The sequence below is a fragment of the Streptomyces sp. SDr-06 genome (genome assembly GCF_003324565.1).
GTDB lineage: Bacteria > Actinomycetota > Actinomycetes > Streptomycetales > Streptomycetaceae > Streptomyces.
In genome coordinates this window covers 1-57,360 of record NZ_QOLA01000024.1, presented here as the reverse complement: position 1 = coordinate 57,360, position 57,360 = coordinate 1, and the positions used below count along the sequence as shown (strand labels likewise).

The window sequence follows — 57,360 nt, the reverse complement described above, 5'->3', positions numbered from 1 at the left end:
TCGCTGTCCGGTCCAGGTTCATGCCCTCTCGAAGAGGTCGGCGACCTGCGGTCTCCAACTGACCGATGTGACGGCGCGGGGGACTTCGCGGCCCTGTTGGAGCCACTGCCGTACGACGGTGTCGTAGATCGGCGAGTCGGAGGTGCTGCGGAACGCAACTTGTAGCCGGGTCATCTCGGCGGATGGCACCAGAGAGAAAGACTCCATACACAGTCCAACGGGTCACGTCGGCAGTGCGTCGCGGGTAGTGCTCCGAACTGGCGGAAAGTCGTTTTTGCGACTGGTCCGACGGCACCAGCACGAATCCGCGGCTGTAGAGGTTTGGGGCTTCGTGCAGCGCGCGGGCCTGGGGGCGCGGGCGCCCAGTAGCGGCGCAGCTTGGCAGCCAACTCGTGCGGGGGCGGCTGTTGCCGGAGGACGCGGACAAGCACACGGTGGACCTGGTCCGCTCGGGGCCGGAAGAGGGCGAGCACGTCGACCACGAGGAGCGGCTGAGGCACAGGATCTACTCGCCGACCGGCCGGGAGGGCCTGGCTCCGGTGGCGTTCGTGCACGAGGACACCATCGGCCAGGCGGCTGTCGCACGCGGCCGACAACGGCGGGCTCAAGCTGGTCCAACGCAAACGGATCGGTGAACTCATGGGTGAACTACGAGATGCCGTGCACAAGACCCCTGGCGGATTCCGCCCCAGTACCGTGCCGAGAGCATCCAGCTCAACGTTCGCGTAGGTCAACTGGCCCAAGAACACCGCTCACTCCAAGAACGACTTTCAGGGGTCCGCTCCAACCTACGGTTCGCCAAGAAGCGCAGCGTCGACCTCGAAGTCCAGCTCCTTGCGCAGGGAACGATCGCTACGAACGTCAGGGACCAGTCCCCGATCCCCCTCGACCACGACCATGCCGCGTCGCTCGGCTGCTGGAGAGAGGTCAGTATCTCCGGACAGGCGGAATGATCAGTCCGGGGCCTCGGGGTGCGACCACGGTCGTGGCGCCGAGCTCACTCAGGGCGACGACGGGCGTCACTGCTCGCGTGACCGGGACGACCACCGCGGTGGCCTCCTTGGCGGCATCCTTTAGAACCAGGGGCTCGCGTCTGTGTCCCGCGCGACAGCCGTTCTGCGGTCACCGCGCGGGACGGTGCTGCGCGGCACCCACTCGCCGCAGGACGCGCTGCCTAGCTTTTCCCCCGGCCGGTGAACGTCCGACGCGGCGTTGGCGTCCACCGCAGGGCTTACCGAACCTCTTTCATCCTGAAGACGTCCAGATCAGGAATGTGTGGACGGCTCGGGCGATGGCGCCGATGCGGCGGGTGGAACGCCGGGCTCGTTGCATCAGTCGCCATGGTGTCAACTACGCGCAGGCGCGTTCTGCTGGAGCCCGCAGCCGCATACGGTCACGGTTGAACTGCTGTTGGTGCTCTGGCTGTTCACGGTGGTGGTACGAGGGGGCGCGGACGGTGGCGCGGCGCCCTGGCAGGACCGTTCGGCGAGAACGGGAGTCTGCCTCGTCAGGCAGGCGTGGATGAGGCCGTGAGTGCGGGCCGTGGTGAGGTCATGGGTGCGTCCCGGTGTCGTGCGGGACCCACAGGGGTGCCGTGTGGTCGAGTGACGACCTGGACGTTCATGCCGTGCTGCTGGGGCTTCTGGCTGTAGTACGGCTCGTTCGCCTTCATTCACCCAGGCTCCGGCTGAGAGGCCGCCCCCAGCGGGTCGGGATCCGCGCCCCGTCGATGATGACGAAGTCGCCCTCGCCCAGGCCGACCAGGGCCTCGATGGCGAGTCTCACGTGCATCCGCGATGCCGTGCTGGGCGCTGTCGGGCAGGCCAACGCGGCATCCTGCTCGGACTGTGCCGCCGAGCAGTTGAAGGCCGTCGGCGTGCGCGGCAGGGCCAGGGGAGGCCGTGTCGGACGTCGACGCTGCTGGGCGTGGTGGTCGCTCTGCTGATGTGTCGGATCCTGTTCCGCCCCTCGGGCCGTCCGGGGCGTACATCGCCCGACTGGTCGCGGCGGCGCTCGGCAGGGCCGTGCCCCCCTCCGGCTCTAAAGGCTAATTATTTGCATCATGAGTCTCCGGATGCCTAAAGTGCTTAATGCAAAACATTGGCCTTAAGGCTCAGAGGTGCTTCCATGACCAGCGTCACCGCCCTGCCGTCCCGCCCCCGCCGCCCGCTCGTGCTGAGCCGCCGCGGCGCCTTCCCGCTGCACGCCTCGGTTCTGGTCACCCTGTTGGCCGCATCCAGCGCACCGACCCCGCTCTACGCCCTCTACCAGGCCGCCTGGCACTTCTCGGCCATGACGCTCACCGTCGTGTTCAGCACCTACGCGCTCTCCCTGCTGCTGGCGCTGCTGACCGCCGGAAGGCTCTCGGACCACCTCGGCCGGCGCCCGGTCCTCGTCGGGTCGCTGCTGGCCGAGGCCGTCGCGATGGCCGTCTTCGCCACCGCTCAGGGGGTGCCCGCGCTGATCGCCGCCCGGATCCTGCAAGGCCTGGCAACCGGTGTGGCCACCAGCGCCGCCGGAGCCGCCCTGCTCGACTTCGAGGACCCCCGCCGCCCCGGCCGGGCAACGGCCGCCAACGGCATCACCCCCGTGGCCGGCATGGCGCTCGGCGTGCTGGCCGCCACCGCCCTCGTCCAGTACGCCCCCGCCCCCACCCGCACCGTCTACCTGCTGTTGCTCCTGCTCTTCACCGCGCAGGCCGCCGCGACCCTCCTCACCCCCGAGACGGCCCGCCCCCACCCCGGGGCCCGGCGCTCACTGCGCCCCGCCGTCACCATCGCCCCCGCCTCCCGGTCGGCCCTCGCCCTCGCCACGCCCGGTATCGTCGCCGCCTGGGCCCTGGGCGGCTTCTACTCCTCCCTGGGCCCCTCGCTCGCCCGGCTCATCGCCCCGGACGCCGCCCGTGCCACCGGCGGTCTGGTCTTCTTCACCATGACGGCTGCGGCCGGCCTCGCCGGCTACGCCGCCCGGTCGCTGCCCGCCCGCACCGTGAACCTCGTCGGCGCCGCGCTGCTGATCCCGGGAGCCCTGCTGACCCTGAGCGGCCCCCAACTGCGCAGCCTGCTCCCGCTGTTCGCCGGAGCCGCGCTGGCGGGCGCGGGCTTCGGCGCCGTCACACAGGCAGCTCTGCGCCTGCTGCTGCCCCCGGCCGCCCCGGCCGAACGCGCCGGCACCCTCGCCGCCTACTACGTCCTCAGCTACCTGGCCATGAGCGTCCCCGCCGTCCTCGCCGGCTTGCTGACCAACCTGTACGGCTTGCAGACCGCCGTCTCGCTCTACGCCGTGACCGTCGTCCTGCTGGCCCTCACCGGCCTCACCCGTGCCCTGGGGTCCCGCACCACCTGACCGGGTGCGGCCCGCCCCTGCCCCGCCCACCCGGAAGGACCCACCGATGAACGCCACCACGCCCCGTCAGAGCATCCCCGTCACCACCACCGGATGGAGCCTCGGCGACATCGCCGTACGCCGCGTCGACGAGATCGAACTGCCCCGCCAGACCGGACCGTGGCTACTGCCGGGTGTCACCCCCGCGGTACTGGACGAGGCGTCGTGGCTGCGCCCCGACTTCGCCGACGCCGAAGTCCCGCGGCTGGCGAGCCACAGCTTCGCGGTGGAGGCCGGCGGGCTGCGGATCGTCGTGGACACCGGCATAGGCAACGCCAAGCCACGCGCCAACCCGGCATGGAACGGTCTCGACACCGACTTCCTGGAGCGGCTGACAGCCGCCGGTTTCCCGCCCGAGTCCGTGGACCTGGTGATCACCACGCACCTGCATACCGACCACGTCGGCTGGAACACCCGCCTCGCAGGCGGGAATTGGGCCCCCACCTTCCCCAACGCCCGCTACCTCACCAGCCGCACCGAATGGGAACACTGGGCGGCCACCGACCTGGACGAAGCCCGCACCCAGATGTTCCGCGACTCCGTCCACCCCGTCCGCGACGCCGGACAGTACGACCTCGTCCATGTGCCCGAGCAGGGCCACGAGGTGGCGCCGGGCGTCCTCCTGGTCCCCGCCCCGGGCCATACCCCGGGGCAGGTCGCCGTCGAACTGCGCGGCAGCGACCGGCGGGCGCTGATCACCGGCGACAGCATCCACCACCCCGTGCAGCTGTCCCACCCCCACGTGCACAGCTGTGTCGACATCGACCCCGCCCAGGCGATCCGCACCCGCACCCGGCTGCTCGACGGCCTGGCGGACACCGACGCACTGCTCCTGGGCACCCACTTCCCGCGGCCCACGGCCGGCACCGTCCGCCGGGAGCACGGCCGCTACCGGCTGCTCGCCGAGCAGGGCGGCGAGAACCCGGCCATCGGGGCCTGACCGCAGGCCCGGTGTCTCGCGCACCAGGACCCGCTGGGGGCCGCTCTAGCCATCTGAAGGGGCGTTGTCGGGAAACTGACCAAGACTCGCTCCGCGAGCCGGAGAGTGCATGCCAGGATGACCCCATGAGCGATGAGAGCCGCAGCTTAGCCTGGCGTTCAACCTCCCCCGTTCACCTGACCCGTTGATCCCGTTCCATTCCCGGGACAGAGCAGCCTGAGCGGAGGCCGCTGGAGGAAAATCGGCGCAGTTGTGCCGCGGACACAGATCCACCGCACGAGAACTGACGACACGTGATGGCCAGGAGATGAGAGGCGATGGCGAGTTCAAGCGCGATGCTGCAGGGCGGCCCGGCCCGGAACGGGGTCTACCCCGAAGGGACAGCGCCACAGGACTTCCGGCCTTGGCGGGTTCGATCCGGAAGACACAGCTCCCTCCAGTCGCCGAGCGTCTGTGACGGCACGGTGTACGTCTGCTCCAAGGAGGGCGTCTGCTACGCACTCGCCGCTCTGACGGGAACCGTTCGCTGGAGCACCGCGATCGGAGAGCGGATGGGTTTCGCCCCGCCCGTGGTCAGCGACGGTGTTGTCTGTGTCACCGACGCCATAGGCAGGGTGTACGCGCTCGGTGCCGAGGACGGCCAGGAGCACTGGCGCCGCCGCTTCGACGGTTCGGTACAGCTCGTGGCTGACAAGGGGGTGGTGTACGGGGTGGATTCCGCCTGGTTGCACAACCGCGGCGCCAATCCTGCGAAGTTGTTCGCGCTGAACCTCGCCAGTGGTGAACCGCTCTGGAGGACCGACGTCTTCGACCGCGCCATGACTCATCCAGCCCTCGCGGACGGAAGGATCTTCCACACCAGCGAATTCGGCGACATTGGCGCGTACGACGCCGCCACGGGCGACCGCCTGTGGCGGGTACCGTGCGACAGCAGGTGGGTAGACATGGCCAACAGCCCGTGCGTGGGGGACGGTGTCGTCTACGCCGCCGTCCAGTCGACGCTGTTCGCGCATGCCGCGGAAGACGGCGAGGTCCTGTGGAGCCGAGACTATGGGGGACTCATCCGGAGCAGCGTCTCGGTCCTGGGTGACACCGTGTACTTCAGCACGAAGCCACACTCACGCAGGGACCGTCCGGCCTCCTACGCCGTCGACGCGGCCACCGGCGAAATCCGCTGGCAGTTGGCCAACCGCTACGGAGCCTCGGCCATCGCGCTCAGCGGCTCTTCGGGCTGGGTTGTCTCCGGCCGTGACATCAACTACCTGTACGCCGTTGACCTCGCCACCGGCACCCGCCGCTGGAAGCGATACCTGGGTCCCAAAGGTGGCACCGTACCCGTCCTCTGGAACGGCATAGCCTTCCTCTCGACCCACACGGACAGGCTGATCGCCATCGACGCGCGGACCGGACAGATGCCGTCCCGGCTGCTCAGGAGCCGTAGGCCAGGGACGCCGTGACTACGTGACGGCCTCGACCGAGGTTGCCCAGGAGTCCCGTGATTGGCGTGTCCGGTAACCATCGTCGATCGACGGAAGCCGTCACCAGGCATATCGGCCACGTCGACCGACCAGCCGCCGCCCGCAGCGAAACGGGGGCGTGTTTCTCGTTGAAGAGGCCCTACTGGCAGCCGTATCGGTGGCGGCTGCTGTTCCGTGCGGACGATTCGTCGGGGTGGGAGGCGATGGGTCCCCAACCGCTCCATCAGGTTCCGTCCGATGCGCTGAAGAGCGCGTCCATCGAGGCCTGGGCCCACGCGTTACTGGGGGAAGCGCCGGACGAACTGGAAGACCTGTGTGGCGACCTGCTTGTTGAGTGTTACGAGGAGCCTGCCCCCGCAGAAGGCACTCCTCCCGTATACGCATGCCAGACAAGGCTGCCGGCATACATCTCTGCCGAGCCACTGGACTGGGCGCCGGCCACGAGCGCCGGGCCCTCCGAGGCGAACGCCTCGGTCCGCCGCTCCCGCTAAGACCCGGAGCACCTCCGCATAAGTACCTGATCAGGAACGAATACCCCTGGAAGGGCCGACTGGGGCCGGTGTTGTACCAGGGGCCGTCGTCTGCTTCTTGTAGTGGTCGTGCTTCCACGGGCCGCGTGCGGCGATCCGGCTGTGGCCGTCAGAGCGCTTCAGGCGCATCCTGTGAAGTGCGCAGAGTGGGCGTGCGCGGGTCCTGCCAGCGAGGAGGAATGCATGGAGAGCGCGCCGAGCAGGACGGCCATGTTTGCGGCCGTGTCGCGTGGATTGTTTCGCCTGGAGACGGCATCGCCGTGGGCACTGGATGATGCGCTCGCCCTGGTGCTCGTCGGCCCGGTATGGCGCGAGCTGCGAGACCGGTACGATCCGCTGTTCCCCGGCCCGGTCCGTCGCGCGTCCCGCGCGGCTGTCTGCACTCGGAGCCGGTACGCCGAGGACCGGCTGGCTGCTGGCGCCTTCACGCAGTACGTGATCCTTGGCGCTGGGCTTGACTCGTTCGCGTGGCGGCGCCCGGATCTGCTCGGCCCGCTGACGGTGTTCGAGGTGGATCATCCTGCTTCCCAGGCCTGGAAGCTCGAGCGGGTCAGGGTGCTCGGCCTGCCGCTCGGCGACTCGCAGATGTTCGTGCCCGTTGATTTCGAGGCCGAACCGGTTCAGGCTGCTCTGGGCGCGGCCGGGTTCGACTGGGCGCAGCCGGCGATGTTCTGCTGGACGGGCGTCGCACCCTATCTGACGGCGCAGGCGATCGAGGCGACGTTGCGCACGATCGCGGCGGCTGCTCCGGGGTCTGAGGTGGTGTTCTCCTACCGGGCCGAGGACTGTGTGCTGGACGACGTGGGGACGGAATTCGCCCGGATCTACACCCCGATCGCGGCTTCTGCCGGCGAGCCCCTTCAGCCCGGTTGGCCGGTCATCGAGATCGAGAGGCTGATCAGCCGGTGCGGGCTGAGGGTCGTGGACCATCCCGCATGTGCTGACCTCCAGCAACGGTACTTCGCCGACCGTACCGATGGGCTGCGGCCCTATACCTTCGAGACCCTGGTGGCCGCGCGGGTCACCTGAAAGCGCGGCCATGTCCGGCAACTTCACCCTCTCCGCGGGCCAGGCGGTGAAGGTACGGCAGAGCAGCACGACAACCCCCAGCGCCTCGGCGGTGTCGCGTCCGTCCGTTTCATTCATGCTGGGCGACACGACTGCCGTGATGGCAGCTGCGAGGGTGGAACGTCGCGCAACTGGCTTCTGGCGTGCGGTGCGTAACCACAGGTGACACACCGTGGTGGCGGTGGGGCAGGGGCCAGGTGCCGTGGTACGGAGCGACATGCCGTGCCGGAATGATCGGTCAGCTGTTTCCGGCCGGGTGGTCGGCCTTCCCCGACGGTGCGCAGGCGGCCAGGGCCGGGCGCCCCTGGCAGCTCGTTGACCCGGGCCCGGCCGCGCACGTGGGGCCCTCTGGTCACGTCACCGCGTTTCCTGCCCGAAACCGTTTCCCGCGTCCTCGCCCGCGGCGGCGGGAGCGGGAATCGCGTGTTCGGCAGCGCGGCTGACCTGCTCCCATGCCGCCCAAGTGGCCATGCGGGTACGGGCGATGTCGAACGCGAGGTCGTAGACCATGCTCCCCAGCAGGAGACGCAGCGGCGGCTCGTCGCTGTCGACCAGCTTGAGCAGCGCGGCCGCGGCGAGCTTGGGATCGCTGTCGACCGAGCCTTCGGCGAACTGCTCGGCCAGTTCCGCCCGCAGTGGCGCGTACGCCTCAATGGGGTTCGTGCTGCGCATGGCGGTGTAGAGGTCCGTCCAGTAGCCGCCGGGCTGGACGATGCTCACCTTGACCCCGAAGGCCGCCGCCTCCGCAGCGAGCGCCTCGGTGAGGCCTTCCAGGGCGAACTTGCTGGCGCTGTAGAGGCCGGTACTGGGGAATCCGCCCAGGGCTGCGATGCTGGAGACCTGCACGAGGTGGCCGCAGCCCTGCTCGCGCAGAACGGGCATGACGGCTTGGGCGACCCAAAGCGCGCCGAAGAAGTTGAGGTCCATTTGGGCCCGGGCCTCGGCCTCGGTGAACTCCTCGACCATCCCCATCGTCAGCATTCCGGCGTTGTTGACGACGATGTCGAGCCGGCCGAAGTGGCCAACCGCCTCGGCGACGGCGGCGAAGACCGCGTCGCGGTCGGTCACGTCCACCCCGAGGGGCAGCACCTGCCCGGGGTGGGCGGCCGCGAGTTCCTCCAGCGGGGCCGTGGTGCGGGCGGCGACCGCGACACGGTCGCCGACCGTCAGCGCCGCCTCGGCGAAGGCCCGGCCGAGGCCCCGGCTGGCACCGGTGATGAACCAGACGCGGCTCGGGGTTCCGGCTGAGGTGTGCATGTGAGGTACTCCAGTCTGAGTGGCTGTTGTCGTTCCGATCTTGAGGGGTGTTCGTCGAACGGGAGTCCCGATCGGGTGGTTGCCGCTGGCCGCGGGCATGAAGGCAGGGCCTCTTGGTAGCTCGGGGTTGCGAAGCCGACCGAGATCCAGGAGACCCTGTTGCCGCAGTTGTACGTGCTCGTGCCGGTGGAGTTCAACTCGGCGTCTCCGTCGTGTGATTGTGTTGCCCACCGGTTCGGAAACGCAGCGGATCACCCGGAACGTGTTCGGCGGTATCCGTCGGACATGACGGACGCGGAGTGGGGTCAGGTCCGGCCGCTGTTGCCGGCGCCCGGCTGGCTGCGCGGGCGGGGCGGGCAGCCAGAGGCGTACTGCCACCGCGCGATGTTGGACGCGATCCGCTACCTCGTCGACAACGGAATCAAGTGGCGCGGCATGCCGGTCGACTTCCCGCCGTGGGACCGGGTCTACGCCTTCTTCCGCCGCTGGCGCGACCACGGCCTGGTCAAGGAGTTCCACGATCGGCTGCGCGGGCAGGTCCGCGAAACGCTGGGCCGCGACGCGGCACCGACGGCCGGTGTGATCGACTCGCAGTCGGTCAAGGCGGACGCCGTCGTCGGAACGGACAGCCGCGGCTTCGACGGCGGCAAACTCATCAATGGCCGCAAGCGGCACGTCGTGGTCGACACGCTCGGCCTGCTGCTGGGCGTGATGGTCACCGCCGCGGACACCGGCGACCGCATCGCCGCCCAGGAACTGCTCGGGCAGGTCGTCGACGTCCACCACCGGCTGGAACTGGTCTGGGCCGACGGCGGCTACACCGGCGGCCTTGTCACCCACTGCCTGGCCACGTTCGCCCTGGTCCTGGCGATCGTGAAACGCAGCGACGACATGCGCGGCTTCGTGGTGCTGCCCAAGCGGTGGATCGTCGAGCGGTTCTTCGCCCACCTGATGCGCACCCGCCGTCTGGTGCGCGACTTCGAACGCCGCACCGCCAGCGCCGAGGCGATGGTCTACTGGTCGATGACCCTGCTCATGACGCGCCGACTTGCCCGGCCACACCTTGGGCGAGGGTGAACCGGCCCGGCTGCCGCTCGGCCGGCCAGCCCCGCGCGACCAGACGCTTCGCCATCGACCGCAGCGCCTCCACCCTGGCCGGCACCGCGTCCAGACCGAACAGCACGGCTAACTCCTGGCAGGCCAGGGGCCCTTGATGGAGACGGTGCCGGTCCGCGAGCGCGGCGAGGATGCGCTGGCAGTCCACCGACAGCACTGACCAGGCCAGCCCCTCACGCCACACCGGCACCTGCGACTTCGGTTTCGCCGCAGGCCCGGGCGCCGAGCACGCGTCCGCGTCCTGCGGGCCATGGGCGGCCTCTTGACCGGCGATGTCACCGCCGTCCGGAGCCAGGACGGTGCCCACCCGCCTGCGGGCGATCGCCCACTCCTGCCATTCCCGCTCGGCCGCGGCCAGTTCGGCCTGGATGCGATCGGCTTCCTCACGCAGCCCGTCGACTCGACGGCGAGCGGCGAGTTCGTGCTGTTCCAGCAGTCCGACGACCGACGGCATCTGCAGCCTCCCGGGGAGCGACGACCCGACAAGTCACCACTCCCGCCGAATCGCCGGCCCTATGCCTGACCAGCGAAAACGCCGCCTTCAGATTCGGAACAACAACAGCCACTTAGTGGCGGCCTGGGCGGGCGGTGACCGGCGTGGTGAGGGTGAGGGCTCTCTCCTTGGTGGTCAGGTCGGCGTGGACGTAGGCGTCGGTGGAGCGGACGCCTGCCCGGGCGAGCTGGAGTGCGATGCCCGTGGTGTCAATGCCGGCCTGCTGCAGTGACATTGCGCCACTGTGCCGCAGGACGTTGAGGGCTGAGGTGGCCAAGGTGATCGGCAGCAGGTCCAGGCGCGACGCCCTGGATCCGGCCCCGGCTGAACAGAATGCTCTTTGAGACGTGAGCGGCGGTCCGCGAATCCTGCATGATGAGTGATCGTCGTGGGTACCGGGAGGGCTCGTGGTTGAGGGCAGCGGGGTGGACCTGATCCGCATGAGTGACGGGGACATCGGCGGCAATAGCGTCCGGCTGCGGGTGCTGGGTCGGCAAACAGGCCGGGGCCGACTCCGTACAACGACTACCTCGACGCCGAGATCATCGTCACGAGTGGCTTCGCCAACGGGCGCCTTGAGGTACGTCTGTCACCCGAGGACCTGGACGACTGGTCTGCGGCCCTGGACGAGCTCGCGGCAGGCAGAGGCATCCGCTGGCTGCGCAGTATCGAGATTCGCCTGGAGATCGACCGCCAGTTCTCGGTGCCCGTTCCCGTCGTCACGGTGGACGACGCCGAGTCGGTCTCCTCGATCCAAGTCTGGCTGGACGTGGGCTGCGGCTGGGTCGATGACCTGCGCAAGCAGTACGAGCAGGTGCGGAAGACCTGGCCAAACGAGACGGTCACATCGCCGCGGCCAAGGAACTTCTGGCAGTGAACGGGCAAGCCGCTGCCAGCAGATCAGAGAACAGCCCCAAGCTGAGCAAGGCTTCACGGATGTCATCGCGGATCTCCCAGCCGGTCCGCAGGCGGCGCAACCAGTGCAGATGGGCAGACTCGCTGCACAGCCCAGCGTTGCTTTTCAACCCCATGCCGCCTCGCCGGCCACCTCGTTGAGCGCTACCGCGTGGTGCTCTGCTCCGGGTGCTCTACTTGGTTTTGCCCGGTCGTTCGGGGGAGCGGGAGTGTCGGTGGGCTGCGACTCTTTCGCGGGTGGCGCACCGGCGGGAGCAGTAGCGACGTTCCGGGCCGCTGCCTTGTGCGATGAACACGTTCTGGCAGCTGGTTGATGCGCAGATCCTGCCGGGCGGGCGTTGGCGGTCCCAGACCAGGACGGTCAAAGCCATGCAGGAGGAGGCCAGGAGCCACTCGCCCCAGGGGGCGTTGTCGTCGTGGTCGAGGTGAGGATGCCAGGGGGTGCTGCCGCCGTGCGAGGTCAGGCGGAGAGCTCCGGCGTGGTCCTTGAGGAGGCGATTGAGGGTCGCCGCCGCGTCATCCGTGTGCTCGGCCGCGAAGACCTGCCGCAGTAGGGCAGCGGCTGCGCGCATCTCGACGACGTCCCCAGTCGTGAGATCGATGGGGTCAGTCTCACCGTAGGCGCGGAGCACGTCGGCGACGGCGATGGGGTCAGGGTGCTCGTCCGTGAGGACGTTGATCAGGGCGGCCGTGCGCCGAGCTGTGGTCAGCACGGAGAGCCGGGTGGACCAGTCGTCGCTGTTGAAGGACACCTGCGCAATGTAACGCATCTTGCTGAGTTTTGAGTTACCTCCGTAACGTCCTGTTGATGGAACGGCGTTACTCACTCTGCTTCTATCTCGCTGGAGCCGTAGCAGCTCGTGCCGGGGACGAGATGTCGGGACCGTCGCTGATGCTCGCAGCATTCGCCCTCGCCGGATCGGCCGTCGAAGCGTCGTCGCTGCTCGCGGGCATCACAATCGCTGCCGCGGTGGGCGGGCCGGTGATCGGAGCACTCCTTGACAGAGCCGTACGGCCGGGACGCCTGCTGGCCGGGGCTCTCGTCCTGTATGCGGCGGGGCTGGGGGTGATTCTCGCGGGACTGGACCGGTTGCCGGTCGGTGTCACCATCTTGATCGCTGTGGTGACGGGGCTGTTGGGGCCGGCCCTGTCGGGCGGATGGACGGCCCAACTACCGTGTGTGGTGCCGGGCGACCGCCTGCCCCGGGCGAACACACTCGACGCCATGACGTTCGGCATGGCGAGTCTGGCCGGTCCGGCACTCGCCGGCACCGTGGCGGAGACGCTGGGCGCCCCGACGGCCGTGGTGGTCGCCGCGGTACTCATCGGTTCGGCGCTGCCCGCCGCCTGGATGCTGCCCGCGCGCCCCGGCCGGGCGCGCGGTGCTCCGACAACCTCAGTGGTCAGTGACCTTGCTGCCGGTCTGCGGGTCCTCGCCACAAGGCCGCCGTTGGCCCGAGCGACCTTGACCTCGGTCCTCTCGTGCGCTGCTCAGGGCATGCTGACGGCCTGTATTCCGCTCCTGGGCGAGCGGGTCCTGGGCGGGGCCGACCGCGGTGCGGTGCTGCTGTCCTGCACGGCGATCTCCGCTCTGGTGGCCAACGCCGTCCTCGCGCGGTTTCCGCGTTCGGTCGCCCCCGACACGGTGATCTGGGCCAGTGCCCTCATCCAGGCTGCCGCGCTGGCCTTGGCCATATGGGGCCAACCAGTCGTGCTCATCGTGGCCGTACTCGTCGCCGGGATCGGTGAGGGACCCCAGTTGGCTGCCTTGTTCGCGGTCCGTCACCGGGAGGCTCCTGAACGACTGCGCGGGCAGATATTCACCACCGGCGCCAGCTTGAAGATCACCGCATTCGCCCTGGGTGCGGCGGTTGCCGGGCCGGTCGCGACGTGGTCCCTTCCAGGCGCCTTGGCTTTCGCAGCGAGCTTGGCGGTCCTTGCCGCACTGGGTTTCTTCGCTGTCCCGTCGGCATCAGCCACCCCGTCCGGGGGCCGTGCGGCACCGGGTTGATCAGGCGCGGGAGCGACAACCATGGCCTTGCCAGGTGCGCGTCGATTGCCTGGGCGTGTATCGGAAGTGGCTTGAGAGGCTGTTGGTTCGTCAGTCCTGAGACGGGTCGGCGAGCCAGCGGTCGTCCTGGAACTCGGCTGGGACTTCGTCTTCCCACGGATCGATTCCGCGGCGTTCCAGTTCGTCGAACCATCGGTCCCGCTCCGATTCGGGGAGGCGCCGTCCGCACCAGGGGCAGAAGTCGATAGTGCTGCTCGAAGTGCCCCCGTCGTGGATGATCAGCCCGTACTCCTGGAACTTGGCGCTGAACTTGATCAGCGCGTCTGGGCAGGCGAAGGGGTCGTCGTGGTCTGCAACCGAAGCGAGATGCCTGTCATGTCGGCCTGGCCAACCCGAAGATGGAAGGGCAGCTCGTTCTGGAACGGCACAGCGGGCGGGACCTTCGAGGGCGTCGCCGTCACCCAGGGCGTTCTCGCGATGGCGGCCCGGTATCTGAGACAGCATCAGGATCGGTGCGCCGGTTACCTGCTCGCTGGCCGCCGATGATCCCTGATCGCGACGTCGACCTTCCCGCATTCATCGGGTCGGCATCCCTTGGGGGGCACTGTTGACCACGATCGGCAGAGATCCCTCAACGAGGTAGGGATGTTCGGGGAAGTGGTCGATGTGGAGGCGACCGCCGTCCTCCATGGTGGTCATGCCCTGGAGGTTGGCTGCGGGTATCGGCTTGGCGCCGGGATCGCCGCTGACCACCGGGGCCTCCCGCGAGGCGTCAAGCTTGTGGATTCGAACAAGCGCGAACCCTTCGGGTGAGGGAAGCTCCGCCGACGGGTTCATCCGGTGGATGCCTCACTCAGCTATCGTGCGCCGGTATCAGCAGTCGTCATCGACAAGGCGGGTCATGAGTACGTCGGCGCCAACAACGGCCGGACCAGCGCAACTGAAGCGGCACCTGGGCGTCTTCGACGCGGTCGTGGTCGGTCTCGGGTCGATGCTGGGCGCGGGCATCTTCGCCGCCCTCGGACCGGCCACCTCGGCGGCCGGCTCCGGCCTGCTGCTGGGCCTGGCCCTGGCCGCCGTGGTGGCGTACTGCAACGCCACTTCCTCCGCTCGGCTGGCCGCTCGCTATCCGCAGTCCGGCGGCACCTACGTCTACGGCCGTGAACGGCTCGGCGAGTTCTGGGGCTACCTGGCCGGGTGGGGTTTCGTGGTCGGCAAGACTGCCTCCTGCGCGGCGATGGCCCTCACCGTCGGCTCCTACGTGTGGCCCACCCAGGCCCACGCCGTGGCGGTCGCCGCGGTGGTCGCGCTGGTCGCGGTGAACTACGTCGGCTTGCAGAAGGCCGCCTGGCTCACCCGCGCGATCGTCGCCGTGGTCCTGGCCGTGCTCGCTGCCGTCGTCACGGCGTGCTTGAGCAGTTCGGCCGCCGACACCGGCCACTGGACCGTCGGCGCCTGCGCCGGATGGCCCGGCGTACTCCAGGCGGCGGGCCTGCTGTTCTTTGCCTTCGCCGGCTACGCGCGCATCGCCACCCTCGGCGAGGAGGTCCGCGAACCTCAACGCACCATCCCCCGCGCCGTCTTCATGGCGCTCGGCATCACTCTGGTTGTCTACGCCGTCGTCGCGCTCGCTGCTCTCTCGGTGCTCGGCCCCCACCACCTGGCCCACACCGCCGCGCCGCTGGCAGACGCCGTGCGCGCGGCCGGCGTCCCAGGGCTGGTGCCCGTTGTGCGCGTCGGGGCGGCGGTGGCGGCCCTCGGTTCACTGCTCGCGCTGATCCTCGGGGTCTCCCGCACCACTCTGGCCATGGCCCGAGACCGCCACCTGCCGCACGCCCTGGCCGCCGTCCACCCGCGCTTCGCGGTACCGCACCATGCCGAGCTGGCCGTCGGCGCCGTCGTCGCTGTCCTGGCCGCGTTCGCTGACGTGCGCGGGGCGATCGGGTTCTCCTCCTTCGGCGTGCTGGCCTACTACGCCATCGCCAACGCTTCCGCCTGGACTCTCAGCCGCGAGGAAGGACGCCCGCCCCGGGTCGTGCCCGTCGTCGGCCTGGCCGGGTGCATCGTCCTGGCACTCGCGCTGCCCGCGGCTTCCGTGCTGTGGGGAGCCGTGGTGATCGCGCTCGGCGCTGCTCTGTACGGCGCCCGCAAGTGGTTCACCCGCAGCACCTGAATGCCGGGGGAGGAGCGATGCTGATCGGGCGGCAGGACGTTCTGCGGCCCCATTCCTGGAGGGGGTGGGGAATTTACTGAGGAGACGCAGCCCACGCCAGCTGGGTGTGGGCAGGGGAAGCGGCCAGAGCCGGAGCGACCGGGTGCGGTTCGTTTCGAGTGACGGCCGCGATCGAGCGCTGAGGGCATACGTTGGACGGAGGCAGGGCGGAGGCGCTCGCGCTCGTGCCCGGCGTCCTGCGGCCGGGCGACGCGGGCCGCCCTTGCCGCCGGCCACATCACCGTGCTCGATGCGGTGTTCGGCCAGATCGAGGACCCATCCCTATGGGAAGCGCTTCGCGATCGCCTCGGCGATCGTGTCTGGTGCGTGCTCTTGAATGAAGTGCCGCGCGTGCGGCAGTTCGACCACGTCGAGATCGGCGAAGGTCGCACGCATGCGCGGGATACAGGCGCTCGGCCGGAACACCATGTCCCGCATTCCCCACACCAGCAGGGCCGGTTTGTCGCCGAGCAGGACAGGCACGTCTCGGGCGAGTTGGTCCAGCAGGGGGCGCGCGGCACGGATCTCTCTGGGCATCACGGCGAGTCCACGCCGGGCTTGAGCGGTGGGCTGCACCGCGCGGTAGTGGTCGGCCTCGGCCGCATCGAGCGTGCGCCCCAGCTCAGCGAGCAGGACGCGCTCGACGAGGAAATTCCGTTCGAGAATCCGCCGCTGTATCGGACGACTGCTCATGACCATGCTGAACATCCGATTGGCCATCGCTTCGATCGGCCAGAACAGGGTGTTGCCCAGCACGACCCCCCTCACCCGGTCCGCGCGCGAAGTGACCGCGCCCAGACCGATGGGCCCACCCCAGTCCTGTCCCATCAGAACGAAGCCGTCGAGCTGCAGGTGGTCGATCAGCTCTCCGAGGACCGCGGTGTGCTCGGCGATCGTGTAGCCGAAACCCGCAGGACGTTCGGACAGTCCGAAACCCAGATGGTCGACGGCGATGCACCGGTACCGGTCGCGCAGGGCCTTCACGATGTGACGGTATAAGAAGCTCCACGTCGGAGCGCCATGACAGAACAGGAGCGGCGGCCCGGCGCCCTCGTCGATGTAGTGAACCCGGCCGACGGACGAGTCGAACCAGCGCGACTCGAACGGGTACAGGCTCCTGTCGGGAACGAAGTCGATCAGCATCGGGCCCTCCCTATGAACGCACACTACATGTGTAGTGTGCGGGTGCGCCGCCCGATTGCCGAGTCCTCCGGTGCTGGGCCCGATCTACGATGGGTGCGGATTCTCCACACCCGAATCGACGAGCCTCACCAGTCTCCGGCACTGGTTGCACCGTCCTCGCGGACGCCCGCTCTCCGCCCTCACCGAGGACGGAGAGCCTCGCCGCGTGTCTCACGCCAGGATCTGCACCCAGGGGCTCATGAGGCGGTACGGGGTCCCCGCGGGGATGTGCAGGCGCTGCATCTCGGCACGGATCTTGCCGTCGGCCTGGACCGCCTCCTGGGTTCCGGAGGGCACGAAGTGGGTGCGCCCGCCCGCGACGACCAGACCCCAGTACTGGTAGTGCGTGAGCGTCAGATAGACCCGCTTCTGGATGTAGTCGAGGACGACCTTGGTGTTGTGCTCGGAGTTCGAGCCGGTTCCCGTGTACTCGGCGAAGCCGCGCGGGAACCCGGCTGCGTTCAGGACCGAGGAGCCCGTGCCTGACTGGGAGTGGGCGCTGTAGTGATCGTGGAGGCCCTGGCTCTCCTGGGGGACCTGGGCGCGGAAGGCGTCGGGGCCGCCACTGTGGTCCGCGCCGTTGGCGGGCAGCCGGCCCGAGTCGTCCTGGTGCCAACTCCTGAGCGTGCCCGGCTCGTTCGGCGTCGCGTCCCTCCTGGCGAGCTGGTCCGGCGTCCGCTCGTCGAGCAGGGTGCCGCTCTCCAACTGGTACCGGACGTCGAATATCAGGTTGGTCAGCGGTCGGGGCAGCAGTTCCTTGGCCATGCCCCAGGTGAGCTGCTTGAGGGGATCGTTACCGATGCGTCCGGTGGTTTCCTGCGCCTCGGCGGCCCGCTCTCCGAGCCCCTGACCGAACTCGTCCCACATCTCGTCGTCGTTCGCCCAGACGCCCTCCTTGCCGCCGGGCAGGCTCTGGTGCTCGTAGCCGCCCTGGGGCTCGACCGCGTACCGGGTGTTCTTGTTGGCCCGCACGTCCGCGGGCACATCGGTGGCGAGGACGCCCTGGATCGCCGTGACGAGGGCGTCCAGCTCAACTGCCCCGTTCCCGGCGGGAGTCCGCAGGGCCTTGGCCAGTCCCTTCAACCGAGTCCCGCCGTCCTGGGCGTAACCGACGGCCAGCTTGTAGTCGTCGACGACGACCATCCGGTAGTACTCGCCGACCTGTTGCCGCGTCAGGGCGTTCTTGTCCGCGACGTTCTTGGCGCTCGCGTAGCCGTCCAGGGTGACCGTGATGGCGCGTTGGACCGCCGGCCCGGCGGAGGCACTCTGGACCGGGGTCGGCTTCTCGGCGCCTGACTCGGCCGCCGAGGCCGCGGACTGCCGGGCGGAGCCGCCCGACATCACCCGGGTGGCATTGGCCTCCGCCTCCCGCTCGAACCGGTCGGAGGGGTCGGAGACCTTGAGTCCGGAGCCGTTGTCGGTACCGGCGACGGGGCCCTGGCGCTGCTGGATGACATGGGTCAGCTCGTGGGCGAGGGTGTGCTTGTCGGCGCCGCCGTCACCGATGACGACATGGCTGCCCGAGGTGTAGGCACGGGCGCCGACCTCTGCCGCGGAGGCCTTGGCGGCACTGTCGTCATGGATGCGTACGTCGGAGAAGTCCGCGCCGAGCCGGGACTCCATGTCGCCGCGGGTCGCCTCGTCCAGGGGGCGTCCGCTGCCGCGCAGGACATCGTGCACGGCGGAGCGCTGCACCGCGGGCTGCTCGGCCGGGTGGCCGCAGCCGGCGCCGTGCTGATGCTCGTCCCGCTCGCCCGCGTGACCGGCCTGCCGGAGGAGCTGCACGACGGCCGCGTTCCCCGCGGTGTTCTGAAGTGCGCGCAGGCCCTGCGGTGGTGCCGCGCCCTTGGCTGCGGGCTTGCCCGTCGGGCCGCGCCCATGCGTGGCGTCGGCCCTTCTGGGATCGTCATGGTTGTGCACGGAGCCTCTTCCTGCGCTGGACTGTATCCCCTCCTGCATACGCGGTGGAGACGCCAGGCGCCAGGTACACGAGGGCACTGTCGCGGGGCCGCCCGGACAGAACGGCTGCGTCGAGACGGCCCTGGGTGCGCGTCTGGCTAGGCAATTTCATCCCGATCATCTCCGGAAGCGCCGGCGAACCAGGAGCGGCCTCTGGGGCCGGCGGGTCACCCATCCGGTGAAAGGGAGTGCAAATCTGACAGCGGGTCCGACGATCATGGGAGAGGCGTCAAGCGGCTGACACCGCAGTGGAGTTGGAGACCGTGGAGCCTGTCGGGAAGGACTGGTCCGGGCCGCCCGTGCCTGTGCCGGGCGAGCAGTTGGTGGCGATGCTGGTGGAGAGGGTCCGGTCAGAGGGGCTGCAGCTGACCAAGCGGGTCCTGGAGTCCGCCCTGGAAGGTGAGATCACTGATCACGTCGGCTACGAGAAGCACGAATCAGCCGGCCGGGGCAGTGGCAACTCGCGCTGCCGACGTGGCCACGGCCGCTCCACCGCGATCAGTCGTCCAGCCCCAGGCGACGACGGGCGCGGTGGGCAGTGGACAGAGCGCGGTCCATCTCGGTCTGAGCGGGCCAGCCGTCCTCCGGGTGGGCGCAGCGGTTGCGAACCAGCCGCAGATGTTCAAGGTCGCGGAGGGTGAGTCCCGTGTGCCGGACGAGATACGCGACGCATCGCTCCGGGCGGGCATGACGCTGCAGGACCCCCCAGGCGTACAGGAGTTCATGAAGTCCCTGGGGTGAGTGAAAAGTGAGGGTCACGGCAGCTCCGGACACAACGAGGCCGAGGCACGAACGGGGCCTGGCCGATCGGGTGGGATGCCTTGAGTTCAAGGTCCGGGGCCGGGATTCGCCGCTGGTCCGATGGTTATTGAAGGTCTTTGAAGGGTGTTGAAGGGAGGTGAAGCCCGTTGCGGTGATGCCGCCACCGCTCTGGGCAGTCCGGTCTAGGCTGCGCTCCACCGATCGCCCGGAAAGAGGCGGGGGAGTGGGGGAGGGGTGCGGGCGTGGTCGACAGCGAGAGCACGACGGCGCAGGGTGACGGGGCGCAGGAGCTCGCGCGGTACATGCGCGAGTTGCGGGTGTCGCACGGTTCACCCAGCTACCAGAACATCATCAAGCGGATCCGTGGGATTGACGCGTCTTCCTCACTGTCCCTGGGAACCTTGTCGAACGTCTTCAGGGGCAACCGGGGCCTGCCGCGCCGCGAGACCGCCGAGGCCGTCGCCCGGGCGCTCGGCGGCAGGGAGGCCGCGTTTGAAGCGCTGAGGCTGTGGGACGAGGCCCGGCGGCAGCGTGACGAGGCTGCGGCCGTCGGGCGCACGGTGAGAGAGGTAGCCGCGGACGACGCGGCGCCGCCCGGGCGTCTTGTCACCGGCCGGCGCCGGCTCGTCCTCTGGGCGGTGCCCACTGCCGTGGCCGCCTTGCTGGCCGCGGGCGGCGTGTGGCTGCTGGCGGATGACCATGTGCCGGCCGGGGCGATGGGCAGCAGCACCGCCATCTCGTCGACGGGGCCCGTCCCCTCTGGGCACGGAGGACCCGCGCCCCTGCGGCCGGCAGCCGGTGCGTCGCCGAACGGGCCGGTCTGGACGGGCAAGCCGCCCTTGGCCGTGCGCGCCGCATGGAGCGACGGCGAGTGCCCGACGATCTGGTACGACGGCCCGGCGGAGCAGTACTTCACCGCGTGGAAGAACCACACGAAGGACGCGACGGCGTCGGAGTTGGTCAGTGACCGGTACAGTCCGCCGCTGGACATGACGGTGCAGGGCCGCACCCAGGAGTCGGTGCTGCTCACGGGCATGGAGGTCACGGTGCTGCGCAGCGCTCCCCCGCCGACCCGCGGAGTCGTCATCAACACCGCGTTCGGCTGCGGTGCGGCGCAGCCGCAGCGGTCGTTCACCGCGGACTTCGCTCGGAGTCCGGTGAAGGTGACCGCGGACACCGGCCAGGACACCAACGGCAAAGAGATCCCGCCGGTGCGCTTCCCCTTCAAGGTCAGCCTCAGCGATCCCGAGGACTTCCTCGTCAACGCGAAGAACGTCACAGGCGACTGCGCGTTCGCGATCGTCCTGCACTGGGTTGCCGACGGCAAGGCCGGCACCACGACCCTGGACAACGGCGGCAAGGGCTTCCGTCTCATCAAGAACGGCTCACTGCCGGCCTACCGGTTCAACGGGGACATGGAACGGCCCGCCCTCGAACGCGTCCCACCCTCCTGACGAGGTCCCGCCACGCGCCGGTGTCCGATGCCGACATGACAGGCTGCGCTTCCACCTCGCGATGGATAGCGCCCATATGTTGCGGGCGCCGGACCGGCGGGTCGGCGTGATCACCAGGGACCGCCCTCACACCCCGCCTCGACAACGACGGCCAGGCCCACTTCGCGGGACCGTCAAACGAGTGTCTTGCAGTCCCCTCCGTCAGCGAACGATCCGGTAGAGATGTTCGGGGCGGCCGGTGGTGCCGTAGCGGAGATCCAGGCGGACCAGGCCCTCCTTCACCAGGTAGGAGAGGTATCGCTGGGCCGTGGCGCGGGAGACTCCGGTCTGTTCTGCAGCCTCTGTGGCGGACAGGGGCTCGCGGGCGGCGCGCAGGGTCTGGTGCAGCAGGGCGAGCGTGGGAGCGGAGTGGCCCTTGGCAGGCACGCGGGGGGCAGCGGGCGGCCGGGCGGCGCTGAAGAGCGCGTCCACGTCGGCCTGATCGGTTTCCGGCACCGAGCCGAGTGCGGCCATGCGGTGCTGGAGTTCGCGGTAGGCGGTGAGCCGCTCGGCCAGGTCGGCGGAGCCGAAGGGCTTGACCACGTATCCCACGGCGCCGAGTTTCAACGCGGTCCGTACCGAGGTGATGTCCCGGTCTGCGGTGATCATGATGGCGTCGGGACGGTCGCCGCCCCCGTCCCGACTCAGCTGGCGGAGCACGTCGAGTCCGCTTCCGTCCGGCAGGAAGACATCGAGCAGGAGCAGGTCCGGATCGTGGGTGCGCACAGCGTGCAGCGCCTCGGCCGCCGTCGCGGTTTGGCCGACCACCTCGAAGCCCTCGACGCGGGACACGTAGTCACAGTGGATGTGGTTCACCCGGAAGTCGTCGTCCACCACCAGGGTCCGGATCACCAGCGATCCCCTCCTTCGCTGCTGTCTGCCGCTCCGGCAAGTACCGGCTCGGCTGTCCTGAACGGGGCGCCCTGCGGCGCGGATGCGGCGTCGGGCAGCGGGAGTACGACGGTGAAGACCGCGCCCGGTCCCTCGCTGGCCGTGATCGTGCCTCCGTGGCGCTGCACCAGCCGGTGGACGAGCGCCAGCCCCAGGCCGCGCCGGGCGGTGCCCCGGTCCGGCCGGGTCGACCAGCCGTCCTCGAAGATCGATTCGGCGGCGCCGGACGGAATACCGGGACCGCTGTCGGCCACCTGCACGACGACCGCTTCGATGCCCTCGACCAGCGAAAGCCGTACCTCTCGGCCGCCTGCGGGAGGCGGCCCGCTGACCGCCGCGTCAATGGCGTTGTCCAGCAGGTTGCCGGCGACGGTCAGCAGCCGACGCAGATGCGGCGGGTCCTCGCCGAGCGCGGAGTCGTCGCTCAGCGCGAGCCGCACACCGCGCTCCGCGGCCACCGTGGCCTTGGCGATGATCAGTCCGACGAGCAGCGGGTTGCCGATCTGTTCGCGTACGGACTCCGTCAGTGCCTGTTCGGTGCCGCCTGAGCCAATGGCGAACTCGTAGGCCGCGTCGTGGTCGCCGATTTCCAGTAGGCCGGCCATGGTGTGCATGCGGTTGGTGAACTCGTGCTGCTGCGCGCGCAGGGCGTCGGTCAGCCCGCGCACCGAGTCCAGTTCGCGCAGCAGGCCGACCAACTCGGTGCGGTCTCGCACCGTGACCACCGCGCCCAGTTCCCGGCCGTGCAGGGCCACCGGCATCCGGTTGACGACCAGGCAGTGGTCGTCGGTGAGCACGCTGAGGTCGGGGCCGGTCAGGGAGCCGTCCAGCGCGCGGCGCAGTCGCCCGTCGGGCAGCACCTCCGGCAGTCGGCGGCCGAGCGCCGTACCGAGTCCGAGCAGGCGGCGAGCCTCGTCGTTGACCACGGTGATCCTGCCGTTCGGGTCGAAGGCGATCACGCCTTCGCGGATCCCGTGCAGCATTGCCTCGCGATCCTGGAGCAGCCCGGCGATCTCCTCCAGTTCCAGCCCGAACGTTGACCGCTTGAGCCGCCGGGCCAGCAGGAACGCCGCCCCCGAGCCGAGCGCGGTGGCGATCGCGGCATAGAGGCCGAAGGTGGGTAGCTCCCGCCACAGCTCTCCGAGCACGTCGTGCTCGGGGATGCCCGCCGACACCTCGCCGACCAGCTTGCCCGTCGGCCCGTACAGCGGAGACTTGCCGTTGGCCGACCGTCCGGTCGCGCCCGCATCGGAGCCGACGCTCGGGTGGCCGTCCAGCACCACGATCGGCTCATCCACCGGCATCCCGACCAGTGCGGGGTCGGGATGCGAGTGACGCCTGCCGTGCAGGTCGATGACGACCACGTACGAAGCCCCGGACGCCTTCCGGATGCGCTCGGCGACCGTCTGCACGATGCCGTCGCCGCCGCCGAACTCCAAGGCCTGGCGAATCTGCGGTTCGGCGGCTGCGGTCTGCGCGATGTCCAGCGCCCGCTGCTCGTAGGCGCGGTCGATCTCGGCACGCTGCGCGAGGGCGAAGAGTCCGAAGCCGATCGCTCCGGTGAGCGCGAGGATGAACAGCTGGCTCGTCAGGATGCGCGTGGACAGCCGCCCCTTCCCTCTGCTGCCGATTCGGGTGCGCATGGATATCACGGGTGCCTCTTTCGTCCCTCGGGACGTGGTGCCGGGCCCGGCCCCTGCGCCGTTCCCGTGGTGGCGCGATTGTGCCCTACTCGTGTCGCTCGGCCCACCCCCCAGCCGTTGAGCAGAACGAGCAGAAACCCCGTTAACACAGCTATCGCGAGATACGTCTGAAACCACGACGTGACACTGCGTCGCCTCTAGCGTCTGCCTTCCTCGACCTCCCAAGGTCAGGAAGGGGATGGTTTCACATGGCTTCGCACAATGATGTTGAAATGAGCCCGGTCGCCGGAAGGATCGACCGGGACACGGCACGAGTCGAGATTTGCGGGCTCACCAAACGATTTCTGACTCCTGCCGGTGAGGTATTCACGGCCCTGCAGGATGTCTCATTCACCGTGGAGCCAGGCCAGTTCTGTGCGGTGGTGGGGCCGACCGGATGCGGCAAGTCAACGACACTGAGCATGGTGTCCGGGCTCGACCGGCCCAGTGAGGGATCGGTCAGGGTCGGCGGCCGCGAAGTGAACGGCGTCGCCGACGGCGTCAGTTTCATGTTCCAGAGCGACGCGCTGCTGCCCTGGAAGACCGTCCTCGGCAATGTGCTGATGGGGCCGGTCTTCCGCGGGGTGCCCAAACAGAAGGCGCAGGCCTTGGCGCGGGACTGGCTGCGCCGGGTGGGCCTGGCGGGGTTCGAGGACCGTCACCCGCACCAGCTCTCCGGCGGCATGCGCAAGCGGGTGGCGATGGCCGCGGCTCTGATCAACGAGCCCAAGATCCTGATCATGGACGAGCCGTTCGGTGCCCTGGACGTACAGACCAAGGCCATCATGTCGACCGAGCTGCTGGGCCTTTGGGAGCAGATCCGTCCCTCGGTCATTTTCATCACCCACGACCTCGACGAGGCCGTCGCCCTCGCCGACCGCGTCGTCGTCATGACATCCAGCCCCGGGTCGGTCAAGGCGGTCTTCGACATCGACCTGCCGCGCCCGCGCGGATCGGTCCAGGAGATCCGTTTCCAGCCCCGCTTCACCGAGCTTCAGCACCAGATCTGGGACACGTTGCGCGAGGAGGTGGAGCGCGCCTACGCACGCACCGCAGGAGGTTCGGCATGAGTACAACGTCCACCGTTTCCCCGACTCCGCTCACCAACAGCGCACAGGCTTCGGGCCCGGGCGCCGCCAGGCGCGCCGCCCGACGACGCCTCGCGGTGGTGTGGACGGGCCGCGTCGGTCTCGCGGCCCTTGTCATCGGCGGCTGGCAGGCGTTCACCGCCTGGGGGATCGTCGACCCGTTCTTCTTCGGACAGCCGTCCGGGATCTGGCAGCGGCTGGTCGACCTCTTTCAGCACGGCACCGAATTCGGGTCCTTCTACCAGAACATCTGGACCACGCTCCAGGAGGCCCTGGCCGGTTTCGCCGTCGGTGCCCTCACCGGAGTGATCTTCGGCGTCGCGCTGGGCCAGAGCCCGTTGCTCGCCGACATACTCGGGCCCTACATCAAGATGGTGAACGCGATTCCGCGTATCGTCCTCGGCTCGATCTTCATTGTCGCATTCGGCATAGGCGTACTGCCAAAGATCTTGCTCGCCGCGGTGCTGGTGTTCTTCATCGTCTTCTTCAACGCCTTTCAGGGCGTCCGTGAGGTCGACCGCAACATTCTCGCCAACGCCACCGTGCTCGGCGCTTCGCAGACGCAGATCATCCGGCACGTCATCGTGCCGTCCGCGCTCACCTGGATCATCGCCAGCCTGCACAGCGCCTTCGGGTTCGCCATCGTCGGAGCGCTCGTCGGAGAGGTGCTCGGCGCGCAGAGCGGTCTCGGCCTGGTCATCAAGACCGCCCAGAACAACTTCGACCCCAACGGCGTGTTCGCGACGATGCTCGTCATCTCGGTCATCGTGCTCGGCGCCGAGTGGCTGATCAGCAAGCTTGAGCGACGACTTCTTTCCTGGCGTCCGCCGTCCCGCTCCGAGGCTGGCGACTTCTGATTGCGCCTCTCCGCCGCCCGCGCCCAGTACCGAACACCCCCTCTGTTCCGCCCTCCGAAAGGAAAGTGGCCCGTCATGTCCCGACGACCCGCCGTCGCCGCGTGTGCCCTCGCCGTTCTCACCCTCGGTGCGACCAGCGCCTGTTCCAGCACCTCCAGCAGTGCCGACGGACCTGGCGGCACACCGACCGTAAAGCTCATGGTCGGCGGCATCGACAAGCAGATCTACCTGCCGTACAAGCTCGCCGACAACCTCGGCTTCTACAAGAAGTACGGCGTCAACGTTGTGCTGAGCACCGAGACCGACGGCGGCGTCGGTGCCGAGGACGCGATGGCCTCCGGGCAGGTGGACATGGCCGGTGCCTGGTACAACCATACGATCGATTTCCAGGTGAAGGGCAAGGCCGTCGAGGACGTCGTCCAGCTGTCCGGCGCGCCGGGGGAGCGGGAGATGTGCACCGCGAAGAGCGGCGTCCACTCGGCAGCCGACTTCAAGGACAAGACGCTGGGCGTCACCGATCTGGGTTCGGGCACCGACACCCTCACCCAGCTGCTGGCTGCGAAGGGGAACGTCAAGACCAACGAGTTCTCACGGATCGGGGTCGGCGCTGGCTCCACCGCAGTCGCCGCGCTGCAGAACGGAAAGGCCGCCTGTGTCATGACGACGCAGCCGACGGTCGCCGCGATCGAGAAGAAGGGCGTGGGTACCTCGGCAATCGATCTGGCCACCACGGCGGGCGCGCAGAACGCGCTGGGCGGCGCCTGGCCGGCCGCCGGCGTCATCGCCCGTACCGACTGGGTGAACGCGCACAAGCCCGCCGTGCAGAAGCTCGTCAACGCGCTCGTCGCCACCATGCACTGGATCAACACCCACAGTGCGGCGGACATAGCGAACAAGCTTCCGTCGTCGTATGTGTCGAACCAGTTGGTGACCAAGGCCGATTACATTTCGGCTCTCACCCAGGACAAGGGTCAGTTCCTCCCGGACGGGATCATGCCGGCGGGCGGCCCGAAGACCGTTCTGGCGACCGAGGAACTGGTCGGCCACGCGACCTCGTCGGTGAACCTCGGCACGACGTTCACCAACGACTTCGCCATCGAAGCCAACAAGACCGGGGGCTTCACGACCACGACGGCCCCGGCGGGGTCGAACGGCTGAGTCTTCGGAACGCGGGGCCCGCCCAGGTGACAACCGCCTGGGCCGGGCGCCTGGAGAGCAGGCCACCGTCAGCGCCGGGCCGCGGGTCAGCGCTTTGCCTCCGCCGCCACGGCGCGCACGGTTCCTCGGCTGCCTGCTGCCTGCTGGTGACGGCGGGCCCCTCCGCGGTAGGCGCCGGTGCGTGCTCGTACGCATGCGGCGGGCTTCCGGCAAGCGTCAGAGCCGGGAGCGGGAGACGGCAGGCCTGTCGCTTCGCCGGACGCCCGGCGAGCGTGGCGATCAGGCGCTGAACAGCCGGTTGGAGAACGAGCGGTATTGCTGGCGCTCGGCGAACAGCCGAGGGGGCGTCGGAGCCGATGCTGTTCAGAGCGGAGCGATGGTGCTCCGGTAGGCGGCGATGGTCTCGGTGAGCTGGATCAGCAGGGTGGCCGAAACGCCGTTCAGGACAACGCTGTCGGCTGTCAGGCGGCTCACGTACCGCTGTTGAAGGCTCCGACGGCGAACCTCGGCAGCAATGGTGGCACCCGGCAACCGGCCAAACGCAGGGCCGGGAACCACGGACCCACCCACGCCGACGAGATCGAACACCTTCTGCCCACCTTGCCCCCATGACCGAAAGGATGCCTCTCGTGTCCGTGGTGCATTGACCCCTTGGTGTCATCGCGGTTGCATGCTTGGGGCCTTCTGGCGGGTCCGGAGGCGGGCCCTATTCCTGACTGGGGGAAAAATGAGGGGAAACACAGGCCGGAGCACCACCAGACGCGTATGGGGTGCATTAGGCGCGGCGGTCGTGCTGTGTGCGGTCAACGCGGTGTTGCCCGGAGCCGCATCGGCAGAGCCTGCGGGCGTCGCGCGCGACAGGGGAGCCGGTGTCGAGAGGATCAGTGTCGCGGCCGACGGCACTCAATCCGACGGTGATTCCACCGGTGGTGCGATCTCGGCCGACGGCAGCCGCATCGTCTTCTCGTCGTCGGCGAAGAACCTCACGCCCGGCAATCGTGCGGGGGAGGAAGCTGTCTACCTGCGCGACCAGCGGTCGGGACAGCTCAAGCACGTGGGCAGCTACCCGCTCGCCTCTCCGGTGATCAGCGGGGACGGGGAGTATGCCGCCTATTGGGTGCGGTTGTTCAGGGACACCAAGGTCAAGCTGGCTCAGTGGACCGCAGGCAGTTCGATCGGCATCAACTGCGATGCCCTCAGCTGCAGTCAGCCGTCGCTGAGCGGGGACGGCCGCTACGTCGCCAATGTGGCCACCATCGGTCGACCGTCGTCCAGCCAGCGCATCGACGTGTGGGACTGGCACGCCAACACCAAGCAGGAACTCGCCCGGTTCGACCACACCGCTCCGTCCCGGCCGTCCATCAGTGGTGACGGCCGCTTCGTCGCCTACCAGGACGGCAGGGCCGGGGACGTCTTCGTGTGGGACCGGAACGACGGCTCCACCTCCGGCCCGATCGAGGGCCCGTCCAAGGAGGCGGCAATCGTCCAGATCAGCAAGGACGGCAGCAAGGTCGTCTACCTCTCGGGCTCCGACACGTACGTCCACGACCTGGCCTCGGGCACCGCCGAACTGGTGCCGAACGTAAAGGGCGTGGCCATCGATCCCACCGGCAGCTATTTGTTGTACGCCCCGAATGACGCGACTGGACCGTCCCTCATGCTGCGCGACCTGCGAGCGGGCACCGACGAGGTCGTCTCGAACCAGCCGGCCTCGGCCGGGGTCGACGCGGTCAGCGCCGGTGGGCGCGACGTGGTCTTCCAGTCCACGGCCGACGACATCGTGCCCGGTGACACCAACGGCAAGTCGGACGTGTTCGTCCGTCACTTCTCCTGATCGTCCTTGCGGCCGCGCTCTTCGCATGCCGCGCCGCTCTCGCACCGACGTGGGAGCGGCGTGTGGTGGTGAGGGCTCGTGTAGAGCCATTCGGATCGGTGTTGGAGGGGGCATGGTCATGGTGGAGGGCGACGGCTGGGCCGGGATGGGTTGGCACTGGACGGACGTGGGTGGTGTGCGTCGACGTCTCGAGCGGGGCGCCGATCCGGAGGTGTGGAGCGGGGGGCGTCCTTTGCATCGGGCGGCGGTGCTCGGCTCTGCGGAGGTTGTCGCGGAACTGGCCCGCAGAGTGGCGGACGTGGACGCTCTGGAGTACGGGGCGACGGCGCTGGGGGAGGCCGTCGTGTCCAGGCAGCCCGACAACGCACGGGCCCTTGTTGCCGCCGGGGCCGATCCCTGGCGGGAGTTGATCGGAGGCTGGTCACCGGGGCGGCTGAGCCTGGCAGGGCCGACGCCAGACCTGTTCACCGTCCCACCCGGACAGCGTCTGACCGAAACAGAGCGCGCGGCGGCCGACGAGGCCGTGCGGCTGATCGGGGCGCTCGGCCGCTTCCACTACGAGGGCACGGGGCTGGCCTGCGTGGCCGGGATCGACGCGGCCGAGGCGGTGCGCCGCCTAGAGGCGACATCGATGCCGGACGAGGACATCGCAGAGCTGCTCGAGGACCCGTACGCGTACGACATGGACGAGACCCTGCAGATCGTCGGAGTGACGTCCGTGCCGGGCGGCTGCGTCGTCACCCAGCCCTGGGGATACGCGCCACACATGCCGGGCGTCCTCACCCGGCTGTCCGCCGGCACCGTCTGCTACGGCCTGTACGCCAACCCCAAGAGCGGTAATCAGGGCAGCATCGCCCGCGATGGTTCCGTCATCGCCGGGGACCTGCACCCCGGCGGCGGACCGAACGAGGACGACACCCACGAGGAGGTTCTGGCTTCCTACCTCTACCAGTACAACGCAGTGGCCTACTCCTGCGCCTTCGCACAGCTGCGCCTGGTTGATGCCCGCGCAGTCATCGGGCCTCCCGATCTGTGGGTCCAACTGCCACAGCGCGATGATTGGAAACACTGACCCAGGCCGCGGCCCGACCACTGCCATTGGCCCCGCTCAGCCCCATGGAACGCGTTCAGCCGGGCTGTCTCCGGGCATGGAGTCGGGTCAGCCCGGCTGAGACGACATGTGGCATTCGCGCCCTCGGGACCACGCCGACCAAGATCCGCAGCATCTACATGTCTCAACTGATCTGGTCGCCGCAGATCACAGGCAAGGACTGACGGGACACCGGCTCCCGGCACCCGCTCCAACACCGAGCCGTGTCGCATGCCTGACCTGTGAAAGCCCCGGGTGCCCACCGAAAATCGCTGTTGCCCCACCGCGGCAACGCCCGCACGGTCAGGGTCTCAAGAAAATCGGCCGGTCCTTGACGGCCCTCTGATGCCGACCGAGTCCGCTGCATTCGTCAGCCCAGGCCGGGGATCGTCGAGACGAAGAGGTCGATGAGCTTGATGCCGACGAAGGGCAGGACGAGTCCACCGAGACCGTAGACGCCGAGGTTGCGGCGGAGCAGGTCGTGGGCGGAGGCCGGGGTGTAGCGGACGCCCCGCAGGGCGAGCGGGATCAGCGCCACGATGATCAGGGCGTTGAAGATGATGGCCGATGTGATGGCGGACGTCGGACTGTGCAGGCCCATGACGTTGAGCGCTTCGAGGCCGGGGTAGGTGCCGGCGAACATGGCGGGGATGATCGCGAAATACTTCGCGACATCGTTGGTGATGGAGAAGGTGGTCAACGCGCCCCGGGTGATGAGGAGTTGTTTGCCGATCTCGACGATGTCGATGAGCTTGGTCGGGTTCGAGTCGAGGTCGACCATGTTCCCGGCCTCCTTGGCGGCCGAGGTACCGGTGTTCATCGCCACCCCGACGTCGGCCTGCGCGAGGGCGGGAGCGTCGTTGGTGCCGTCACCCGTCATCGCGACCAGCTTGCCGCCCGCCTGTTCCTGCTGGATGAGGGCGAGCTTGTCCTCGGGGGTCGCCTCCGCCAAATAGTCGTCCACGCCCGCCTCCTGGGCGATGGCCCGAGCGGTCAGCGGATTGTCCCCCGTGATCATGACGGTGCGGATGCCCATCCGGCGCAGCTCGGCGAACCGCTCGGCGATGCCTTCCTTGACCACATCCTTGAGGTGGATGACGCCGAGGATCCGAGGTCCGTTCCAGTCGTGCACGGCAACCAGGAGCGGTGTGCCGCCAGATGCCGACACAGCATCCGTGAACTGCGCGGCCTCGGGCGGCACTTGGCCGCCGTACATCTGGACCCACTCGATGACCTGAGCGGCCGCGCCCTTGCGGATGTGGGAGACGGCGCCGTTCTCCCAGCGCAGATCCACGCCGCTCATCCGGGTCTGCGCGCTGAACTCAACGAACCGTGAACCGTGCAGATCGCCCTCGTTCGGCTCGCGCAGCCCGTACCGCTCCTTGGCGAGGACCACGACCGAGCGGCCCTCGGGGGTCTCGTCGGCCAGCGAGGCCAGCTGCGCCGCGTCCGCGAGATGCGGCTCGCGGACCCCGGGCATGGCGATGAACGCGGTCGCTTCACGATTGCCGAGGGTGATGGTGCCGGTCTTGTCGAGCAGCAGCGTGTTAACGTCCCCGGCCGCCTCCACCGCCCGTCCCGACATCGCCAGTACATTGCGCTGCACCAGCCGGTCCATGCCCGCGATCCCGATCGCCGAGAGCAGCGCGCCGATAGTGGTCGGGATGAGCGTCACCAGCAGCGCCACGAGCACGGTGGTGGACTGGGCGGCGGCCGCGTACTCGGCCATCGGCTGAAGCGTGACCACCACCAGGACGAACACGATGGTGAGCGCCGACAGCAGGATGTTCAGGGCGATCTCGTTCGGCGTCTTCTGCCGGGCCGCGCCCTCCACCAGAGCGATCATCCGGTCCAGGAAGGAATGCCCCGGCCGTGAGGTCACCCGCATCACGATCCGGTCTGACAGCACTGTGGTGCCGCCGGTCACTCCCGAACGGTCACCGCCCGACTCGCGGATGACCGGTGCGGACTCTCCGGTCACCGCTGACTCGTCCACGGCTGCGACCCCGTCCACTACATCACCGTCCGCCGGGATCAGCTCTCCGGCCTCCACCAGGACGAAGTCGAACGGCTTGAGGTCGGTGGCCGCGACCGCCTCGGTCCGGGCGTGCCGCACATCCGTGCCCACCCGCCAGTTGTCGCGCAGCCTGAGCGCCACCGTGTCCGTACGGGCCCTGCGCAAGGACTCGGCCTGTGCCTTGCCCCGGCCCTCGGCCACCGCCTCGGCGAGATTGGCGAAGATCACCGTCAGCCACAGCCAGACACTGATCACCCACGTGAAGACGGACGGATGGACCAGCGCCGAGAGCGTGGTGAGCACCGCGCCCGCCGACACCACGAACAGGACGGGCGTACGGATCAGGGCACGAGGATGCAACTTGCGTACGGCGTCCGGGAACGACTTCACCAGCTGGACGGGCTCGAAAAAACCGGCCGTCCGGCGGTTGTGACGGGACCGGGGTGGCCGGGGATTCCTCGGCGGTGGTCCGGCGGGGGCGGGGATGGTGGGGGTCTGCTGCTGAGCGGCGGGAGACATCGTGGAATGACCTTCTGGTGGGGTGGCGGCCCCGCCTCTGTGCGGACAGGGCGACCGACCCGGCTGGGGCTCGAGAGACGGGGGAGCGGGCCCCGGTTCGGTCCCCGGGGCCCGTCACGGACAGAGTCGGGCGGGCGCGACGCGACGCGATGGCGCCCGCCTTGGACGGGGACCGCCGGCCAGGGGCGTTCGCGACGGTTTGAGCGGTAGCACAGGAATCTAGATCACGATCGACCCGCGTTGGGGCCGTTACACGGAGTATTTACGGCTCTCTGATGGCGCTTGAGCACGGGCGCAGCAGGGAGGCGCGTCATGCATTCTCGGGAAGGCGATGGGGCGGTTCACCGGAGCGGCGCGAATGGAGAATTTGTCACGGTCAACCGCCGTGGCACCGGGTTTGGTGGGCCCTGGCGGAACCTGGCCGATAAGAGCGGCAACGGCTGTGCTCCGGCGCCCCGGACGGAGTAGCGGGAACCGGCATTCCCCCTGTTCGGCGGGCATTTGACGCCGCCTGCGTATGGGTCTCGTCAAAGTCGCGCCAATGGCCGGTCTTCCCGCGCATGCGGACTGATTTCGGGACGATGGTGAGGGTGAGCTGTCCGGTCGCCGCACCGAGCGCGAGGGCGACGGTGCCGAGGCCGCGTCAGTGCTTCAAGGTGTCGTCGAGCCAGTCGAGGATGCGGCCCATGGCCAGGCGCTGGGCGCCGGTGTGGCAGTGGGCGCCGGCGCCTTCCGCGACGGTGAAGCGCATGAGGGTCTTGGGGCAGGTGAGGTGGTCGTAGAGCTGCTGCGGCTGGCCGTCGAAGAACAGGTCGTCCTCGGCCTCGCAGACCAGCGTCGGGCAAGTGATCTTCTCGGCCACGCCGTCGGCGAGGGTGTAGTCGAGGTAAGAGGCAAGGAATTGGCGAGGGGTGGAGACGTCCATGACGTACGAGCCGTGCGTAATCGCCCAGCGCATCGTCGAGTTCGTCTTCATCAGCGCCTCGATCGAGGCGTCGATCTCGGGGGCGTGCTCGGCCCGCAGCAGGGCCTCGGCTTCGGCGCGCGGCATCGGCATGTTCCGCGTGGCGAGTTCACCGAGGTCGTAGACGCCGTCGACCGCGATGACGGCGGCGAGGCGGTGCTCGAAGGCGGCGGCGCGGGGGGCGAGCAGGCCGCCCATGCTCAGGCCGAGCAGGCCGATGCGCTCGGGGTCGACCTCGGGGCGGGTGTCGATCAGCCAGTCGAGGACCGGGGTGATCACGCTCTCCCAGTTGGGGCGGAAGGGCAGCCCGTCGCGGAAGCGGGCGGCGGGCTGCCCGGGGCCGTCGAAGGTCAGGACGTGGTAGCCGCGCTCCACACCGGCCGCGCCGCCGAAGAAGTGCATCTCCTCGGCCGAGCCGTCGAATCCGTTGTGCAGGACGATCGTCGGCGCGGGACCCTCGCCCGGGGCGCGGTAGAAGTAGCCGCGCAGCGCCGTGCCCTCGAACGGGATCTCCACCGGCTCGATCTTCGTCTCGAAGAGCCGGGCGGCGGCATGGAAGGCGCTGACGGCACGCTCGTAGGAGGCGGCGATGCGCGGGTCGCCGGGGTTGCCGTGGAGGAAGAACTCGGCCGAGCGGAAGTAGTTGCTCGCCCGGAGGAACCCGTCCCGCGCCGTGATCTCGTGGCCTCCGTCGTACGCGGCCCGCGCCTCGGCCTCGGTGCGCTCGGCGGTGGCGGCCCACTGCTCGTACCAGCTGTCGTAGTCCCCTGCGGTGATCTTCTCGGCGGTCGCGACGACCTCGCCGAAGTCGGAGCCGCCATAGGCGGCGTGGCCCAGCGCGCGCAGGGTCTCGTACCAGAACTGCGGGTCGTCCTCGAACAGCATCGGCTTCATGGCCGGTCTCCCTCAATCTCTTAACGCAGGTGTTTATTGCGTTAAGAACGTAGCGCGATCGAGAGATCTAACGCAAGTGCTCTTGCGTTAACCTTCTTGATGTGACCGGAAACCATGACGTGACCGAAAACGGCGACACCAGCGACGCGCACGAGCCCGGCCGAGAGAACAGGCCGGAGCCGGAGAGCCGGCCGCGCCGGCGCACCGGAGGCCGCAGCGCCCGCGTGCGGGAGGCCGTCCTCAGGGCGACGGCGGAGCTCATCGCCGAACAGGGCCACGAGCGCATCCCGATCGCCGAGATCGCCGAACGCTCGGGCGTCCATCAGACGTCCATCTACCGGCGCTGGCGTACCACCAACGCCATCGTGCTCGACCTCTCGCAGGAGCGGCTGACGTCCCTGTGGGCCGTTCCCGACACCGGCAGCCTGCGCGGGGACCTCCTCGCGTACGCGCAGCGGGCGGCCGAGTCGATGACCGGGCCGGACGCGGCCGTACTCCTGCGCGCGCTCATCGCCTCGGTGCCCGACGGTGGCGGGGCGCCCACCGGCGGTGCCGGGAAGGCAGGGGCCGCGGAAGGGGCTGGGGGTACCGCAGGCGCCGAGGCGGGCGGCATCCCGCACCCCCTCCCCGCACGCGGCAAGGAAATCCAGAGCATGCTGGACCGTGCGGCGTCCCGCGGCGAGCCCCGCCTCGACCTCCTCGACGTCCTGGACGGCATTCTCGCGCCCATCTACCTGCGCACCCTCTTCCGCATTCCAACCCAGGACGCGCACTATCTGGGCTCTCTCGTCGACAAGACCCTTGCGGCGGCGGCCATGTGAGGGCGGCCGCACGCGGGCCTTCGGCCCTGTGAGGCCGACAGCGTGAGGGCGGCCATGTGGGGGTGTGCTCTCACGCGTGGACGGCGCCCTCCGAAATGCCGACCAACGGGCGGGCGGGCCTTTGCGGTACAGGATCACTGACACCAGGAGGTGGCAGCCAGGCCGCCGAGGGCTCCCTCGACGACGGTGCCGGCGAGCAGGCGGGCCGTGGCCTGGGGGCCGGAGTCCTTTGGCGGGGAGGGTGGCGCCGTCCATGGTCCAGGGGCGCCGTGGGCGGCCCAGGAGTCCCAGGGCGAGGAGGCGTTCCGCGGAGGGCGGATCGGCCGATATGTCCCCGATGTCGAGGTGTTTCAGTACGTGGTGGCGGACGAGGCCCTCGTAGGGGGCGGCGGCTGCTTGGAGTGCGGCGCCGAGGACGGCGCATCCGAGGTTGGAGTACCCACACGTCTGCTCCGGCGTGCTCTGGGCGAGCCCGTGCCGAGGGCCTCCGTACTCGGGCCACCAGCAGCGGCCCGGCCAAGCCCACTCCCACGACACCGAGCCGCCAGGCGCCGGCGACCCGGCCTTGACCGGCATGTCCGCGAGGCACTGCCTGTCCCGCTCGAAGAGCTGATAGTGCCCTTAACCGGCTGTCAGCCTGCCACTGGCTTCTCCCCCTGCGCCTTGCCACCGTGAGTTGAAGGACGGGTGACGTGTCAGCTCTTGAGCCACCGGGTCCACACTCACTCAGAACGTCGGGCGCCTCATTCTTCCGGTGCTCTGCAGTTCGGGCGCTGGGCTGGGACGCCGGGACGGTCCCGTGACGGGTGTGTGGACGTCTCAGCGTGACCGCGGGACTCTACATCGACCGCAGAACGCTGCTACTGCGCTCGCGTGAAAGGTCCACCCCACCACGCCCTGCGCGATCCCTCTACCCGGCTCCTGCTGCCACCACCGCCCCGTTGCGATGTTCACCGTTCCCTGGGGCTTCGGAATTTCTCGTCTAGGGTTCTCGTCGTGGATCGTGTACTGATAGCCGGCATTTCCGGGGCGGGGAAGACAACTCTGGCAAGGCGCCTGGCGGTGTGTGCCGGTCTGCCGCGCCATGAGCTCGACGCCCTGCACCACGGTCCCCATTGGCAGCCGCGGCAGGCCTTTCGGTCCGACGTGGAGCAGTTCGCCGCGACCCCGCGGTGGGTCACGGAAGATCAGTACGCCGCCAAGCTCGGTGATCTTCTGCTGGCGCGCGCGGACACGTATATCTGGCTCGACCTGCCCCGCAGGACCGTCATGTTCCGGGTGCTACGCAGGTCCGTGAGCCGCGCGCTCATGCGCCGCGAGCTGTGGAACGGCAACCGGGAGGGCTTCCGTGACTGGCGCGACGCTGACCACCCCATCCGCTGGGCCTGGGCGCAGCATGCGGCGAAGCGGTCCCGGACGTGTGACAGGCTCCGCGGTCAGCCTCATCTGACGGTGATCCGCTTTACCTCGGCCCGAGAGGCCCGCGCATGGTTGCGGGCCCAGCAGCACACCCTTCCGGGCTGAAGAACGTCCCCCCGGGACAGGCCGTCGACGTCAGTGGACCAACTCCCATCCCCGCGGGGGCGGTCAAGCCGGGGGTGTCCACGGCCATCAGCGTCGGGTGTCTGCCGCAGGTGTGCGGAGGGCCAGCACGGCGACGTCGTCGTCATTGCCGTCGGGGCGGATCTGTTCCAGGAGCAGGTCGCAGAACGATTCCAGAGGGCGGTGGGCGAGAGCGGCCGCATGACGCCGTAGCCGCTCCAGGCCCTCGTCGATGCCGTGGCGCGGTGACTCGACCAGGCCGTCGGTGTAGAACATGACGGTGCTGCTCGGCGGCAGGACGCAGATGGCGTCGGGGCGGGGCGTGTTCACCCCGGCGCCGAGCAGAATGCCATGTCCCTCGGTGAGGTATCGCGCTTGACCGTCGTGGCCGACCAGCAGGGGCGGAGGGTGGCCTGCGTTCGTCCAGCGCAGTCGCCACAGTCCGTCGTCCCCCACGGCGAGGGTGCTGAGGAGCATGGTCGCCATGGGTACTTCCGCTATGTTTTTCAGTGCCTCGTCGAGCTGGGCGGTGATGGCGCTGGGGGCGTCACCCGGCCGGGACCAGGCGAAAGCGCGCAGCATGTTGCGTACCTGTGCCATTCCCGCTGCCGCCGTGAGGTCGTGCCCGACGACGTCGCCGATGACCAGGGCGTGGATGTTCTGGGTGGTGGCGAAGGCGTCGTACCAGTCGCCGCCGACGTAGGAGGCGTGCGGGGCGGGCACGTACCGGGCCGTCATCTGGATTCCCGGTATGCGGGGGAGTTGGGGCAGCAGGTGGCGTTGCATGGTTTCGGCGACCTTGCGCTGGCGCTGGTACAGGCGCGCGTTGTCCAGTGCCAGGCCGGCGCGACGGGTGATGTCCTCCAGGAACGGCAGGTCGGTGGAGGTGAACGCGTCGAGCCGTTCCGCGCGTCCCAGAGTCAGGGCTCCGAGCACGTTGCGCAGGCCCCGGATGGGCGCAATGGCCGCGGAGTGCATACCGGTCTCGGTGAACAGACGAGCCTGTTCCACGGCGATGCCCGAATCGGGAGGGCCGTGATACGTGGCCGGGTCGGCCAGCGAGGACGCCGCTCCGCGCAGTGCCCGCGACAGGGGCATGGGGGAGTCCTCGAGTACCGGGGGCATAGGACCTTGCAGGTCCTCGCGCTCGATCAGCACGCCGTCCTTGTGCTCGACGACCAGGGCACGCCGCACCTCGTCCTGCTCCGTGAGCAGATCGATCACCGCCCAGTCCGCGAGGCGCGGTACGGTCAGAGCTGCCAGGCGGTGCAACGCGTCTTCCACGTCCAGGGTGGAGGTCAGCTGCGTGGTTGTCTCTGCCAGCAGCGCCAGGCGGTCCAACTCCGTCAAATGGGTCGGCCGATCGTCGCTGATCCCGTCCGGGATGCCGGCATCCGCCTCGTACAGCGTTACGTGGGCACCGCTCTTTCCCGTGCTGGACGACCACGGTGCGCTGAACCACGACAGTCGGACGAGCGTGCCGTCCTGGCGGGCGAACCACTCCGCGTCACCGTGCTGCGTGGTGCCGGCGAGCAGGGCCCTCCGCAGCCGGCAGCGCATGCGCGGCACGGCGTGCCCGTGGCTGTCACGGTGCAGCAGGTCATGGAAGTCCTGCCCGTCGAAGTCCTTGGACGGGTGCCCCAGCAGGCTGCGCACCGCGCTGTTGGTCGCGACGATGAGGCCATCGGCGTCGGTGACCACGACAGCGGCCCGCATGTCTTCCACGGCCATGCCCGGGAAAGCGCCGGCCGCAGCCGTAGAACTTGCCCCGCGCGTGTGCCCGACCTCCTGACCGGTCACGTCCATCTCCCTAGCTGGTAAAAGCCGACCTGTCACACCTGCCCGCTATGCAACCATGCAGCCGAGGCGAACACGAGACACGGCGGTCGGCCGCCGAAGTTCGACAAGACCGACCACCGTGAACGTCACGCGGTCGAATGCGGGATCAATCGCCTCAAGTGACACCGTGCGGTGGCCCCCCTGCTAAGAAGGCTTCCGCTTTCCGAACGTAGTCGCTGAGTTTCTGCTGGTCAGACATGGTTCTGGCTGCTTGGTGGGAGAGACGACGCATCGTGTCGTCTGTCTGGTGGAGGTTCCGGGTGCCGTCTGTGATGGGGCTGCTGGAGGCCCGGGAGAAGAAGGTGCGGGAAGAGGTCGCACGGTTGCGGGAAGAGGCCGAGCGGGTGCAGGCCGCGCTCGGTGTGGCGGAACGCGCTCTGGAGCGGTTGGAGCTGGCGCGGGTGACGGTCGCGGAAGTGCTGGCCGAGGAGCCTTCGGCTGGGGCGGCGGGGCCGGGGCGGGCCGCGGTGGCGGGCTCGGTCGTGCCGCATCGGGCTGAGGGCGTCGGTGCGGAAGTGCTCGCGCCGGAGTACCAGCAGATCCTGGCGGTGCTCGCCGCACCGGAAGCCGCTGGCGGGATGCGGGCGAAGCAGCTCGCGGTCCAGTTGGGGTGGCAGACGACTCCGGCGGGGGTGGAGGGAGTGCGCTCGCGGGTGAAACGGCTGACGGCCCGGGGCTGGGTCGCGGAGCTCCGGCCGAACGTGTTCGGCGCGGTCAGGCCGGCGGTGTCGGCTGCCGTGGGATGAAAGCGTGCCGGCGGCGCCCGGCCAGGCGGCTGCTCATGAGCATGGTCATCGACCACAGCACCATCGCCTCGTGCATGGCGGGCAGGGTCTCGTAGTCGCGGACCAGGCGGCGTGAGCGCATCAGCCAGCTCAGCGTGCGCTCCACCACCCACCTGCGCGGCAGTACGACGAACCCGCTTGTGTCGTCGGAGCGTTTGACGATTTCGACGGGGAGGCCGAGTTCCTCGGCGGCCCAGTCTACGAGCCGGCCCGCGTAGCCGCCGTCCGCCCACACCAGCCGGATCGCGAAGTGCAGCTTGCGCAGCCACTCCAGCAGCGGGACGGCAGCGTCGCGGTCCTGCACGCTCGCCGCGGTGACCAGCACCACCAGAACCAGGCCGAGGCAGTCGACCGCCAGGTGCCGCTTGCGCCCGCCCACTCTCTTCCCGCCGTCCCACCCGGACGTCGAGCGCGGGACGTTCGCTGCTGCCCGCACCGACTGCGAATCCACGATCGCGGCCGTCGGGTCCACGCTGCGGCCCTCCTTCACGCGCACGCGGTCCCGCAGCCGGTCGTGAAACTCAGCCAGCAGCCCCCCGGCCTGCCAGCGGCGAGCGAAGGCATGCACCCGCCGGTAGGGCGGGAAGTCCTTCGGGAGGTTTGCCCACTTCGCACCGTTGTCGACCACGTATCGGACCGCGTCCAGCATCACGCGGTGGCAATAGCCCTCCGGACGGCCGCCCCGGCCCTCCAGCCACGCCGGCACCGGCAACGACGCCCGCACCACCTGCCACTCCGCCCCGGTCATGTCCGACGCGTAAGACGGGGCACGGTCCGGCTGGTCCGAGGCATTCCCGAACCTGTGCGCGAGGCAGTCACACGACCGGGACGGCACGTTGGACTCGGCAGGCATGAGCGCGAAAGACTGTGACAACAGGGCCTCCTGGAACAGCTCGGTTGGGATCGCAACCCCGAGCTACCAAGAGGCCCTTCCTTCATGCACCGACCGCGCGACGATCACCCGAACAGGAACCCTGTTCGACTCATCAAGCCTGCTGAACGGAAAGCGGAAGCCTTCTAAGACAAATGGCGTCCCCCACGAGCCCAGCGAGACGAAGACGCCGGGTCTTCCATTCTCAGTGTCCGGCGGGCGAGCTTGCTCTGCTTCGACAGACACCATTGGTGTGGTGGCCAGGCGGGTCAGCCCTGCAAGTGCCGACAGGTCCATGGCCACGCCCCGACGGAGCGGGTCCTTTTGCGGACGGGTCAACGCCCGGCGGCAGTTCGTCAGCCACTGGCCGACCGGTTTGTCGAGCGCGAGCCGTGCAACGGCGACATAGCCATCCCCCTCTCGGCTTCACTTCCGGTTACCGGACCACGGCCGCGTTGTCGATCGCCTGTTCACAGCTGGGTCGGGAGCGGTTTCCGGCCGACCCCCATAGGCGCGAGGTCGTGCCTTGTACCCAGTGCCTCTGACGTTGCCGTAACGGACCCCCTTGCGAAGTCGACGCCGAGTGCTGCGAGCCGTGTGAGCTGCTGGCCGCTCCGCCCATCGCGGCGGTCTGGTTCGAGTGCCACAGGCCGAGCCGTACGGCGTACTCCTGGCCGTCTTTGACGACGTGCTCGGCGTGCTGACGCGGGAGCACGGTGCGCTGCTCTTGCTCGGTGTACTGCGCGAGGGCCGCCGAGCCGCCGGAACCCCTCGGCATCCCGCGCCGCTCCGGCCGCCGCGGGCTCGCTCTCGAGCCGTCCGACGTGGACGCGTGCCTGCCGGCCGAGGTGGGGGCCGCCTCGATGCCGAGCGCACCGCGTCGCTTTTCCTGTTCGGCGTTGAGGCGGTACCAGTCCCGCCGTTGGAGGGTGAGCCAGGGCCGATGTCGTCACCCTGCCAGGTCACCTTGGGCATGATTCCCTTCAGCAGCGCCCCTGCGGCCAGCAGGTCTGGAGATCCATGTAGTTGCGCTGTCAGCCGCGCCGGGCCGAATTCCATTCCGGGTCGACCGCATCGAGCTGCTCGGCGCGCTCCTTGGCGCGTGTGGGGTGCCTGCTGAGCCTGGATAGTCGCTGGTCAGGCTGCGGGGCAAGCGGTGCAAGTGCGCTGTCAGAGGCCGGGGCCCGGGCTTGGCGTCCGTTGCGCAACGGCGCGAGCAGCCTGGCGTATGGCGCAGATCGCGGGCAGGGCGTTGTTCTTGGGCATCCAGGCCAGGGCGGCGGTGCTGGGTGATAAGTCCGATACCTCTACGTAGTGCACGCCGGGGCGGGGGTAGAAGTTCCGTGCGGCGGCGGGCAGGAAGGCCATGGCTTCGCCGTGGGCCACGGCCAGGAACAGTCCCTCCACATCATGGACAACAGGCCCGTAGCGCACGGGGGTGCCGTTCGGGCGCGGGTCGACGGCCCAGAAGTTCCACCAGGTACGCGGGCATTCGGGCGGGACCTCGACGACGGGGCGTTCTGCCAGTTCTGCCACGGTGACGCTGGTCCGTCCGGCGAGCGGGTCATCGGCAGACAGACAGGCCACACGCGGCTCGGTGGCCAGCGTCAACGTCTCGATGCCCGGCGGTATGGGCGAGACGAGGAAAGCGACGTCGACTTCACCCTCGGTCAGCGCCAGGACATGACGTGCGATGTCGAGACTGCACACATCGAGCTCGAGAGCAGGGTGCCGGGCGCGGAGTTCCGCCAGAACAGCGCGCGTATAGGGCTGCTGCGCCTCCGCCCCGATGGAGCCGATCACCAGCCGGCCCTGAATCTGCCGGACCTGGGTCTGCGCAACGTGACGAACACGATCCATCGCCTCCACTGCCGTTCGCGCTTCCGGCAGCAGCGCCTGGCCTGCCGGCGTGAGTTCCACCCGACGGCTCGAACGAGCCAACAACTGCACCCTGAGACGCCGTTCAAGAGCACGGATCTGGCGGCTGAACGCGGGCTGACTGATGAACATGCGCTGCGCTGCGTAACCGAAGTGCAACTCCTCGGCCAGCACCAGGAACAGGCGCAACTGATGCACGCTCGGTTCGCGGGCGGAGCCGGTTGCCGAGGCCCTCTCGCTTCCGGCTTGTCCGTCCCTGGTCGAGCCGTCCATGCCCATCACGGTATCAATGGGCCCTCGGTCGGCATCGGGTTTCTCTTTACCCGCACCGGTGTGCGCGGTCAGGATGGGGCCACACCGCCTCAGTGCCGCTCGGAAAGTACGGAAGGTCTGTGCTGTCCACGGCAGCACAGCAGCGCCATCTCGCGAGGAAAGCAGGGCCGATGCCACGACACACCACGGGCCCCATGCTCTCCGTCGCGTCGTTGACCGGCGTGGCCTGGGGCCTTCCCGCAGGCCCCGGCGGGGATAGAAAGGGATAGGGGCTCCGGGCCGACTGCCCATCGGCGCGTTCGCACCCGTGGGCGTCAGAGGCACATCCGACCGCCAGGGCCGCCAACAGGCTGCCACTAAAGGGGAACTCCATGCATCGCCGGATCAACGCTGCCGTCACCACGGTAGCGCTCCTGACCGTCGGCTTCACCGTCACCGCCGCGGCCGTGCCTGTGTCAGCGGCACCCGTGCCCGCCGCGACTGCACGTCCGGCCTCAGCAAGCACCATCTACTGCCCGGGCGACGTTGACTTCACCGGAACGAGCATCCGCATCCGGTCAGCCCCGGACCTGGGCTCCTCCACCAGGGGCTACGGCAGTCACCACGACTGCTTCACCGGAGGCTTCCAGACCACCGGCGCGAGCGTGAACTGTGGGACAAACTCGACCAACCAGTGGCAGTACGGAACGAATCGCCGCACCCATGTCGCCGGATACGTCAGCTGGTGCTACCTGGAAGTCGACGGGACCGGCTGACAGTCGTCCGGTCCCACGGCGCAGGTTCTGACGCTGCGGGCCGACCGGTCGGACAGGACATGCATCTTGGAACCGGGACGGATCGCCCGCAAGGGCATCGAGTCCAGCGAGCGTCTGGGACGCCATCTCGCTCGCCGGCTCGTCCTCACCGAACGTCTCTTGAACGCGACCTCCGGCCGGCGCAGGAAGTCGGTGGCCACGGCCGCCGCGACTGCCTCGTCATCACCGGTGATCTCCTGGATCGCCTCGACCTTCTCCTCCAGCGTGACCGGCGTGTCCGGCGTCCAGCCCACCACCCTCTTCGCCGCATCCCCTGACCACCGGAACTCTCCCGTGCGCTCGTTCCACGCGGATTCTTGATGACCTCGAACCGGTCCTCCACCTGCGCCAGAATCCGGTGGACCTCACAGGACACCCCCGCCTGCCGCAACTCCTCGGGCCACTGCGCCGCCACCCACCGCCGGGTGCGCACCGTGTAGCAGGACAGGCCTATCGACTCCGCGAACAGCCGTAACGACTCCCGCACCTCCAGGCCATCACCCTCGACCGGACAGCGCCCGCCCCGCGGACGCATCGGCTCGATCTCTTTGCCGACCGCAGGAGCTCGGATACCGGCTCTGAACTGCGACGATTCATAGACTACATGTCCGTGACGGCGAGTTGGGGCCGATGCCGTAGCTCGTCCGAGTGGTCTCATGGGGCGGCCCGTCCACCGGACGGTAGACGGGCCGTGAAGGGGTTTGGCAAGGCGAGATCACATGGCTGATGTGGGCCTAGGCCCTGTCGTCAAATGATGATCTTGAGTAGTGGATCATGGTCGGGTGATACGTCGCCATGAACTGTCCGATGCCGAGTGGGAGTTTGTCTGTCCGCTGCTGCCGGTCTCCTCGCGGGGCCGGAAGCGGTTGGACGACCGAAAGGTCCTCAACGGGATCGTGTGGAAGTTCCGTACCGGCGTGGCCTGGCGGGATGTGCCCGAGCGGTACGGGTCGTGGGCCACGCTCCACACACGCTTCCGCCGGTGGGCCAGGGACGGCACCTTCGAGCGGATGCTCCGGTCGGCGCAGGCGAAGGCGGACGCGGCCGGCGACATCGACTGGCTGGTGTCGGTCGACTCCACCGTCGTGCGTGCCCACCAGCACGCCGCCGGGGCCCGAAAAGGGGGCACCGCAGCCCCGCGCTCGGACGCTCGCGCGGCGGCCTGACCAGCAAGATCCACCTGGCCTGCGACGGACTCGGCCGCCCGCTCGCCTTCACTCTCACGGGCGGGAACACCAACGACTGCACCCAGTTCACCGCCGTCATGGAGGCGATACGGGTGCCCCGGATCGGCCCGGGGCGCCCCCGGGTGCGGCCCGCCCATGTGCTGGGCGACAAGGGCTACAGTTCGAAGGCGATCCGGACCTGGCTGCGACGGCGCGGCATCGGCCACACCATCCCCGAACGGGCCGACCAGGTCCGCAACCGGGCCCGGCGCGGCAGGCAGGGCGGCCGCCCGCCCCGCTTCGACAAACGCCTCTACACACAACGCAACATCGTGGAACGGTGCTTCAACCGCCTCAAACAGTGGCGCGGCATCGCCACCCGCTACGACAAAACCGCCGAGTCCTACCAGGCAGCCGTCACCCTCGCCTCGCTCCTGATGTGGGCGTGACACTTTGACGACAACTCCTAGCCGCGGCCGGGGCCGTCGTGGTAGTCGGGCCGAGCCAGCAACACGGAGTTGAAGTAGTAGCCCTGCTCGTCGTCCGGCTCGTCATCACCGGCGAAGGGGTGCCAGAAACTGAGCAGTAGGTCCGGCGCGACGAATGACGCGGGGTCCTCGTCGTCAGCGGCGATGGCCGTGACGTCGGACATTTGGGTCACGACCTCGCGGGCCGGCAGGCCGAAGACATCGATTCCGCGGAAGGACGCGACGTCCGACGGTTCAGAAGGGCGTCCCAGCTCTACGGATTCCAGCTGGTCACGCGCGCATCCCGGTACGTCTCGGAGGAGTTCGCCCAAGTCTGCACCGACCTCGGCGTGGTCAGATCGCGCGGCGCGGTGGGCACGAGCTCGGACAACCCCGCCGCCGAATCGTTCACCGCGACCATGAAACGCGAGACCCTCCAGGGCGGGAAACGCTGGTCAGGAGCCCGCGATGCCCGTCTCGCGGCCTCCCGGTGGGCTACCCGCTACCACACCAGAAGAAGGCACTCCAGCATCGGCCAGATCAGCCCGAACGCCTTCGAACAATAATCAGCTACGCTGACCGCCGCCGCATGACAACCGGTGTCCACGATCTTGGGTCGCGGCCCCGTCAGAGCCAGTTACGGTTGGCGCAGCCCGGCACTGACCATCCGGCCGGCACGTTGGACGGCGTTCGCCAACTTAGTGATGTCATGCGAGGGCGCGGCCATGGCACAGACTGCTCCGACGATGTCGCCGTGTGGGGTGGTCACTGGCGCGGCTGCGCAGCACACTCCAGGGATCAGCTCCTCCCGGTCCAGGCACACCTGTTTTTCCCTGATGGCTGAAGCCTCGCGTGTCCAGGTTGCCGGCAGGTGGCTCAGTGGCGCTTCGGGCGGGGCGAATGCCACCAGGAGTTTGCCTGCGGCTGTAGTCCATGGCCAGCTCGCGCCCGGGCGGACCGGGGCCAGATGGTCCACTATGCCGGGAACGCCGAAAGCGGCCAGCGTCCGCCCCTCACGCACCACGCAGATCGCTACCGAGGCGTCGGTGGCGGCTGCCAGTTTCCGGATCGGGGTGTTCGCTGCGGCGCGAAGTCGTGGATGCGGTTGCCACCCCAGGCCTAGACGGAACATCCGAGGACCCATCCGGTAGCGGCAGCCGCGATGCTCAACGGCGCCCAGCTCGGCCAGCTGCTCCAGGAGCCGATACGCCGTGGCCTTGGGTAGTCCGGCGCCGGCCGACAGTGCTGTGAGTCCGGCTTCCTCGGCCTCCTTGAGCGCGTCCAGCAGTGCAAAGGCCCCCTCCAGCACTCCGCGCCCGCGAGACGGCCTTTCACCTGCGAAGTCTGCTGCAGAGCCAGCCATCTGATGCCCCCTTGGTTTTCCCGTGGGAGCCGATTTCACAGGACAGGGCTAAACACATCATAAATTCCCCCCAGTGGCGGAACCAGAAGTACCACTTCCGGATATGTGCAATTTTTGAGCCCGTGGTAAATCTGGTTCTGTTGTGGCAGGAGGGGCCTGGCCACTCTGCCGCGTGCGGGTCGAGTTTCTGGTTTGGAGGGTCCACTCAGCGGACCGCCGTTCGCCCTGTTGGTGAGTCTTCGCTAGGCTGGGCGCCGTCTCAATTCTCGGCATTACGAATCGATGGCGGGGCGATAATGTGTCGCGCCCCGGGGTGAGTATTGCATTGGATAGGATATCGAAATTCCAGTCACGGCTTCCATTTCGGTACAAGCTGGTGCGAGTGAAGATTCCTGGAGAGATATCCCTTTGCGTTGACCGCCTGCTCCATGTGAAGACGTGCTTAAAAGGTGCTTCGGTAAGCGTGTCACCGTCGTGCCGGAAAATTCCCTGGCGGGAAATGTGTGCTGCACGGTTGTGCCTGGCGAACAAGGAGTGGATCTATGTCGAGCCGAGTGGCGACCATCTCCGGTGGCCCGAACGTCATCGTCTGGGATATCACTTACGCCTGTCCGCTGCGATGTACGCACTGTTATTCCGAATCGGGACGGCGTGCTTCGAAGCAGCTCTCCCTCGTGGACATGCTGCGGGTCACGGAGGCGATGCTGGCGCTGTGTCCGGCGGCCATCGTGCTCGCGGGCGGCGAACCCCTGGTGGTGAAAGGCGTGCAGGAGGTCGTCGACCGCATGGTCGACGCCGGTGTGGAACCTCATCTCTACACCGGTGGATGGTCGCTGGGCCCGTCGGTGGTCGAGGACGTACTGGTGAAATGTGCGGACGTCAGTGTGAGCGTCGACGGTGCGACGGCAGAGGTCCATGACGCCGTCCGCGGCCGGGCGGGCTCCTTCGACCGTGCCATGGCCACTCTGGAGCTGCTCGACCGGTGGGCCGCCCGCCAGCGGGCCCGTAACGCCAAGCGATGTGCATTCGCGCTGGATGCGACCCTCGTGCGCAGCAGCTTCCACCAACTGGAGTTGTTCTGCACCGATATTGCTCCGCGGTTTCCGGAGCTGCATCAGTTGTCCTTCGGTGCGGCCATGCCGATCGGGCTGGCCAGCCGTCCTGGGTTTGCCGAGCATGATCTCCTCACCGATGAGCAGGCCGATCTCCTGGTCGATCCTCAGCACATCGAATGGCTTCGCTCCCTCGTGCCGCCATCGGTCCACGTATCGGTCACCGACAATCGTCTGCTGCGCTACCACCCCGATCTCCTCGCGCAAGGCCGCATCCCCGCGATGCAGGTGGAACCGGACGGCCGGGTACGGGCGATGGCGATATACGAGGGCACCGTGGGCAGCCTGCTCACGGATCCACCGATGGAGCTGTGGAGGCGCTCGGTCGCGAGGTGGAGCGACCCATTCGTTGTCGAAACCCTTTCGCCCGTCTACACCATGCAGGACTGGGCTGTGGCGACTCGCCGGATCGACTACCACTTCGGCACGGACGACGACCGTGCCCGTATCGACGCCCGTCCGCTCGTCCTCTCCCAAGCCCTTCCCGCCGGATGAACACGAAGTGCCCCGCGGGAAGCAGTTCATTCGCTGCGACGCTGAAAGGAGGTGTATTCGCATGGAATTCGACGTGACTGCCCTGCAGGTCCTGGAGGAGCCCGAGCCCGAGCTCGGCCTGTTCCCGTGCTGCGGCACCTGCTGAGTGCCACCGGTCCGGCCCGCTTCCCACACCGATCGTGCGTGGGGGCGGGCCGGACCCCCTGTCGGTGACCGCAACGGAGAAGCGATGTCTCACTTTCATTTCCGGCATGTGCGGCTCGCGCCCGTACCCGCAGCGACCAAGGCCGTCGCGGCAGCCGTTGCGTTGGGCGCGGGGCTGCTGCTTCCGGTGGCATTGGCCCGTGTGGTCGACCGGACACTGGCGGGCGGCGACACCGATCTCTTGTTGCTGGTGTTCGCCGGACTGTTGCTGCTGCGCGTGGTGGCCGAGGCGGGCGGTGAGATGGCAGGGGTCTTGGCAGAGACCTCGGTACTCGGCCGGCTGCGCTACCGGCTGGTGCGGCAGGTGTTCATGCTGGGGGTGCCCGGTTCCCGGCGCCATGCGCTTGGCGACCTGATCGCTCGCCTGACCGGAAATGCCGCGTCGGCGGCCAAGGCGGTGCCCTATCTGGTCGAAGTCGGGGTGGAGATCCTGGGAGCGGCCTGCGGGGCGGCGGCCCTGTGCTGGATCGACTGGGAGGCCGGTCTCACCTTTCTGATCACCGCGGCCCCGCTGGCGTTCACGATCCGGCGGCTCGCCCAGCGGTCGTCCAGCGCGTTCGCCGAATATCTCGTTCACCTCTCCGCCATCGCGGCCCGGTTGGCCGATGCGGTCTCCGGGCGAAGGACCATTCGCGCCTGCGGAACCGGGCGCCGGGAAGCCACGCGGGTTCTGTCTCCGCTGACGGAGCTGGCGCGAGCGGGAATGGCCACCTGGAAGGTCCGGCGCGCTGTCTCCTGGCAGGTGGCGTTCGCTCAGACTGCCATCCGGATCCTCGTCCTGCTGGTCGCCGGGACGGGTGTCGCCGACGGCCGGATCTCCCCGGGCGCCTTCTTCGCGCTGACCCTGTACCTCACCATTGCCCTGGGGTTCGTCCAGCAGGTGGACACCCTGCTCTTCCTTGCCGACGCGCGGGCCGGTGCCGCCCGCGTCCAGGAGCTGCTGGCAGAGCCGTCGTCAGCTGGCGGAGGGACTGCTCAACTTCCCGCTGGACAAGGAGAGTTGTCCTTCCGCAGAGTCTCGGTCCGCCACGGCGACCGAACCGTGCTGGACGCCGTCAGCCTGGACGTACCGGCAGGGATCGTGCTGGCGGTCGTGGGCCCGTCGGGCAGCGGCAAGACCGCTCTCGGGCTGCTCGCGGGCGGGCTGGTCGATCCCGACGAGGGTGAGGTGCTGCTGGAGGGCGTCCCGCTGCGTGCCCTGGATCCCGGAGCCGTCCGCGCGGCCGTGGGGTACGCCTTCGACCGCCCGGTTCTGCTCGGCGACACCATCGGTGACGCCATCGGCTTCGGGAACCAGGCGAGGGGCAAGGTCGAACGCGCGGCCGGGATCGCCCAGGCCGAGGACTTCATCCGCAGGCTCCCGGACGGGTTCGACACCAGGCTCGACCAAGCTCCGCTCTCCGGCGGTGAGTTGCAGCGGCTGGGGCTGGCCCGGGCGATCGCACATCAAGGACGAGTGCTGGTTCTGGACGACGCCACTTCCAGTCTGGATTCCGTCACCGAAGCCAAACTGGCTGCTGCGTTCGTCGAGGGGTTGGCCGGCCGCACCCGGCTGGTGATCGCGCACCGTGCCATCACGGCGGCGCGGGCCGACCTGGTGGCCTGGCTCGATCAGGGACGCATCCAGGCGGTTGCGGCCCATCACACCCTGTGGGCCACCGAGCCCCGGTACCGTGCCGTCTTCGGGAACGCCGGGTGAACCGGGCCGGGCACACGCTGCTGCTGAGCGTGCTCCGCCAACGGCGGGGAACCCTGGCGCGGATCCTGGTCTGGTCCGTCGTCGAGACCGCTCCCGTGGGAGCTTCGGGGCTGCTGATTTCCACGGCGATCGACCACTTCTTGTCGCATGACGTGCTGCCCGCCGCCGAGGCCCTCACCGCGCTGCTGGCGGCCGCGCTAGTCGGGGCGGCGGCCACCCGCCGGCTCTTCCCATTGATGGCCGCGGTCATCGAACCGGTGCGGGACACGTTCGTGATCGCGCTGGTGGAGGGGGTGCTGGCCGATGCAGTGAAGTCGGACCGCCCGCCGGATCTGGCCTCCGTCGCCCGGCTCACCGAACAGGTGCAGACCGTCCGGGAAGTCCTGCACGCCCTGCTCCGCATCATCCGCCAGATCGTCTTCGCCTCGGCGGCCGCGCTGGTGGGACTGAGCCTGCTCGCCCCGCTGACCGCCGTGATCAGCGGCGGGCTGGTGCTGGCGGCGCTGGCGCTGTTCGCCTGGCTGCTGCCCGGCCTGGCCGCGCGTCACAAGGCGGTGCTGCTCGCCGAAGAGGAAGTGGCCCAGCGGGCGGGCACCGCTTTCAGCGGGGTGCGCGACGCGATCGCCTGCGCGGGCGAGCACCGGGTCATCGCAGGCATCGACCAGGCAGTGGACGAACAGCGGCGACGTGCCCGTGCGCTGGCCCGGGCGACCGCCGCACGGACGCTGGTGGTCTTCGTCGGAGGCCAGCTGCCGGTGATCGTCCTGCTGGCCTCCGCGCCTTCACTGCTGCACCGCGGCTACCTGAGCGTCGGCGAGCTGGCCGGCGCAGTCACCTATCTGACGGTCGGTCTGGAACCGGCGCTGCGCAAGCTGCTGGAGGTGATGGCCACCTGGGGACTGGAGATGGCGGTGAGCATCACCCGGCTCGGGGAGGGGTTCGCCGAGCCTGCCGGGACACCTACCGCAAGCCCCGCCCCTGACACATATGACCTCGAGGTCGACGGCCTCACGTTCGCCTACGGGCCGCACGCCATTCCGATCGTCCAGGACCTCCACTGCTCTGTGCCGGAGGGGAGTCATCTGGCGGTCGTCGGACCCAGCGGCATCGGCAAGTCCACGCTGGCCGGGCTGCTCACCGGGCTGCTGACGGCGCAGCGTGGACGGGTCCTGCTCGGCGGCGACGACATCAGCGGCGTCGACCAGCGTGAACTGCGCCGGTTCGTGGCCTTGATCCCGCAAGAGGCGTACGTCTTCGCCGGCACGCTCCGGGAGAACCTGACCTACTTGGCGCCCCGGGCCACCGAGACCGAGATCGCCGAGGCCCTGACTGTGGTCGGCCTGCGGCCGGTGACCGACCGGCTGGGCGGGGTCGACACCAGGGTCGGCGCGGGCGGCGCCGAACTCTCGCAGGGCGAGCGGCAACTCGTCGCGCTGGCTCGGGTGTACCTCTCTCCCGCCCGGCTGGTGATCCTGGACGAAGCCACCTCCGGGCTCGATCAGGAGGCCGAGGCGAAGGCCGAGGCCGCATTCGCCCGAAGGCCCGGAACGCTGATCGTCATCGCGCACCGGATCAGCTCCGCCCGCCGCGCCGACCGGGTGCTCCTGCTGGACGGGTGCACCGCTCGCTTCGGTACTCATGACCAGCTGGCCGCCGCGTCCGCGCTCTATGCCGACCTGGTCGGCAATTGGGACCACGAGCATGGCTGTCCGCTGACGTATTCCGGCAACAGAGGAGAGAAGGATGCTGGTCGCTGACCGTCCTGGCTACATTCTGTGGGACATCACCTACAACTGCCCGCTGCGCTGTGTGCACTGCTACTCCGAGTCGGGCAGGAGGCCGTCACGGCAACTGAGCCTGCGGGACAACCTCCGTGTCGCGGACGCGATCGTCTCGCTCGCCCCAGACAACGTTGGGCTGGGCGGTGGTGAAGCACTTGTGGTGCCAGGGATCTTCGAGATCATCGAACGGATCACGAGCGCCGGGATCGGGGTGTACCTCTACACCGGAGGATGGCCGCTGCGGGAGCGCGCGATGGAAGAGATCCTACGGTTGCGGCCTCAGGTGAACATGAGTATCGACGGGGCGACAGCCGAGGTCCACGACCGGATCCGCGGCCGGGCCGGTTCGTTCGACCGTGCCATGAAGGCGCTGCAACTGCTGGACGATGCATCGTGCGAGGCGCGGCGACGCGGTGACCCATCGCCGGTGTTCGGCATCGACAGCACGGTCCTGCAAAGCAGCTTCGGCCAGCTGGAACTGTTCTGCAGTGAAGTGGCCCCCCGCTTCCCAGAGATGAGCTTCCTCTACCTCAGCGCCGTGGTGCCCTCCGGGCTCGCCAACCGTCAAAGCTTCGTGGAGCAGGAACTGCTCAGCGATGAGCAGGCCGCCTGGCTGGCCTCGCCCGAACTCGCCGAGCGCCTGAAGTCCCTGGCACCTGCCTCGCTTGAACTGTCCCTGTCCGACAACTGGGGTACGAGCATGCACCCCGACCGGATCGCGGCGGGAAACTTCTTCGCCGCGATGGCCGTGGAACCAGACGGAGCCGTGCGGGCTATGTGCATCTACGAGGGAGTGGTGGGCAACATCCTCGAGGACGACCCGCGGCTGCTCTGGAAACGCTCGGTCGCACGTTGGCACGACCCCTTCGTGGTGGACACCCTCAAACCGGTCCGCACCATGCGGGAGTGGGCCGAGGCCGCCCGCCGGATCGACCACCGCTTCGGCACCGACGACGACCGGGCCCGCATCGCGGGGCGCCCGGAACTCTCGGCAGCGCTGTCGCTCCGAGGACGATCATGACCGTCGACGATCTGCTGCTCATCGACTGCGCCCAGGCGGCACTCGCCCGCCACGACGGCCTCGGCTGGCAGGCCAGGCCGGACACGTTCTGGTGCTACGTCGAGCCCCCGGGCGGGCGCTCGGTACGACAGGGGTGGAAACTACACCTCTCCGCGACCCCCTTGTCCGCGCCCCTGGTCCTGGCCAGAGCGGCGGACGTGCTGCTGCGCCGGACCTGCCCGTTCAAGTTCGCGAAAACCCTTGCAGAGGTCGAAGAGCTCGGCTCCCGGCTGTGCAACCGGGGCACGGGCGGCAAGTTCCTCACCGCGTACCCCGAGTGCGACCAAGAGGAGCTCGGGGAGCTGGCCGAAGAGCTGCACCGGGCGACCGCCGGCCTGCCTGGGCCGGGGATCCTCTCGGACCGGCCCTACCGGCCCGGCAGCCTGGTGCACTACCGGTTCGGAGTGTTCACCGGAGTGCCGATGCTGGGCAACGACGGCAGCTACGAGGCGATGCTGATCGCCCCGGACGGCCGGCTGGTGCCTGACGAGCGCAAGGCGTGGTTCTCACCGCCCTCGTGGGCTTCGCCCGACCCCTTCCACCCCCTGGCAGAGGCCGCCCCCACGGTCCCCAGACCCGTGCTGCTCGATGGCCGTTACCTCGTCCGGAAAGTCATCCGCCATGCCTTCACCGGAGGCGTATTCCTGGGCTCCGATCAGATGACCGGGGCCGAGGTCGTCATCAAGCAGGCCCGGGCGCACACCGGGGCGGGATTGGACGGGCAGGACATCCGTGACCGGCGACGACACGAAGCGGAACTGCTGGCACGGTTCGCCCCCTCAGGCCGGACCCCGCACCCCGTCGGCGTCTTCGAGCAACAGGGCGACCTGTTCCTCGTACAGGAGTCACTGCCGGGCGTCTCCTTGCGCCAGTGGGTACGCGAGAACCTCGAACCGGACGACGGCGGGGCGTGGGGCGGGCCGGTCTCCCAACTGCGCGACATCGCCAGCGAACTCGTGAACCTGCTGCGGCTAGTGCAGGACAGCGGTTTCGTCACCCAGGACTTCACCCCCGACAACGTCATGATCCTGGCAAACAGGGAGCTGCGCCTGATCGACCTCGAGCAGCTCGCCGAGCCCGGCACCCAGGTCAAGCGGTCCCACACTCCGGCGTATGCCGCACCGGAGCGGCTCGGCGCACCACCGTCCGGGTCCGCCCCCGCACCTTCCGCCGCTCTGTACAGCCTGGGTGCCACCTTGTTCTACCTGGTCAGTGGCGCCGACCCGGCACTGCCCCCGGACGAACCACAGGAGCGGACCGCTGCCGAGCGCATTGCGCACTGGCTCCAGCGGATTGCCCCGCGCAACGCCGCAGCGCGGCTGATGGCACCGGTCATCGTCGCCCTCATGGATGCGGTTCCGCAGCGACGCCCCGGTCTCGACGCCGTGCGCGCCCTCCTCGTCGAAGCGGAAGGTCCCGAGGCGCGCCCCACGGCCAGCCGGATCGGCGACCACGACCTGGACCGCCTGATCTCCGACGGATTCGCCCACCTATGGGACACCATGGACCCGGCAGACGACCAGCGCCTGTGGCCAACGGGTCGGAACGACAGGGGAACCGATCCCCTCAACGTCCAACACGGCAGCGCTGGTGTACTCGGCGCGCTGGTCCGCGGCTGCCAGGGCGAGCCGGCGCTCGTGGAAGCCGTCCAGGCCGCGGCCGACTGGACAGCGCGCCGCGTCGGACGCGAACCACGCGCGCTGCCCGGCCTGTACTTCGGCCGATCCGGAACGGCCTGGGCACTGCTGGAAGCCGGCCAGCTCCTCGGCGACGACCGGTTGCGCCGACTGGCAGTGGACCTCGCCCAACGGGTGCCCATCCGCTGGCCGAATCCGGATGTCTGCCATGGGACCGCCGGAGCTGGCCTCACCCAGCTGCGATTCTGGGAGGCAACTGGAGGAGAACAGTTCCTGGCCCGGGCGCGGACCGCAGCCGAAGCGCTCGCCACAGCCGCCGAACACGGGGGCGGACAGGTGAGATGGCCGATCGCCGCCGACTTCGCCTCGGCGCTGGCGGGCGTCGTCCACTATGGCTTCGCCCACGGGGTGGCCGGAGTGGGCACGTTTCTGCTCGCGGCAGGCAATGCAACCGGCGAGCCGCGCTACACGGAGCTCGCCACGTCCGCCGCGGACACGCTGGGCTCCCTCGTACGGTTCGACCGGGGCGCCGCGTACTGGCCCAGCGACGACAAAGGTGGACTCCTGAAGACCAACTGGTGCAGCGGCTCCTCCGGGATCGGCACCTTCCTGATCCGGATGTGGCAGCACTCCGGCGAGGACCGGCACGCCGACCTCGCGGTTCAGGCAGCCCTGGCCGTCCGCCGCTCCCGCTGGCACATGGGAACTTGCCAGTGCCACGGCCTTGCCGGGGATGGCGACTTTCTGCTGGACCTGGCCGAGCTCCTGGGCGACAAGCGCTACCGGGAGTGGGCGGCGGAGCTCGCGGAGAGCATTCAGCCCCGTAACGCCCTGCGCTACGGCCGCATGGTTCTGCCCGACGACACCGGAAGTGCGGTGACAGCGGGCTTCAGTACCGGCCTCAGCGGTGTGCTGGCCTTCCTCACCCGTTTGCGCGACGGCGGCCCCCGGCTCTGGCTTCCCAACTCCCTCATGGTGGGGCCTCGGCCCGAGTTAGCTGCCGCATCCGATCGCGGTGAGTAGGGCCGGGGACTGGCCGGGTGGCTTCCGCCCCGTTTCCAGCCCCCGCCGAGCAGGGCCGAAGATCTCGAGCGGCATGATGGAGCTCTGACCTTGAAGGAGTGCCGCCCATGCGACTGGTTTCTGATCCTGTGTTCGGCGAAGTTGGGTATCACTGCTTCAGCGGAGGAACTGGCCAGCTTGGCACGCGCGGTGGCCGAGGGCGCCGGGTTCATCGGCTCCACGTCACCGCTGGATAGCGACGCCTTGGCAGGGATCGATGTCAGAAGGGCTGTCGGCCCTGGGATTAAAATCGGGCTTGACGCCTCCCGGCAGGTCCTGGTGATCAGCGGCGATCCCGGCGCCAGGGCGATTTTCGCAGCCGATCTCCAGGGCATGGCCACCGCGGAGGACGGTGGTCACCTCCAAATCGGCTACTTCCCCGAGCACCCCTACCTTGTTGAAGAGTCTCTGCCGATCGTGGTCGACAGCCTTCACGGAGGGATGCCGACCCGATGAATGGCGGGAGGATCGATGTGGCGATCAGTGATTGAGGCGACCAGCGAGGTTCAGGTCTGTCGTCACACACGGATCTTGGACACGGCCTGGCCGTTCGGCGCCCGGCGGGGGCCTCGGGTGGTGGCCGGTCCGGGCCGGGCGGGCCCACGGGCTCGGCGCTGGGGGGCGTGGGCGTAGTGGGGGCGGGCCCGTACCGGGGCCAGGGCCTTGCGGGCGGGTGGCTGTACCGGATCGGGCCAGGATGGTCCGGGTGCCACGGTGGTGACGCGGCCGTCGGCGGGGACCAACTCCCATGCAGGCGCCGCGGTTTTGGGGCGACGGCCACGCAGCCCGTGCCGACCAGCACCGCTGGCACCACCGACAGCAGGCGAAGAGCGCGCATCAGGGGCCGTTGGGGGCGAACTGCTGGGCCGGTGGAGATCAGGCCGCGGCCCACCCAGCCGTCCACGCCGGAGCCCTTCATCGCGTGCGCCCCGGACACATCGCGGGTGTAGCCGTGGAAACGGCAGTGCTGGTCGCGGTATCCGATGCACCTTCCCTGCGTTCTTCGACGGGCTTTGGCGGATGACGACCGTGTCCGCGTTGACCGGCAGGGTCTGGGTGCACCAGTACTACTGGGACCCACGTGCCGGCCTGCGCTGGGGCGACGGCCACGCGCTGCCCCATGTAGGCCAAAAAGGCTTTTGAGAAGATAATGTACACATCTTCACCCTTCCGAGCTGCTACTTCAGTCGTAGATCGTTAGGTGCCCTGGTCTGGGCCGGCCGTTTGCAGCCGGTAGTGGCAAGTGCGGGGCCGGTGCTGGTGGCGGCGCGAGTGTGATCAGCGCAGCCGGTGCCTGGCATCGTGCGCTTCGCGAAGGGCCTGGCCAAGGGCATTGATGTCTTGAACGGGCGAAGCTTGGGACGCTGCATTATCTGTAAAATTGCCGGTTCGCAGTAAAGGAGCTCATGGTGAAAATCAGTTGTACCGTGCGAAGTCTCCTGGGACGTGATCTCATGACGCGTGTCCGCTCGTCGGACAGATACGCTCCGCTGGATCCAGTTGTCTCTGCAGGGTGGGTGCTCGACGACGGCGCCACCTTGCTGGCGGAATTTCGTGACTCCTATTTCGGGAGGCGGTCAGACTTTTCGAACATCGGGGCTTGCGAATCGGCGGTAAATGGTCGCGGTATCCCAGATATGGATATCGATGTGATGGGCAGTGGAAGCATCGACATCCTCATGCGAAGAGGGCTCTCTTTTGCTTGGGATGCTCTCCACGAGGCCGTAGATCTGTCGTGGAAGCCGTCGCTGGTGGCCCGTGTTTCCGTAGAGGCGACCCTGATGGATGCGGACATGTACACCGGCTACGTCACCTTCTTCTCGGCCGAGTTCGCCGAACGGATGGGGATGGGCGAGGCCAGCGACTTGCCTGGACTCCAAGTCGCCCTGACTAGCGAAGACTGCGTGACTCCGCTGGCTGACTGACAGACACCAGAGGCTCCACCGGACATGGTCCCGGTGGAACCTCTCCCGTTATCCAGCAAGGGTGCCGGTTCCAGGCAGGACGGCCTTCGTAGTCCACAATCCGAACGCTGAGGACGCGGGGTCTATCTACCGCCTGGATCCAACCAGGCTGGAAGACTGTTGGGTAGGACTGGAACGACGTCTGAAGATGCGGTGGCGGCGGGCGAACTGCTTGCCGAGGCTGAGATCGCCATACTGCGACGCGCCCTCCTGGAGTGGTGCGGCCCGGCCCGATGCAGTGATCAACTGGCCGTCGGGATGGGATTCACGGATGCACAGCACCTGGTTGACCAGTGCCTCGCGCTTCGTAGCACGCTCGCCTCGGACGAGCGGATCTCTCCGGTGGAGTGGGCGCGTGTGCTGCTCGCGGTAGAGATCGTCTTCGTGAGTGACCTGATGGGGTCGGGAGCCGAATGGCCGACGACCACGGGGCTCGACGATGAGTTGACCATCATGGCGCTCCGCGTGATCCATCGGAAGTTGGACAGGACCATCCGCTCCTGCTACGGGAAGACTCCGAGCGGTCACTGACCCATGGGTCACTCCGTACCGCTGTCAATGAGGCAGGGGCGGTCACTCGCGTTGGGGAGTCTGGTCTCTGTTCGTGTGCGACGAGCTGTTATTGAGTGAGGAGGGTGGTGAGGGTGCCGGTGATGAGGAAGGGGCCGTAGGGGATCGCGGTTTTTGGGTGGGCTTTGCGGAGTGCCAGTAGGCCGAGGCTGTAGGTGGCGGCGAGGAGCGGGCCGGCGATGG

General features: G+C 68.8%; 46 protein-coding genes and 4 pseudogenes. 30 read left to right on the top strand and 20 right to left on the bottom strand.

Going from position 1 to position 57,360, the window contains the following annotated elements:
* Positions 1 to 18 precede the first annotated feature (18 nt).
* Positions 19 to 174, bottom strand: a complete 156-nt coding sequence (locus DT019_RS39905) for a hypothetical protein (RefSeq protein ID WP_189390125.1) — start codon at positions 172 to 174, stop codon at positions 19 to 21.
* A 1,071-nt stretch (positions 175 to 1,245) separates the two neighbouring features.
* Positions 1,246 to 1,770 (bottom strand): annotated as a pseudogene (locus DT019_RS40490) (transposase family protein); the annotation flags it as partial.
* A gap of 357 nt (positions 1,771 to 2,127) precedes the next feature.
* Between DT019_RS40490 and DT019_RS32770 the strand changes: the two are divergent.
* The 4 genes from DT019_RS32770 (at position 2,128) to DT019_RS32755 (ending at position 7,361) form a co-directional block, all read left to right on the top strand.
* On the top strand, positions 2,128 to 3,345 hold the full coding sequence (locus DT019_RS32770) for an MFS transporter (protein ID WP_114040613.1): 1,218 nt from the start codon (positions 2,128 to 2,130) through the stop codon (positions 3,343 to 3,345).
* A 46-nt stretch (positions 3,346 to 3,391) separates the two neighbouring features.
* The gene (locus DT019_RS32765; RefSeq protein ID WP_114040612.1) at positions 3,392 to 4,324 is read left to right on the top strand and encodes an MBL fold metallo-hydrolase; all 933 of its coding nucleotides are present in this window, start codon (positions 3,392 to 3,394) and stop codon (positions 4,322 to 4,324) included.
* A gap of 335 nt (positions 4,325 to 4,659) precedes the next feature.
* On the top strand, positions 4,660 to 5,781 hold the full coding sequence (locus DT019_RS32760; protein ID WP_189390123.1) for a PQQ-binding-like beta-propeller repeat protein: 1,122 nt from the start codon (positions 4,660 to 4,662) through the stop codon (positions 5,779 to 5,781).
* Between the two features lie 734 nt (positions 5,782 to 6,515).
* Positions 6,516 to 7,361 (top strand): class I SAM-dependent methyltransferase, encoded by an 846-nt coding sequence (locus DT019_RS32755; RefSeq protein WP_114040610.1) that lies wholly within the window; start codon positions 6,516 to 6,518, stop codon positions 7,359 to 7,361.
* Between the two features lie 396 nt (positions 7,362 to 7,757).
* Here the strand turns inward: DT019_RS32755 and DT019_RS32750 are convergent, their stop codons facing one another.
* The gene (locus DT019_RS32750; RefSeq protein WP_114040609.1) at positions 7,758 to 8,657 is read right to left on the bottom strand and encodes an SDR family NAD(P)-dependent oxidoreductase; all 900 of its coding nucleotides are present in this window, start codon (positions 8,655 to 8,657) and stop codon (positions 7,758 to 7,760) included.
* Positions 8,658 to 8,942: 285 nt separating this feature from the next.
* Here DT019_RS32750 and DT019_RS32745 point away from each other — a divergent pair, with 285 nt between their 5' ends.
* Entirely contained in the window at positions 8,943 to 9,734 is a 792-nt protein-coding gene (locus DT019_RS32745) for an IS5 family transposase (protein WP_114040608.1), read from the top strand.
* Here the strand turns inward: DT019_RS32745 and DT019_RS32740 are convergent.
* Positions 9,691 to 10,227 carry a hypothetical protein gene (locus tag DT019_RS32740; RefSeq protein WP_114040607.1) on the bottom strand — a complete coding sequence of 179 codons (537 nt, stop codon included), beginning with the start codon at positions 10,225 to 10,227 and terminating at the stop codon, positions 9,691 to 9,693. The genes DT019_RS32745 and DT019_RS32740 overlap by 44 nt on opposite strands.
* A gap of 112 nt (positions 10,228 to 10,339) precedes the next feature.
* Positions 10,340 to 10,501 carry an integrase gene (locus DT019_RS32735; protein ID WP_114040606.1) on the bottom strand — a complete coding sequence of 54 codons (162 nt, stop codon included), beginning with the start codon at positions 10,499 to 10,501 and terminating at the stop codon, positions 10,340 to 10,342.
* A gap of 273 nt (positions 10,502 to 10,774) precedes the next feature.
* Between DT019_RS32735 and DT019_RS40485 the strand changes: the two are divergent.
* Positions 10,775 to 11,143, top strand: a pseudogene (locus tag DT019_RS40485) (DUF5959 family protein); the annotation flags it as partial.
* Positions 11,144 to 11,354: 211 nt separating this feature from the next.
* Here the strand turns inward: DT019_RS40485 and DT019_RS32730 are convergent.
* On the bottom strand, positions 11,355 to 11,951 hold the full coding sequence (locus DT019_RS32730; protein ID WP_114040605.1) for a CGNR zinc finger domain-containing protein: 597 nt from the start codon (positions 11,949 to 11,951) through the stop codon (positions 11,355 to 11,357).
* Between the two features lie 38 nt (positions 11,952 to 11,989).
* Between DT019_RS32730 and DT019_RS32725 the strand changes: the two genes are divergently transcribed.
* Positions 11,990 to 13,192, top strand: a complete 1,203-nt coding sequence (locus DT019_RS32725) for an MFS transporter (RefSeq protein WP_114040649.1) — start codon at positions 11,990 to 11,992, stop codon at positions 13,190 to 13,192.
* A 90-nt stretch (positions 13,193 to 13,282) separates the two neighbouring features.
* On the opposite strand, the gene DT019_RS41135 is transcribed toward DT019_RS32725, so the two are convergent.
* On the bottom strand, positions 13,283 to 13,768 hold the full coding sequence (locus DT019_RS41135; protein ID WP_411292759.1) for a DUF6980 family protein: 486 nt from the start codon (positions 13,766 to 13,768) through the stop codon (positions 13,283 to 13,285).
* Positions 13,769 to 13,945, bottom strand: coding sequence for a hypothetical protein (locus DT019_RS39895; RefSeq protein WP_189390119.1), 177 nt, complete (start codon positions 13,943 to 13,945; stop codon positions 13,769 to 13,771).
* A gap of 148 nt (positions 13,946 to 14,093) precedes the next feature.
* Here DT019_RS39895 and DT019_RS32715 point away from each other — a divergent pair, with 148 nt between their 5' ends.
* Complete coding sequence (locus tag DT019_RS32715; RefSeq protein ID WP_114040604.1) at positions 14,094 to 15,365, top strand: APC family permease; 1,272 nt, start codon at positions 14,094 to 14,096, stop codon at positions 15,363 to 15,365.
* 321 nt (positions 15,366 to 15,686) lie between these two features.
* On the opposite strand, the gene DT019_RS32710 is transcribed toward DT019_RS32715, so the two are convergent.
* Together DT019_RS32710 and DT019_RS32705 are read right to left on the bottom strand one after the other, a co-directional pair.
* On the bottom strand, positions 15,687 to 16,547 hold the full coding sequence (locus DT019_RS32710; RefSeq protein ID WP_114040603.1) for a haloalkane dehalogenase: 861 nt from the start codon (positions 16,545 to 16,547) through the stop codon (positions 15,687 to 15,689).
* Positions 16,548 to 16,757: 210 nt separating this feature from the next.
* Positions 16,758 to 18,545, bottom strand: coding sequence for a DUF4157 domain-containing protein (locus tag DT019_RS32705; RefSeq protein WP_114040602.1), 1,788 nt, complete (start codon positions 18,543 to 18,545; stop codon positions 16,758 to 16,760).
* Between the two features lie 263 nt (positions 18,546 to 18,808).
* On the opposite strand from DT019_RS32705, the pseudogene DT019_RS40480 reads away from it, so the two are divergent.
* A pseudogene (locus DT019_RS40480) lies at positions 18,809 to 19,012 on the top strand (IS256 family transposase); the annotation flags it as partial.
* A 537-nt stretch (positions 19,013 to 19,549) separates the two neighbouring features.
* Complete coding sequence (locus DT019_RS32695; RefSeq protein ID WP_114040601.1) at positions 19,550 to 20,761, top strand: hypothetical protein; 1,212 nt, start codon at positions 19,550 to 19,552, stop codon at positions 20,759 to 20,761.
* Positions 20,762 to 20,962: 201 nt separating this feature from the next.
* On the opposite strand, the gene DT019_RS32690 is transcribed toward DT019_RS32695, so the two are convergent.
* Both DT019_RS32690 and DT019_RS32685 read right to left on the bottom strand, forming a co-directional pair.
* Complete coding sequence (locus DT019_RS32690) at positions 20,963 to 21,652, bottom strand: response regulator (RefSeq protein ID WP_114040600.1); 690 nt, start codon at positions 21,650 to 21,652, stop codon at positions 20,963 to 20,965.
* Positions 21,649 to 23,334, bottom strand: a complete 1,686-nt coding sequence (locus DT019_RS32685; RefSeq protein WP_114040599.1) for a sensor histidine kinase — start codon at positions 23,332 to 23,334, stop codon at positions 21,649 to 21,651. The genes DT019_RS32690 and DT019_RS32685 overlap by 4 nt, the downstream gene beginning before the upstream one ends.
* A gap of 272 nt (positions 23,335 to 23,606) precedes the next feature.
* Between DT019_RS32685 and DT019_RS32680 the strand changes: the two genes are divergently transcribed.
* The 5 genes from DT019_RS32680 to DT019_RS32655 all read left to right on the top strand — a co-directional run bounded on the left by DT019_RS32680 (position 23,607) and on the right by DT019_RS32655 (position 29,382).
* A complete protein-coding gene (locus tag DT019_RS32680) occupies positions 23,607 to 24,443 on the top strand; it encodes an ABC transporter ATP-binding protein (protein WP_114040598.1) in 837 nt (278 codons plus the stop codon).
* Positions 24,440 to 25,318 carry an ABC transporter permease gene (locus tag DT019_RS32675; protein ID WP_114040597.1) on the top strand — a complete coding sequence of 293 codons (879 nt, stop codon included), beginning with the start codon at positions 24,440 to 24,442 and terminating at the stop codon, positions 25,316 to 25,318. Before DT019_RS32680 ends, DT019_RS32675 begins: the two co-directional genes overlap by 4 nt.
* A gap of 75 nt (positions 25,319 to 25,393) precedes the next feature.
* On the top strand, positions 25,394 to 26,476 hold the full coding sequence (locus DT019_RS32670; RefSeq protein WP_114040596.1) for an ABC transporter substrate-binding protein: 1,083 nt from the start codon (positions 25,394 to 25,396) through the stop codon (positions 26,474 to 26,476).
* Between the two features lie 790 nt (positions 26,477 to 27,266).
* The gene (locus tag DT019_RS32660; RefSeq protein WP_317617831.1) at positions 27,267 to 28,310 is read left to right on the top strand and encodes a hypothetical protein; all 1,044 of its coding nucleotides are present in this window, start codon (positions 27,267 to 27,269) and stop codon (positions 28,308 to 28,310) included.
* Between the two features lie 118 nt (positions 28,311 to 28,428).
* The gene (locus DT019_RS32655; RefSeq protein ID WP_114040648.1) at positions 28,429 to 29,382 is read left to right on the top strand and encodes an ankyrin repeat domain-containing protein; all 954 of its coding nucleotides are present in this window, start codon (positions 28,429 to 28,431) and stop codon (positions 29,380 to 29,382) included.
* A 388-nt stretch (positions 29,383 to 29,770) separates the two neighbouring features.
* Here DT019_RS32655 and kdpB read toward each other — a convergent pair whose 3' ends face one another.
* Positions 29,771 to 31,936 carry a potassium-transporting ATPase subunit KdpB gene (gene kdpB / locus DT019_RS32650; RefSeq protein ID WP_114040593.1) on the bottom strand — a complete coding sequence of 722 codons (2,166 nt, stop codon included), beginning with the start codon at positions 31,934 to 31,936 and terminating at the stop codon, positions 29,771 to 29,773.
* Between the two features lie 643 nt (positions 31,937 to 32,579).
* Positions 32,580 to 33,794, bottom strand: a complete 1,215-nt coding sequence (locus DT019_RS32645; RefSeq protein ID WP_114040592.1) for an alpha/beta fold hydrolase — start codon at positions 33,792 to 33,794, stop codon at positions 32,580 to 32,582.
* A 101-nt stretch (positions 33,795 to 33,895) separates the two neighbouring features.
* Here DT019_RS32645 and DT019_RS32640 point away from each other — a divergent pair, with 101 nt between their 5' ends.
* Both DT019_RS32640 and DT019_RS32635 read left to right on the top strand, forming a co-directional pair.
* Positions 33,896 to 34,615: a TetR/AcrR family transcriptional regulator gene (locus DT019_RS32640; protein ID WP_223279867.1), complete on the top strand. Its 720-nt coding sequence runs from the start codon at positions 33,896 to 33,898 to the stop codon at positions 34,613 to 34,615.
* Between the two features lie 996 nt (positions 34,616 to 35,611).
* The gene (locus tag DT019_RS32635) at positions 35,612 to 36,139 is read left to right on the top strand and encodes an adenylate kinase (RefSeq protein ID WP_114040590.1); all 528 of its coding nucleotides are present in this window, start codon (positions 35,612 to 35,614) and stop codon (positions 36,137 to 36,139) included.
* Between the two features lie 87 nt (positions 36,140 to 36,226).
* Here DT019_RS32635 and DT019_RS32630 read toward each other — a convergent pair whose 3' ends face one another.
* A complete protein-coding gene (locus DT019_RS32630; RefSeq protein ID WP_411292758.1) occupies positions 36,227 to 37,963 on the bottom strand; it encodes a SpoIIE family protein phosphatase in 1,737 nt (578 codons plus the stop codon).
* Positions 37,964 to 38,268: 305 nt separating this feature from the next.
* Between DT019_RS32630 and DT019_RS32625 the strand changes: the two genes are divergently transcribed.
* Entirely contained in the window at positions 38,269 to 38,742 is a 474-nt protein-coding gene (locus DT019_RS32625; protein ID WP_223279866.1) for a hypothetical protein, read from the top strand.
* Here the strand turns inward: DT019_RS32625 and DT019_RS32620 are convergent.
* Both DT019_RS32620 and DT019_RS32605 read right to left on the bottom strand, forming a co-directional pair.
* Positions 38,711 to 39,529: an IS5 family transposase gene (locus DT019_RS32620; RefSeq protein ID WP_114040587.1), complete on the bottom strand. Its 819-nt coding sequence runs from the start codon at positions 39,527 to 39,529 to the stop codon at positions 38,711 to 38,713. The two genes, DT019_RS32625 and DT019_RS32620, sit on opposite strands and share 32 nt — an antisense overlap.
* A 1,293-nt stretch (positions 39,530 to 40,822) precedes the next feature.
* Positions 40,823 to 41,803, bottom strand: coding sequence for a LysR family transcriptional regulator (locus DT019_RS32605; protein WP_189390117.1), 981 nt, complete (start codon positions 41,801 to 41,803; stop codon positions 40,823 to 40,825).
* Between the two features lie 371 nt (positions 41,804 to 42,174).
* Here DT019_RS32605 and DT019_RS32600 point away from each other — a divergent pair, with 371 nt between their 5' ends.
* On the top strand, positions 42,175 to 42,558 hold the full coding sequence (locus DT019_RS32600) for a hypothetical protein (protein WP_114040585.1): 384 nt from the start codon (positions 42,175 to 42,177) through the stop codon (positions 42,556 to 42,558).
* Here DT019_RS32600 and DT019_RS41130 read toward each other — a convergent pair.
* The gene (locus DT019_RS41130) at positions 42,531 to 42,851 is read right to left on the bottom strand and encodes a DUF6192 family protein (protein ID WP_223279865.1); all 321 of its coding nucleotides are present in this window, start codon (positions 42,849 to 42,851) and stop codon (positions 42,531 to 42,533) included. The genes DT019_RS32600 and DT019_RS41130 overlap by 28 nt on opposite strands.
* Positions 42,852 to 43,382: 531 nt before the next feature.
* Here DT019_RS41130 and DT019_RS32590 point away from each other — a divergent pair.
* Positions 43,383 to 44,212 (top strand): IS5 family transposase gene (locus DT019_RS32590; RefSeq protein WP_411292760.1). Its coding sequence is split into 2 segments (ribosomal slippage): positions 43,383 to 43,719 and positions 43,719 to 44,212, totalling 831 coding nucleotides; the frame shifts between segments, so codons are not numbered across the junction.
* A gap of 17 nt (positions 44,213 to 44,229) precedes the next feature.
* Here DT019_RS32590 and DT019_RS32585 read toward each other — a convergent pair.
* Positions 44,230 to 44,415, bottom strand: coding sequence for a hypothetical protein (locus DT019_RS32585; protein ID WP_114040583.1), 186 nt, complete (start codon positions 44,413 to 44,415; stop codon positions 44,230 to 44,232).
* Between the two features lie 117 nt (positions 44,416 to 44,532).
* Here DT019_RS32585 and DT019_RS32580 point away from each other — a divergent pair.
* Positions 44,533 to 44,796, top strand: a pseudogene (locus tag DT019_RS32580) (integrase core domain-containing protein); the annotation flags it as partial.
* A 71-nt stretch (positions 44,797 to 44,867) separates the two neighbouring features.
* Here the strand turns inward: DT019_RS32580 and DT019_RS32575 are convergent.
* On the bottom strand, positions 44,868 to 45,593 hold the full coding sequence (locus DT019_RS32575; RefSeq protein ID WP_114040581.1) for an IclR family transcriptional regulator: 726 nt from the start codon (positions 45,591 to 45,593) through the stop codon (positions 44,868 to 44,870).
* Between the two features lie 542 nt (positions 45,594 to 46,135).
* On the opposite strand from DT019_RS32575, the gene DT019_RS32570 reads away from it, so the two are divergent.
* From DT019_RS32570 to DT019_RS32535, 9 genes are all read left to right on the top strand, one after another.
* Positions 46,136 to 47,200 (top strand): radical SAM protein, encoded by a 1,065-nt coding sequence (locus DT019_RS32570; RefSeq protein WP_114040580.1) that lies wholly within the window; start codon positions 46,136 to 46,138, stop codon positions 47,198 to 47,200.
* A 61-nt stretch (positions 47,201 to 47,261) separates the two neighbouring features.
* Entirely contained in the window at positions 47,262 to 47,345 is an 84-nt protein-coding gene (locus tag DT019_RS41125; protein ID WP_223279873.1) for an ALQxL family class IV lanthipeptide, read from the top strand.
* Positions 47,346 to 47,453: 108 nt separating this feature from the next.
* Positions 47,454 to 49,103: an ABC transporter ATP-binding protein gene (locus DT019_RS32565; RefSeq protein WP_189390113.1), complete on the top strand. Its 1,650-nt coding sequence runs from the start codon at positions 47,454 to 47,456 to the stop codon at positions 49,101 to 49,103.
* Positions 49,100 to 50,860, top strand: coding sequence for an ATP-binding cassette domain-containing protein (locus DT019_RS32560; protein WP_114040578.1), 1,761 nt, complete (start codon positions 49,100 to 49,102; stop codon positions 50,858 to 50,860). Before DT019_RS32565 ends, DT019_RS32560 begins: the two co-directional genes overlap by 4 nt.
* Positions 50,847 to 51,905, top strand: coding sequence for a radical SAM protein (locus tag DT019_RS32555; RefSeq protein WP_114040577.1), 1,059 nt, complete (start codon positions 50,847 to 50,849; stop codon positions 51,903 to 51,905). The genes DT019_RS32560 and DT019_RS32555 overlap by 14 nt, the downstream gene beginning before the upstream one ends.
* Positions 51,902 to 54,604 carry a class IV lanthionine synthetase LanL gene (gene lanL / locus DT019_RS32550; RefSeq protein WP_114040576.1) on the top strand — a complete coding sequence of 901 codons (2,703 nt, stop codon included), beginning with the start codon at positions 51,902 to 51,904 and terminating at the stop codon, positions 54,602 to 54,604. The genes DT019_RS32555 and lanL overlap by 4 nt, the downstream gene beginning before the upstream one ends.
* 90 nt (positions 54,605 to 54,694) lie before the next feature.
* Positions 54,695 to 55,099 carry a hypothetical protein gene (locus DT019_RS32545; RefSeq protein WP_223279864.1) on the top strand — a complete coding sequence of 135 codons (405 nt, stop codon included), beginning with the start codon at positions 54,695 to 54,697 and terminating at the stop codon, positions 55,097 to 55,099.
* Between the two features lie 1,061 nt (positions 55,100 to 56,160).
* Positions 56,161 to 56,568 (top strand): hypothetical protein, encoded by a 408-nt coding sequence (locus DT019_RS32540; protein WP_147267371.1) that lies wholly within the window; start codon positions 56,161 to 56,163, stop codon positions 56,566 to 56,568.
* 192 nt (positions 56,569 to 56,760) lie between these two features.
* Positions 56,761 to 57,138: a hypothetical protein gene (locus DT019_RS32535; protein WP_114040574.1), complete on the top strand. Its 378-nt coding sequence runs from the start codon at positions 56,761 to 56,763 to the stop codon at positions 57,136 to 57,138.
* Positions 57,139 to 57,360 lie beyond the last annotated feature (222 nt).

What these genes read in the sequence shown, in the direction of transcription:
- DT019_RS39905 (WP_189390125.1), bottom strand. Translation starts at nt 174, where the DNA reads ATGACCCGGCTACAAGTTGCGTTCCGCAGCACCTCCGACTCGCCGATC.
- DT019_RS32770 (WP_114040613.1), top strand. Translation starts at nt 2,128, where the DNA reads ATGACCAGCGTCACCGCCCTGCCGTCCCGCCCCCGCCGCCCGCTCGTG.
- DT019_RS32765 (WP_114040612.1), top strand. Translation starts at nt 3,392, where the DNA reads ATGAACGCCACCACGCCCCGTCAGAGCATCCCCGTCACCACCACCGGA.
- DT019_RS32760 (WP_189390123.1), top strand. Translation starts at nt 4,660, where the DNA reads ATGCTGCAGGGCGGCCCGGCCCGGAACGGGGTCTACCCCGAAGGGACA.
- DT019_RS32755 (WP_114040610.1), top strand. Translation starts at nt 6,516, where the DNA reads ATGGAGAGCGCGCCGAGCAGGACGGCCATGTTTGCGGCCGTGTCGCGT.
- DT019_RS32750 (WP_114040609.1), bottom strand. Translation starts at nt 8,657, where the DNA reads ATGCACACCTCAGCCGGAACCCCGAGCCGCGTCTGGTTCATCACCGGT.
- DT019_RS32745 (WP_114040608.1), top strand. Translation starts at nt 8,943, where the DNA reads ATGACGGACGCGGAGTGGGGTCAGGTCCGGCCGCTGTTGCCGGCGCCC.
- DT019_RS32740 (WP_114040607.1), bottom strand. Translation starts at nt 10,227, where the DNA reads ATGCCGTCGGTCGTCGGACTGCTGGAACAGCACGAACTCGCCGCTCGC.
- DT019_RS32735 (WP_114040606.1), bottom strand. Translation starts at nt 10,501, where the DNA reads ATGTCACTGCAGCAGGCCGGCATTGACACCACGGGCATCGCACTCCAG.
- DT019_RS32730 (WP_114040605.1), bottom strand. Translation starts at nt 11,951, where the DNA reads ATGCGTTACATTGCGCAGGTGTCCTTCAACAGCGACGACTGGTCCACC.
- DT019_RS32725 (WP_114040649.1), top strand. Translation starts at nt 11,990, where the DNA reads ATGGAACGGCGTTACTCACTCTGCTTCTATCTCGCTGGAGCCGTAGCA.
- DT019_RS41135 (WP_411292759.1), bottom strand. Translation starts at nt 13,768, where the DNA reads ATGCGGGAAGGTCGACGTCGCGATCAGGGATCATCGGCGGCCAGCGAG.
- DT019_RS32715 (WP_114040604.1), top strand. Translation starts at nt 14,094, where the DNA reads ATGAGTACGTCGGCGCCAACAACGGCCGGACCAGCGCAACTGAAGCGG.
- DT019_RS32710 (WP_114040603.1), bottom strand. Translation starts at nt 16,547, where the DNA reads ATGCTGATCGACTTCGTTCCCGACAGGAGCCTGTACCCGTTCGAGTCG.
- DT019_RS32705 (WP_114040602.1), bottom strand. Translation starts at nt 18,545, where the DNA reads ATGCAGGAGGGGATACAGTCCAGCGCAGGAAGAGGCTCCGTGCACAAC.
- DT019_RS32685 (WP_114040599.1), bottom strand. Translation starts at nt 23,334, where the DNA reads ATGCGCACCCGAATCGGCAGCAGAGGGAAGGGGCGGCTGTCCACGCGC.
- DT019_RS32680 (WP_114040598.1), top strand. Translation starts at nt 23,607, where the DNA reads ATGAGCCCGGTCGCCGGAAGGATCGACCGGGACACGGCACGAGTCGAG.
- DT019_RS32675 (WP_114040597.1), top strand. Translation starts at nt 24,440, where the DNA reads ATGAGTACAACGTCCACCGTTTCCCCGACTCCGCTCACCAACAGCGCA.
- DT019_RS32670 (WP_114040596.1), top strand. Translation starts at nt 25,394, where the DNA reads ATGTCCCGACGACCCGCCGTCGCCGCGTGTGCCCTCGCCGTTCTCACC.
- DT019_RS32655 (WP_114040648.1), top strand. Translation starts at nt 28,429, where the DNA reads ATGGTGGAGGGCGACGGCTGGGCCGGGATGGGTTGGCACTGGACGGAC.
- kdpB (WP_114040593.1), bottom strand. Translation starts at nt 31,936, where the DNA reads ATGTCTCCCGCCGCTCAGCAGCAGACCCCCACCATCCCCGCCCCCGCC.
- DT019_RS32645 (WP_114040592.1), bottom strand. Translation starts at nt 33,794, where the DNA reads ATGAAGCCGATGCTGTTCGAGGACGACCCGCAGTTCTGGTACGAGACC.
- DT019_RS32630 (WP_411292758.1), bottom strand. Translation starts at nt 37,963, where the DNA reads ATGGACGTGACCGGTCAGGAGGTCGGGCACACGCGCGGGGCAAGTTCT.
- DT019_RS32625 (WP_223279866.1), top strand. Translation starts at nt 38,269, where the DNA reads ATGGGGCTGCTGGAGGCCCGGGAGAAGAAGGTGCGGGAAGAGGTCGCA.
- DT019_RS32620 (WP_114040587.1), bottom strand. Translation starts at nt 39,529, where the DNA reads ATGACCGGGGCGGAGTGGCAGGTGGTGCGGGCGTCGTTGCCGGTGCCG.
- DT019_RS32605 (WP_189390117.1), bottom strand. Translation starts at nt 41,803, where the DNA reads ATGGACGGCTCGACCAGGGACGGACAAGCCGGAAGCGAGAGGGCCTCG.
- DT019_RS32600 (WP_114040585.1), top strand. Translation starts at nt 42,175, where the DNA reads ATGCATCGCCGGATCAACGCTGCCGTCACCACGGTAGCGCTCCTGACC.
- DT019_RS32585 (WP_114040583.1), bottom strand. Translation starts at nt 44,415, where the DNA reads ATGTCCGACGTCACGGCCATCGCCGCTGACGACGAGGACCCCGCGTCA.
- DT019_RS32575 (WP_114040581.1), bottom strand. Translation starts at nt 45,593, where the DNA reads ATGGCTGGCTCTGCAGCAGACTTCGCAGGTGAAAGGCCGTCTCGCGGG.
- DT019_RS32570 (WP_114040580.1), top strand. Translation starts at nt 46,136, where the DNA reads ATGTCGAGCCGAGTGGCGACCATCTCCGGTGGCCCGAACGTCATCGTC.
- DT019_RS41125 (WP_223279873.1), top strand. Translation starts at nt 47,262, where the DNA reads ATGGAATTCGACGTGACTGCCCTGCAGGTCCTGGAGGAGCCCGAGCCC.
- DT019_RS32555 (WP_114040577.1), top strand. Translation starts at nt 50,847, where the DNA reads ATGCTGGTCGCTGACCGTCCTGGCTACATTCTGTGGGACATCACCTAC.
- lanL (WP_114040576.1), top strand. Translation starts at nt 51,902, where the DNA reads ATGACCGTCGACGATCTGCTGCTCATCGACTGCGCCCAGGCGGCACTC.